The 57323-nt window shown below is 64.1% G+C and carries 50 protein-coding genes, 1 tRNA gene and 1 pseudogene (2 of these 52 only partly in view); 26 read left to right on the top strand and 26 right to left on the bottom strand.

Translation table 11 applies throughout. The annotated features are described in order from the left end of the window. On the bottom strand, positions 1 to 23 hold the 5' portion of the coding sequence (locus BBTA_RS18355; RefSeq protein ID WP_041750745.1) for an amino acid ABC transporter permease. The gene continues 1183 nt to the left of window position 1, outside the view; the window shows 23 of its 1206 coding nt (coding positions 1-23); the start codon lies at positions 21 to 23; the stop codon falls past the left edge of the window. Positions 24 to 51: 28 nt separating this feature from the next. After that, positions 52 to 1068, bottom strand: a complete 1017-nt coding sequence (locus BBTA_RS18350) for an amino acid ABC transporter substrate-binding protein (protein WP_012043997.1) — start codon at positions 1066 to 1068, stop codon at positions 52 to 54. A gap of 316 nt (positions 1069 to 1384) precedes the next feature. Here BBTA_RS18350 and metC point away from each other — a divergent pair, with 316 nt between their 5' ends. Next, positions 1385 to 2578, top strand: a complete 1194-nt coding sequence (gene metC, locus BBTA_RS18345) for a cystathionine beta-lyase (protein ID WP_012043996.1) — start codon at positions 1385 to 1387, stop codon at positions 2576 to 2578. A gap of 123 nt (positions 2579 to 2701) precedes the next feature. Next, positions 2702 to 4399: a Na/Pi cotransporter family protein gene (locus BBTA_RS18340; protein ID WP_012043995.1), complete on the top strand. Its 1698-nt coding sequence runs from the start codon at positions 2702 to 2704 to the stop codon at positions 4397 to 4399. Positions 4400 to 4559: 160 nt separating this feature from the next. Here the strand turns inward: BBTA_RS18340 and BBTA_RS18335 are convergent, their stop codons facing one another. From BBTA_RS18335 to BBTA_RS18310, 6 genes are all read right to left on the bottom strand, one after another. Then, entirely contained in the window at positions 4560 to 4898 is a 339-nt protein-coding gene (locus BBTA_RS18335) for a lipid-A-disaccharide synthase N-terminal domain-containing protein (protein ID WP_041751505.1), read from the bottom strand. Then, on the bottom strand, positions 4898 to 5635 hold the full coding sequence (locus BBTA_RS18330) for a glycosyltransferase family 2 protein (RefSeq protein WP_012043993.1): 738 nt from the start codon (positions 5633 to 5635) through the stop codon (positions 4898 to 4900). Before BBTA_RS18330 ends, BBTA_RS18335 begins: the two co-directional genes overlap by 1 nt. Positions 5636 to 5728: 93 nt before the next feature. After that, the gene (locus BBTA_RS18325; RefSeq protein ID WP_012043992.1) at positions 5729 to 6520 is read right to left on the bottom strand and encodes a phosphatase PAP2 family protein; all 792 of its coding nucleotides are present in this window, start codon (positions 6518 to 6520) and stop codon (positions 5729 to 5731) included. Continuing rightward, the gene (locus tag BBTA_RS18320; RefSeq protein ID WP_012043991.1) at positions 6521 to 8263 is read right to left on the bottom strand and encodes a glycosyltransferase family 39 protein; all 1743 of its coding nucleotides are present in this window, start codon (positions 8261 to 8263) and stop codon (positions 6521 to 6523) included. Between the two features lie 51 nt (positions 8264 to 8314). Then, complete coding sequence (gene pbpC / locus BBTA_RS18315; protein WP_012043990.1) at positions 8315 to 10552, bottom strand: penicillin-binding protein 1C; 2238 nt, start codon at positions 10550 to 10552, stop codon at positions 8315 to 8317. Further along, entirely contained in the window at positions 10549 to 15780 is a 5232-nt protein-coding gene (locus BBTA_RS18310) for an alpha-2-macroglobulin (RefSeq protein WP_012043989.1), read from the bottom strand. The genes pbpC and BBTA_RS18310 overlap by 4 nt, the downstream gene beginning before the upstream one ends. Positions 15781 to 16202: 422 nt before the next feature. Here BBTA_RS18310 and BBTA_RS18305 point away from each other — a divergent pair. From BBTA_RS18305 to BBTA_RS18295, 4 genes are all read left to right on the top strand, one after another. Next, positions 16203 to 16279: transfer RNA gene (locus BBTA_RS18305), tRNA-Arg, on the top strand. 841 nt (positions 16280 to 17120) lie between these two features. Continuing rightward, positions 17121 to 17507: a hypothetical protein gene (locus BBTA_RS40130; RefSeq protein ID WP_148221471.1), complete on the top strand. Its 387-nt coding sequence runs from the start codon at positions 17121 to 17123 to the stop codon at positions 17505 to 17507. A gap of 486 nt (positions 17508 to 17993) precedes the next feature. Then, a complete protein-coding gene (locus BBTA_RS18300) occupies positions 17994 to 19103 on the top strand; it encodes an IS5-like element ISBrsp7 family transposase (RefSeq protein ID WP_012043985.1) in 1110 nt (369 codons plus the stop codon). Positions 19104 to 19977: 874 nt separating this feature from the next. Continuing rightward, complete coding sequence (locus tag BBTA_RS18295; RefSeq protein WP_012043984.1) at positions 19978 to 20895, top strand: class I SAM-dependent methyltransferase; 918 nt, start codon at positions 19978 to 19980, stop codon at positions 20893 to 20895. Positions 20896 to 20912: 17 nt separating this feature from the next. Here BBTA_RS18295 and BBTA_RS18290 read toward each other — a convergent pair whose 3' ends face one another. Beyond that, complete coding sequence (locus BBTA_RS18290) at positions 20913 to 22157, bottom strand: acyltransferase (protein WP_012043983.1); 1245 nt, start codon at positions 22155 to 22157, stop codon at positions 20913 to 20915. 655 nt (positions 22158 to 22812) lie between these two features. Between BBTA_RS18290 and BBTA_RS40795 the strand changes: the two genes are divergently transcribed. After that, positions 22813 to 22974 carry a hypothetical protein gene (locus BBTA_RS40795; protein ID WP_012043981.1) on the top strand — a complete coding sequence of 54 codons (162 nt, stop codon included), beginning with the start codon at positions 22813 to 22815 and terminating at the stop codon, positions 22972 to 22974. A 59-nt stretch (positions 22975 to 23033) separates the two neighbouring features. Here the strand turns inward: BBTA_RS40795 and BBTA_RS18285 are convergent, their stop codons facing one another. The 3 genes from BBTA_RS18285 to BBTA_RS18275 all read right to left on the bottom strand — a co-directional run bounded on the left by BBTA_RS18285 (position 23034) and on the right by BBTA_RS18275 (position 26152). After that, positions 23034 to 23252, bottom strand: coding sequence for a hypothetical protein (locus BBTA_RS18285; RefSeq protein ID WP_012043980.1), 219 nt, complete (start codon positions 23250 to 23252; stop codon positions 23034 to 23036). Between the two features lie 191 nt (positions 23253 to 23443). Then, the gene (locus tag BBTA_RS18280) at positions 23444 to 23917 is read right to left on the bottom strand and encodes a hypothetical protein (protein WP_012043979.1); all 474 of its coding nucleotides are present in this window, start codon (positions 23915 to 23917) and stop codon (positions 23444 to 23446) included. 198 nt (positions 23918 to 24115) lie between these two features. Beyond that, positions 24116 to 26152, bottom strand: a complete 2037-nt coding sequence (locus tag BBTA_RS18275; RefSeq protein ID WP_012043978.1) for an acyltransferase family protein — start codon at positions 26150 to 26152, stop codon at positions 24116 to 24118. Between the two features lie 1655 nt (positions 26153 to 27807). Between BBTA_RS18275 and BBTA_RS40790 the strand changes: the two genes are divergently transcribed. After that, positions 27808 to 27963 (top strand): hypothetical protein, encoded by a 156-nt coding sequence (locus BBTA_RS40790; RefSeq protein WP_012043977.1) that lies wholly within the window; start codon positions 27808 to 27810, stop codon positions 27961 to 27963. A gap of 285 nt (positions 27964 to 28248) precedes the next feature. Then, positions 28249 to 28524 (top strand): hypothetical protein, encoded by a 276-nt coding sequence (locus BBTA_RS18270; protein WP_012043976.1) that lies wholly within the window; start codon positions 28249 to 28251, stop codon positions 28522 to 28524. Positions 28525 to 28773: 249 nt separating this feature from the next. On the opposite strand, the gene BBTA_RS18260 is transcribed toward BBTA_RS18270, so the two are convergent. Together BBTA_RS18260 and BBTA_RS41820 are read right to left on the bottom strand one after the other, a co-directional pair. Next, positions 28774 to 29151 carry a PRC-barrel domain-containing protein gene (locus tag BBTA_RS18260; RefSeq protein WP_012043975.1) on the bottom strand — a complete coding sequence of 126 codons (378 nt, stop codon included), beginning with the start codon at positions 29149 to 29151 and terminating at the stop codon, positions 28774 to 28776. Positions 29152 to 29421: 270 nt separating this feature from the next. Beyond that, positions 29422 to 29577 carry a hypothetical protein gene (locus tag BBTA_RS41820; protein ID WP_371260209.1) on the bottom strand — a complete coding sequence of 52 codons (156 nt, stop codon included), beginning with the start codon at positions 29575 to 29577 and terminating at the stop codon, positions 29422 to 29424. A 377-nt stretch (positions 29578 to 29954) separates the two neighbouring features. On the opposite strand from BBTA_RS41820, the gene BBTA_RS18250 reads away from it, so the two are divergent. Next, positions 29955 to 30839, top strand: coding sequence for an SDR family oxidoreductase (locus tag BBTA_RS18250; protein ID WP_012043973.1), 885 nt, complete (start codon positions 29955 to 29957; stop codon positions 30837 to 30839). 18 nt (positions 30840 to 30857) lie between these two features. Here BBTA_RS18250 and BBTA_RS41645 read toward each other — a convergent pair whose 3' ends face one another. Continuing rightward, positions 30858 to 30989, bottom strand: a complete 132-nt coding sequence (locus tag BBTA_RS41645; protein ID WP_256374713.1) for a hypothetical protein — start codon at positions 30987 to 30989, stop codon at positions 30858 to 30860. Positions 30990 to 31009: 20 nt separating this feature from the next. Further along, on the bottom strand, positions 31010 to 31204 hold the full coding sequence (locus BBTA_RS18245; protein WP_012043972.1) for a hypothetical protein: 195 nt from the start codon (positions 31202 to 31204) through the stop codon (positions 31010 to 31012). A 95-nt stretch (positions 31205 to 31299) separates the two neighbouring features. Between BBTA_RS18245 and BBTA_RS18240 the strand changes: the two genes are divergently transcribed. The 5 genes and pseudogenes from BBTA_RS18240 to BBTA_RS18225 all read left to right on the top strand — a co-directional run bounded on the left by BBTA_RS18240 (position 31300) and on the right by BBTA_RS18225 (position 35447). Next, positions 31300 to 31836: a DUF4142 domain-containing protein gene (locus tag BBTA_RS18240; protein ID WP_168167903.1), complete on the top strand. Its 537-nt coding sequence runs from the start codon at positions 31300 to 31302 to the stop codon at positions 31834 to 31836. Positions 31837 to 32381: 545 nt separating this feature from the next. After that, positions 32382 to 33980: pseudogene (locus BBTA_RS18235) on the top strand (HAMP domain-containing protein); the annotation flags it as partial. An 81-nt stretch (positions 33981 to 34061) separates the two neighbouring features. After that, positions 34062 to 34271, top strand: a complete 210-nt coding sequence (locus tag BBTA_RS41815; RefSeq protein WP_371260208.1) for an SDR family oxidoreductase — start codon at positions 34062 to 34064, stop codon at positions 34269 to 34271. A gap of 94 nt (positions 34272 to 34365) precedes the next feature. Beyond that, a complete protein-coding gene (locus BBTA_RS18230; RefSeq protein WP_012043969.1) occupies positions 34366 to 35064 on the top strand; it encodes a DUF2161 domain-containing phosphodiesterase in 699 nt (232 codons plus the stop codon). A 77-nt stretch (positions 35065 to 35141) separates the two neighbouring features. Continuing rightward, on the top strand, positions 35142 to 35447 hold the full coding sequence (locus tag BBTA_RS18225; RefSeq protein ID WP_012043968.1) for a hypothetical protein: 306 nt from the start codon (positions 35142 to 35144) through the stop codon (positions 35445 to 35447). 120 nt (positions 35448 to 35567) lie between these two features. Here the strand turns inward: BBTA_RS18225 and BBTA_RS18220 are convergent, their stop codons facing one another. The 3 genes from BBTA_RS18220 to BBTA_RS18210 all read right to left on the bottom strand — a co-directional run bounded on the left by BBTA_RS18220 (position 35568) and on the right by BBTA_RS18210 (position 38166). Continuing rightward, positions 35568 to 36191, bottom strand: coding sequence for a GNAT family N-acetyltransferase (locus tag BBTA_RS18220; protein WP_012043967.1), 624 nt, complete (start codon positions 36189 to 36191; stop codon positions 35568 to 35570). A gap of 156 nt (positions 36192 to 36347) precedes the next feature. Then, positions 36348 to 36749, bottom strand: a complete 402-nt coding sequence (locus tag BBTA_RS18215; protein ID WP_012043966.1) for a PaaI family thioesterase — start codon at positions 36747 to 36749, stop codon at positions 36348 to 36350. Between the two features lie 136 nt (positions 36750 to 36885). Beyond that, complete coding sequence (locus BBTA_RS18210; protein ID WP_012043965.1) at positions 36886 to 38166, bottom strand: ArgE/DapE family deacylase; 1281 nt, start codon at positions 38164 to 38166, stop codon at positions 36886 to 36888. Between the two features lie 148 nt (positions 38167 to 38314). Between BBTA_RS18210 and BBTA_RS40780 the strand changes: the two genes are divergently transcribed. The 4 genes from BBTA_RS40780 (at position 38315) to BBTA_RS18195 (ending at position 42141) form a co-directional block, all read left to right on the top strand. Next, entirely contained in the window at positions 38315 to 38467 is a 153-nt protein-coding gene (locus BBTA_RS40780; RefSeq protein ID WP_168167902.1) for a hypothetical protein, read from the top strand. A 56-nt stretch (positions 38468 to 38523) separates the two neighbouring features. Next, positions 38524 to 38727 carry a DUF6719 family protein gene (locus BBTA_RS18205; RefSeq protein WP_012043963.1) on the top strand — a complete coding sequence of 68 codons (204 nt, stop codon included), beginning with the start codon at positions 38524 to 38526 and terminating at the stop codon, positions 38725 to 38727. A gap of 109 nt (positions 38728 to 38836) precedes the next feature. Beyond that, a complete protein-coding gene (locus BBTA_RS18200) occupies positions 38837 to 40180 on the top strand; it encodes an HlyD family type I secretion periplasmic adaptor subunit (protein ID WP_012043962.1) in 1344 nt (447 codons plus the stop codon). Between the two features lie 239 nt (positions 40181 to 40419). Continuing rightward, the gene (locus tag BBTA_RS18195; protein ID WP_012043961.1) at positions 40420 to 42141 is read left to right on the top strand and encodes a type I secretion system permease/ATPase; all 1722 of its coding nucleotides are present in this window, start codon (positions 40420 to 40422) and stop codon (positions 42139 to 42141) included. A gap of 253 nt (positions 42142 to 42394) precedes the next feature. On the opposite strand, the gene BBTA_RS18190 is transcribed toward BBTA_RS18195, so the two are convergent. Then, entirely contained in the window at positions 42395 to 42784 is a 390-nt protein-coding gene (locus BBTA_RS18190; RefSeq protein ID WP_041751501.1) for a hypothetical protein, read from the bottom strand. Positions 42785 to 43112: 328 nt separating this feature from the next. Then, the gene (locus tag BBTA_RS18185) at positions 43113 to 43664 is read right to left on the bottom strand and encodes a CreA family protein (RefSeq protein WP_012043960.1); all 552 of its coding nucleotides are present in this window, start codon (positions 43662 to 43664) and stop codon (positions 43113 to 43115) included. Between the two features lie 227 nt (positions 43665 to 43891). On the opposite strand from BBTA_RS18185, the gene BBTA_RS18180 reads away from it, so the two are divergent. From BBTA_RS18180 to BBTA_RS18165, 4 genes are all read left to right on the top strand, one after another. Continuing rightward, positions 43892 to 45598 carry a L,D-transpeptidase family protein gene (locus tag BBTA_RS18180; protein ID WP_012043959.1) on the top strand — a complete coding sequence of 569 codons (1707 nt, stop codon included), beginning with the start codon at positions 43892 to 43894 and terminating at the stop codon, positions 45596 to 45598. A 164-nt stretch (positions 45599 to 45762) separates the two neighbouring features. Further along, positions 45763 to 46338, top strand: a complete 576-nt coding sequence (locus BBTA_RS18175) for a glutathione peroxidase (RefSeq protein ID WP_012043958.1) — start codon at positions 45763 to 45765, stop codon at positions 46336 to 46338. A gap of 159 nt (positions 46339 to 46497) precedes the next feature. Further along, positions 46498 to 47454 carry a polysaccharide deacetylase family protein gene (locus BBTA_RS18170; protein ID WP_063719758.1) on the top strand — a complete coding sequence of 319 codons (957 nt, stop codon included), beginning with the start codon at positions 46498 to 46500 and terminating at the stop codon, positions 47452 to 47454. A 19-nt stretch (positions 47455 to 47473) separates the two neighbouring features. Next, positions 47474 to 48034, top strand: a complete 561-nt coding sequence (locus tag BBTA_RS18165; RefSeq protein ID WP_012043956.1) for a dihydrofolate reductase family protein — start codon at positions 47474 to 47476, stop codon at positions 48032 to 48034. Positions 48035 to 48055: 21 nt separating this feature from the next. On the opposite strand, the gene BBTA_RS18160 is transcribed toward BBTA_RS18165, so the two are convergent. Together BBTA_RS18160 and BBTA_RS18155 are read right to left on the bottom strand one after the other, a co-directional pair. After that, positions 48056 to 48511, bottom strand: coding sequence for a DoxX family protein (locus tag BBTA_RS18160; protein WP_012043955.1), 456 nt, complete (start codon positions 48509 to 48511; stop codon positions 48056 to 48058). A gap of 146 nt (positions 48512 to 48657) precedes the next feature. Then, the gene (locus BBTA_RS18155; RefSeq protein ID WP_012043954.1) at positions 48658 to 50967 is read right to left on the bottom strand and encodes an NADP-dependent malic enzyme; all 2310 of its coding nucleotides are present in this window, start codon (positions 50965 to 50967) and stop codon (positions 48658 to 48660) included. A 261-nt stretch (positions 50968 to 51228) separates the two neighbouring features. On the opposite strand from BBTA_RS18155, the gene BBTA_RS18150 reads away from it, so the two are divergent. Together BBTA_RS18150 and BBTA_RS18145 are read left to right on the top strand one after the other, a co-directional pair. After that, positions 51229 to 53208 carry a hypothetical protein gene (locus BBTA_RS18150; protein ID WP_012043953.1) on the top strand — a complete coding sequence of 660 codons (1980 nt, stop codon included), beginning with the start codon at positions 51229 to 51231 and terminating at the stop codon, positions 53206 to 53208. A gap of 822 nt (positions 53209 to 54030) precedes the next feature. After that, the gene (locus tag BBTA_RS18145; RefSeq protein ID WP_244424452.1) at positions 54031 to 54645 is read left to right on the top strand and encodes a sterol desaturase family protein; all 615 of its coding nucleotides are present in this window, start codon (positions 54031 to 54033) and stop codon (positions 54643 to 54645) included. A gap of 83 nt (positions 54646 to 54728) precedes the next feature. On the opposite strand, the gene BBTA_RS41365 is transcribed toward BBTA_RS18145, so the two are convergent. Next, complete coding sequence (locus BBTA_RS41365; RefSeq protein ID WP_244424476.1) at positions 54729 to 54917, bottom strand: GNAT family N-acetyltransferase; 189 nt, start codon at positions 54915 to 54917, stop codon at positions 54729 to 54731. A 300-nt stretch (positions 54918 to 55217) separates the two neighbouring features. Between BBTA_RS41365 and BBTA_RS18140 the strand changes: the two genes are divergently transcribed. Further along, positions 55218 to 56090, top strand: a complete 873-nt coding sequence (locus BBTA_RS18140; protein ID WP_244424451.1) for a cytochrome b — start codon at positions 55218 to 55220, stop codon at positions 56088 to 56090. 50 nt (positions 56091 to 56140) lie between these two features. Here the strand turns inward: BBTA_RS18140 and BBTA_RS18135 are convergent, their stop codons facing one another. Further along, positions 56141 to 56857, bottom strand: coding sequence for a septal ring lytic transglycosylase RlpA family protein (locus BBTA_RS18135; RefSeq protein ID WP_012043949.1), 717 nt, complete (start codon positions 56855 to 56857; stop codon positions 56141 to 56143). Positions 56858 to 57085: 228 nt separating this feature from the next. Then, positions 57086 to 57323, bottom strand: partial view of an ABC transporter substrate-binding protein gene (locus tag BBTA_RS18130; RefSeq protein WP_012043948.1) — the 3' end only. 1322 nt of this gene lie beyond the right edge of the window; the window shows 238 of its 1560 coding nt (coding positions 1323-1560); the start codon falls outside the window, past its right edge; it ends in the stop codon at positions 57086 to 57088.

Here is a 57323-nt window from a genome sequence, read left to right as displayed (position 1 = left end):
GGTAGCCTCGCTTCGATACTCATTCGCCGCAGCCCCGATATCGTACAGCGATCAGCGGATCGGCGGCGCGTATTGCAGACCGCCCTTGTTCCACAGCTGGTTCAGTCCGCGGGCGATCTGCAGCTTGGAGCCGGCACCGACATTGCGCTCGTACACCTCGCCATAATTGCCGACCGCCTTCACGATCCGGGAGAACCAGTCCTTGGTGAGGCCGAGCTGCTCACCGAGATTGCCATCGGTGCCAAAGGCGCGCTTGAACTCGGGCTTGTCCGACTTGGCCATCTCGTCGACGTTCGCCTGCGTGACGCCGAGTTCCTCGGCGGTGACCAGCGCAAACAAGGTCCATTTGACGATATCGAACCACTGATCGTCACCGTGACGGACCATCGGTCCGAGCGGCTCCTTCGAGATCACCTCCGGCAACACGACGTGGTCCGCCGGGTTGGCAAGCTTCAAACGCTCGGCATAGAGGCCCGAGACGTCCGTCGTGTACACGTCGCAGCGCCCGGACTCATAAGCCTTCACCGTCTCGTCGGCACCGGCGAACGCGATCACCTCGTACTTCATCTTGTTGGCCTTGAAGTAGTCGGCGAGGTTCTGTTCGGTGGTGGTGCCGGTCTGCACGCAGACAGAGGCACTGTTCAGCTCGAGCGCGGAATTGACCTTCAGCGCCTTCTTCACCATGAAGCCCTGGCCATCATAATAGGTGACGCCGGCGAAATTCGCTCCGAGCGAGGTGTCGCGCGACAAGGTCCAGGTCGTGTTGCGGGACAGCACGTCGATCTCGCCCGATTGCAGCGCGGTAAAGCGGTCCTTTGCGGACAGCGGCACGAACTTGATCTTGGTCGGATCGTTGAAGATCGCGGCAGCGACAGCGCGGCAGACGTCGACGTCGATCCCGGTCCAATTGCCCTTGTCGTCCGGCGACGAGAAGCCAGGGAGGCCCTGGCTGACGCCGCAGGCGAGCATGCCGCGATCCTTGACGGTCTTGAGCGTGTCGGCCTGAGCGCCGACGCTCGCCAGGATCGGGGCAAGAGCAAAAGTAAGAGCCAGAGTGACGCGTTTCATAAGCACAGCCTTTCGGGTCGTCCTTGGGGATCGATGAAATCTCCGCGCGCGGGTGGGCCGACCTGACTCCGCCAGTGCAAACGCCATACCAGAAATATGGCGAAGACCATGCACAACCAGGTCGTGCATGGCCAATAGAGCGGATAATCGCGGCAAGCCCCTCAACGTGCAGCGATCGAATAGCGCCAGTATCACAGAACGACTGGCGCTCCGGGTCAAGGGGTTGACGGCCCTGTTCTGCATTCTGTTATTAACGAACGCAGTCCTGGCCGATTTTCACGATTCCGGCAGGCTCAAATGAGAGCAGATACGCGACATGGCATCGAAGAACGACCCCGCTGCGGCGGTGCGACAAAATGTCGGAACACGGCTGATCACGGCGGGCAGAGACACGAAGGCGCAGCATGGATTCGTGAATCCTGCCGTCTTCCACGGCTCGACCGTTCTTTACCCCACAGCCGACGACCTGCACGCGCACCGCGGCGAATTCCAATATGGCCGCCACGGAACACCGACCACCAAGGCGCTGCAGCAGGTGCTGATGGAGCTGGAAGGCCCGCAATGCGCCGGCGTCGGCATCGCGCCGTCCGGTCTTGCTGCGATCTCGACGACGCTGCTGTCGGTGCTCAAGGCCGGCGACCACGTGCTCGTCTGCGACAGCATCTACCGTCCTACCCGCAATTTCTGCAACGGCATGCTGGCCCGTTATGGTGTCGAGACGACTTATTTCGACCCACTTGTCGGCTCAGGAATTGAGCAACTGCTCAAACCGAATACACGGGCAGTCGTCGTCGAGGCGCCGGGCTCGCAGTCCTTCGAGATGCCGGACATCCCGGCGATCGCGGCCGTGGCGCATGCCCATGGCGCGCTCGTCATCGACGACAACACCTGGGCCACGCCGCTCTATCACCGCTCGCTTGAGCAGGGCGTCGACATCAGCATGCAGGCGGCCACCAAATATATCGGTGGCCATTCCGACATCATGTTCGGAACGATTTCGGCAAACGAGAAGGCCTGGCCGTTGATTGCCGAGGGCATCCGCTTGCTCGGCGTCTGTGCCGGCCCCGACGATGTGTTCCTGGCGTTGCGCGGCGTTCGGACGCTTGGCGTGCGGCTGGCCCAGCATCATCGGTCGGGCCTGGAGATGGCGCGCTGGCTCGCCGCGCGTCCCGAGGTGATCGACGTGCTGCATCCGGCGCTGGAGAGCCATCCGGGACATGCGATCTGGAAGCGCGACTTCACCGGCGCCTCGGGCCTGTTCAGCATCGTGCTGCAACCAAGGCCGCAAGCGGCGGTTGATGCGATGCTCGACACGCTGACGCTGTTCGGCATGGGCTATTCCTGGGGTGGCTTCGAGAGTCTGGCGATCCCGTTCGACTGCGCGAGCTATCGGACTGCCACCCGCTGGGCGCCGGGCGGCCCGACTTTGCGCCTGCATATCGGCCTGGAGAACGTCGAGGATCTCAAGGCTGACCTGGAACGCGGCTTTGCGGCCTTCAACGCCGCCTGACCACAGTCTCGGCGGCAAACAAAACGCCCTGCGATCAGGCAGCGAGGGCCGCCAAAATAGCGTTGATCCGCGACCGATTGGGCGTAGCCTTCGCAGCGACGATCGCGGACACGAACGGGAATCATGGTTCTGCTCGATTTGATGGGCGGCGTAGCGCTGCTGCTGTGGGGCCTGCACATGGTCCACAGCGGCATCCTGCGCGCGTTTGGTCCGGATCTCCGGCTCCTGCTGTCGCGTGCGCTGCGAAACCGCTTCAGCGCCCTGGCGGCGGGACTGGGTCTCACCGCCCTGCTCCAGAGCAGCACGGCGACCGCGCTCATCACCACCTCCTTCGCGGCGGAGGGCCTCGTCGGCCTGATTCCGGCGCTCGCCATCATGCTCGGTGCCAATATCGGCACCACGCTGATCGTGCAGGTGCTGTCGTTCAACGTCGCCGCCGTGGCGCCAGTCCTGTTCGTGCTGGGGCTGGTGGCGTTCCGCAGCGGGCCGCGTTCGCGCATCAAGGATCTCGGTCGGGTCTCGATCGGCCTCGGCCTGATGCTGCTGTCCCTGCACATTCTGATCGACACCCTGGCACCGGCCGAGGAAGCGCCGGCCATGCGCGTGTTCATGCAGGCGATCACCGCCGATGTGACGCTGTGCATCGTCTTCGGCGCTGCAGTGACATGGATCGTGCACTCCAGCGTGGCCAGCGTGCTGCTGGTGATGTCGCTGGCCTACGCCCATTTCATCACGGCTGATGCGGCACTGGCGCTGGTGCTGGGAGCCAATCTCGGCAGCGCCGTCAATCCCGTGTTCGAGGGCGCCCACCGCGACAATCCGGCGAGCTATCGCCTCCCCGTCGGCAATCTCATCAACCGCATCGCCGGCGTCGCGCTGGTCGCACCTTTTCTGCAACCGCTCGCGACGCAATTGCAGTTGTGGCAGCCGGACCTGTCCAAGCTGACGGCGCAGTTCCATATGGCGTTCAATCTCGGCACCGCCATCATTTTCATCGGCCTGCTGGGCGGCCTGGAGAAACTGCTCGTCAAGCTGTTTCCGGATCGACGCGCCGAGATCGACCCCGCCAAGCCCCGTTATCTAGATGAAACGGCGCTCGAAACGCCCTCGCTCGCGCTCGCGGACGCCGCCCGCGAGGCGCTGCGCATGGGTGACATGGTGGAGACCATGCTGCGCAACGTCATGACCGCAATGATGACCAATGATCGCGGCCTCGTCGACCAGGTGTCGCGGATGGACAATGCCGTCGACCGGCTCGACGAAGCGATCAAGCTCTACATCACCAAGCTCACGCGGGGCAGCCTGGACGAGCGCGAAGGCAAGCGCGCGATGGAGATCATCTCGCTCGCGATCAACCTCGAGCACATCGGCGATATCATCGACAAGAACCTGAGCGAGCTCGCCACCAAGAAGATCAAGCGCCGGTTCCAGTTCTCGACAGAAGGCGCCGACGAGCTGCAGGCCTTTCACCGCCAGATCATGGAGTCGCTGCGCATCGCCTTCGGCATCTTCATGTCCGGCGACGCGCAGCAGGCGCACCAGCTCCTGGATCAGAAAGCCGAGCTCCGCAACGCCGAACTCGCCGCCACCGAGCGACATCTCGAACGGCTGCGCGAGGGCCGTTCAGAGACGCTGGAAACCACGTCACTGCATCTCGACGTCCTGCGTGATCTCAGGCGCATCCACTCGCACATCTGCTCAGTCGCCTATCCGGTGCTGGATGCGGCCGGCGAGGTGGCGAGCCGCCGGAGTGAAAACGCAGACCGCGTGCCGGCCGCGGCCGCCCTGCCCGCATCGTCGGCCCAGCCTCTGCCGCGCTAGGCGTCGCGGCGCACCCCGCCAATGAATTGCTCGTCATGCCGTGACAAGCCCGGCCATGGCGAGGGAGACGTTGGGAACATGCACTGAGATGGGGATCGAACGATCAGCTGCCGTGCGAGAAGCGCTTTTGCAGTGTGAGATCGAGGACCCGCAGGTCCGCTCAATTGCTCAGCGTCTGAGACTCGCGCTGGCGGCTCTTGAAGATCAGCATGACGTTGCGGACGTAGATGATGTTCGACAGCAACTGGCCGAAGATGATGACCGGCTCGCGCTTGACGAGGCCGTAGATCAGCGTCATCAGGCCGCCGCCGATCGAGAAGAACCAGAAGGCAAGCGGCACGACGCTCTTGCCTGCGCGCTCGCTCGCGATCCACTGCACCAGGAAGCGCGCGGCAAAAGCGAGCTGAGCCGCGAGGCCGAACACCAGCCAGAAATCGAACTTCGCGATGAAAATGTCGTAGAGATAGTTGCTGAACGCCTGCCCGAATTGAATCAGCATCATTTCACCTCGATCGCGACCGGCGTCGGCTTCTTGCGGCGGATCAGCCACCACACGCCGGCGAGATCCATGATCCCGATCCAGAGCCGGTCGAAGAACCCGTAGTTCGACACGCCCGAATGCCGGGGACGATCGATCACGTCGATATAGGCGATGTCGTAGCCCTCGCGCCGCACCAGGGCCGGCAGGAAGCGGTGCAGACCATCGAAATACGGCATCATCAGGAACACGTCGCGGCGAACGGCCTTGAGGCCGCAGCCGGTGTCGCGGGTGCCGTCATGCAGCACCGCGTTGCGGATCTTGTTGGCGAGCCGCGACTGCAGCTTCTTGAAGCCGGTATCCTTGCGGCCGACCCGCTGGCCCGCGACGAGGCCGACCCGCCCGCCGCCCTTTTCCAGCGCGGCGATCAGGTCCGGGAGGAAGGCGGGATTGTTCTGGCCGTCACCGTCGAGCGTCGCCACCATGGCGCCATGCGCGGCACGGATTCCGCTGCGGACCGCAGCGGACTGCCCCGTCGACCTCTCGTGGCGCAGAACGCGCAGGTTCGGCCGCCGCGCCATCTCCTCGGCGAGGCGCTGCGCGGTCTCGTCGGTCGAGCCGTCATTGACGTAGATGATCTCGTACGGCCACAGACCGTCGAGCGCGGCCGCGATCTCGGTGATCAGAGGCGTGATGTTGCCGGCCTCGTTGCGCACGGGAACGACGATGGAGACGGCAACGGGGGTTTCGGTCGACAAATCTGGGACTCGTGATGGCTTGATCAGACCGGTTCCTGCCCGGGCGCTCCGGCGGAGGCTTATTATGGGGCTTGGGGCCGGCTATCAACCCCCTTAGCGCGGTAAGATCCGGCCGTCCTTGCCGAAGCGGAAGCCCAGCCGCCGCGCTGCGAACCAGTAGCGGACCAGCATCGCGCAGACCAGGCCGACGACGGCCCCGGCCACCACGTCGCTCGGATGATGGGCAAGCAGGACGAGCCGGCTCGCGGCGATCGCCACCGCATAGATGTACATGGGAACGCGCAGCCGCGGCCAGACGGCCGCCACCGCGAAAGCCAGCGCGAAAGCGGTGACGGCATGCGCCGAGGGCATGCTGAAATAAGCCGGCGTGCCGTTGAACGGCTCGAAGTTGAAGGCGTTCGCCTTGCCGCCGACGAACGGACGACCGCGCCCGATGACGTATTTCAAGACCTGGGCCGCAAGCAACGAGCTCAGGACCGCGAAAAACAGGTACTGAACATGGGTCGCGAAATTGAGCAGGCGGCTGCGCGTGGCCTCGGGCCAAAGCGGCGCGATCAGGATCGTCACGACGACACCGAGCGCCAACAGAGCCAGCACATATTCATCCTGGCCGAAATCGGTGAGGATGCGGACCGGCCACAGGCTCGGTGTGCCGCGCGCGGGCATCAGCCCGATCTCATAGGCATCGAAGGCAAACATCAGCACGAGGATCGCGCTGACGCCAATGCCTGCGACCAGGAGAAGCTGGCGCGACAGACGCTGCCAGCTCGGCGCATCAGGCACGGCTTGTGGACGACGGACGAGCCGGCCGAGCGAGAACTTCCCGACCAGCGCGAGCTGCGACAGATAGGTTGATGAAGGCGAAGGAGAGCCGGACGCCGACATCTATTCGGTGCCTTCCGAGCGGAAGATCGCGATCGAGACCGGCCGCCCCTGCGAGATGTTGTAGCCGTCGATGCGCTTGGCCACGTTGTAGCGCAGCCCGATCGCCTCGGCCCGCTGCACGAAGGCGCGCTCGGTCCGCTGCTCGACCAGCGCGAAGCGGCAGGTACCCTGGCTGAGGAAATCGGCGGCGCCTGAGCCGTCGGTCAGCTGGGTCGAGGTTCCCGTCATGAACACCAGGCTCGGCTCGTGGAAGCCGGCCGCCGCGGCCTTCGGACCGACACACACGACGTTGCGCAGCGCGCGCGCAATCTCCGCGCTCGGGAACAGCGGCGTCAGCGCCGGCAGCACCGCGCCGTAGACCACGAAGGCGAGGAACATTGCCGCAACCGCCGCATTCAGCAGCGAGCGCTCGGCCCGGCCGTCGTCATACAGCCACCAGGCGAACAGGCCGAAGATCAGCGATGCGGCGACGAACGGCCAAGCCAGGAACACCGGCTGGTGCGTGACGATGATGGCGCCGATCACGGCAACCACCGAGGTGATGGCAGGAATGGCAAACCACCAGGCGGCGCCACGGCGCAGCCAGGACCGTGACAACACCCGCCGCTCCAGGGCGCCGACGGTGAGGATCGCGATCGCGGGATAAAGCGGCAGCACGTAATGCGGCAGCTTGGTCAGGACGGCCTCGAACACGATCCAGGACGGCAGCAGCCAGGCCAGCAGGAACTGCGCGCCCGGCTCACGCCGCGCCCGCCACACCGCAGGCGCCGCCATCGCCGCCAGCGGAGCGCCGGGCCAGAAGGTGATGAACAGCAGCAGCAGATAGAGGCCCGGCGGCGCGCCATGCGACTCCTGGGCACCGATCTTGCTCAACATGTCGCCGCCGACGGAGTCGGCGAAGAAGGTGTCTCCGGCACGCAGGAAGATCAGCACGAACCAGGGCAGCACCAGCACCAGCATCCACATCAGCCCCCAGACGGGCCGCAGACGCCACAGCCACGCCGCGCCGCGATCCATGATGGCGAGAGCAATGATCGTGAGACCGGCAAACATCAGGATCAGCGGCCCCTTGATCAGGATGCCGCCGGCCAGCGCCGTCCAGAAGATCGCCGGCGGCCCCCAAGGGGGATGCTCAGGATCCTCGCCGCGCTGCCAGGACAGATAGACACGGGCCAGCGCGCCCATCGCGGCCACCACCGTGAACAGCAGCATGGCATCGGTCTTGGCGAGCCGCGCTTCAGCACCGAGCAACACCGAGCAGCATATCAAGAGCGCCGCGAACACCGCGCCACGCCGCGTGACAAAAGCGAGCGCGGTCCAATAGGTCAGCAGCACCGCGCCGATTGCGCCGATCAGCGAGGGAATGCGATACACCCAGATGCGCAGCTGTGCCCGCGGCAATCCGACCGCAGATGCGGTTTCAACCGCAGCCGACTGCAACCAGTAGATTCCGACCGGCTTCTTGTAGCGCACATCGTCCTGGAAGCGGATATCGACATAATCGCCGCTCTCGACCATCTGCTTGGTCGCCTGCGCGAACCGCGCCTCGTCGCGATCGATCGGCGGAATCGTGAAGAATCCCGGCAAAAACAGCAGCAGCCCGCAGACGAGCAAGAACGCAACAGCCCTGGCGTGGCTGACGGTGACGGCATCGATCATCCGCACCAGCCGATTGCCCGGATTCACCAGGTTCTTCGGCTCGCGCGGCTCTCCAAAACGGGGGCGGGCAAAGGTCTCAACCATGGGGTTCCGAATACGCCGAAACCACCATGCCGACAACCGCTTAGCGAACGGTCATTGGATTCTGACCACAACTGTGTCCGCCGCGCCCGTGGCGTCGATGACGGTCAGCCGGGCAAAGCCCGGCCCGGGCGGATCGATCAGGCGCTGGCGCCGGCTGTCGATCTCGCCGACCGGCAGGCCATTGACCAGCATGGTCAGCGGCAGCACGCCGCCGGAGACTTTCACCGGCATCACGGCGGCCTCCGGTCCCGCGGTCCGATCGACATCGATGCGCGAGCCGTTGAGCGGGAACTGGATGTGCGGGGCCTGCTCGGCGCCGGTCCGTAGCAGTTCGCCGATCGGACGGAACCGGCGCAGCGGCAGTGGCAACTTTGAATTGCCGGCAATAAGCGCCCCCTTGGGCGGCTTGGGCAGGGCCGCCGGCAGCTTGCCGCTGCGCGCGAAGGCGTCGAACAGGATCGGCGCAGCGGCGACACGGCCGATCAGGCCCGGCACTGGCGCGCCGTCGGGACGACCGACCCAGACGCCGATCGTCATGCGGCCGTCAAAGCCCACGGACCAAGCGTCACGATAGCCGTAGCTGGTGCCGGTCTTGAAGGCGATGCGGTTGCGCGCGGCATTTTCCGGCGGCGGCGTGCCGAGCAGCACGTTGCCGACCTGCCAGGCGGCGGCCGGATCCATCAGCCGCATCGGTTCCCTGGTGTCGGCGTCCTCGGCCGTCAGGACCTCGGCCGTCATGATCTGGCGCAGCGGCTTGGTGGTGCCGAGCCGCGGAAATCCAGCATAGAGCTGTGCGAGGTCCTGCAGGGTCACGCCGACCCCGCCGAGTCCCATCGCCAGACCGGGCGCCTCGTCCTTCGGCAGCACCAGATTGCCGCCGGCCTGCTTGAGCCGCGACGACAGCCGGCTGGCGCCGACGCGGTCGAGCAGCACGATCGCCGGCACGTTCAGCGACAGCTGCAGCGCCTTGCGCACCGGCACTGTGCCCTGGAACGTCATGTCGAAATTCTCCGGCGCGTAGGAACCGAAGCGTACCGGGCGGTCCTCGATCAGGCTCTCCGGATGCACGAAGCCGTCCTCGAAGGCCAAGCCATAGATGAACGGCTTCAGGGTCGAGCCGGGCGAGCGCACCGCGCGCGTCATATCGACCTGCCCGGCCCGCCGCTCGTCGAAATAATCCGCAGAACCGACATGGGCGAGCACGTCGCCACTGTCATTGTCGATCACGATGATGCCGACCGAGATGTTCGGCCCCAGCGCGGCGGCGCGGTCGCGCGCCAGCGGCTCCAGCACCTTCTGCAGCGATGCGTCCAATGTCAGCCGGATGATCGGCCGGTCCTTCACGACCGCCGTGGCCTGGTCGGCGGCATGCGGCGCCAGGATCGGCATCGGCTTGCGGAAGGCCGGCACCGGTTGCGCCTTCGCCTGCGCGGCGTCCTCGGCGGAGATGACGTTCTCCGACACCATGCGATCGAGCACGCGGTCGCGGCCGCGGCGCGCCGCCTCCGGGTGGCGATCGAGCCGGCGCGTCTCCGGCGACTGCGGCAGCGCGACCAGGAGTGCGGCCTCGGCCAGCGAGAGGCGCTTCGGCTCCTTGCCGAAATAGGCGATCGAGGCGGCGCGGATGCCTTCGAGATTGCCGCCATACGGCGCGAGCGTCAGATACAGATCGAGGATCTCGTCCTTGCCGAGCTTCCGCTCGAGCTCGAGCGCGCGCACGATCTGCCGGAGCTTGGCGTGCAGCGACCGCTGCCGCCGCGGCTCCAGCAACCGCGCCAGCTGCATCGTGATGGTCGAGCCGCCGGACACGATATGACCGTGTGAGCCGAATTGAATCGCCGCCCGCGCCAGCGCGCGCGGATCGACGCCGTGGTGGTCATAGAAGCGCTGGTCCTCATAGGCGAACAGCAGCTTCAGATAGGTCGGGTCGACGTCCTTCTGCGCGCTGACCGGCAACCGCCAACGCCCATCCGCCATCGCATAGGCGCGCAGCAGCTTGCCGTGGCGATCGACCACCGTGGTGGACAGCGCTTTGGCGTCCTGCAGCGGCAGCGGGCCGAGGGAGATGGTGTAAGCGGTGAGAGCCGTCGCGACGACCACGATCAACGTCAACCCAATCGCCGCGAGACGTTTTGCAACTCGCCCCCTCCTCTCGTCATGCCCGGGCTTGACCCGGGCATCCACGCCGTTCTCGCATGCGGCCGTGGATGGCCGGGTCAAGCCCGGCCATGACGACGGAGTGTCTGGCTCCGTCATGCGTCCATTGCCGCTGGTCTGACCCTCGCTCATTTCGCCGCGCGGACCTCCACCGAGCCCGTTGCGGTCCGACCATAGCGCGACGGGTTGTACATGTCCTCGACATAGGCCTGCGGCAGCACGTATTTGCCGGGCGACACCGCGCGCACGACATAGGCCACGGTGAACACCGATTTGGAATCCGCGGCGCGGTCGAGCGCGGCGGTGAAGCGATCATCGCGGAACTCGGTGTTCACAGGCTCCTGGCCGTCCTCGATCCAGTCCAGGGTGCCGCTGTCGCCGGACGACACCAGATGCGGATTGTCGATCTCCAGCCCCGCCGGCAGATAATCGGACACCATGATGTGCCCATATTCCGGCTTGGCCTCGGTGACCTTCAGCACCACGGCGAAGCGGTCGTTCTGCTTCACCGTCTTGATGTCGACCGGCTTGCCGTCGAGCGTGTAGTAGCCGCGCTCGATCTTGAAGCCGTTCGACGCGGCCGGTTCCGGCGTCAGTGGCGAGCCGGACACCGAGACCACCGCCTGCACCGGCGCGTCGCCGGTGTTGGTGATCTTCAGCGGCTGACTGGTGAGCTCGGCCGCCTTGTAGCTGCGGTACATCGCCTGCTTCACCGCCTGGCCGTTGACATCCAGCGTCAGCGTCTCCTTGGCGAGCGCGCGCGCCGCCAGCACCATCCACGCATTCTCCTGCGTCGAGGTGTAGGGCGTCAGGCCACGCGCCGCCTCGACGCGGGCCACAGCCTGCGTGAGCGTGGCGCGCGGCGCATTGCCCTCGCCGGCCAGCGACACCAGCGCCGCGGCATCGCGCAGGTCGGAGCCGTAATCGGTGCGGCCAAACACCAGCACCGGCTTCGGCGCGAGGCTGTCGGCTGCCGCGGCATAGACCCGCTCGGCGCGGGCGCGGTCACCGACCAGCGCGAGCGCCGCGGCGAGCTGCGCCTTGGCGATCGGGGTGGCGAGATTGCCGAGCTTGGTGTCGGCGAGATAGCGCAGATCGCCGATCGGCGCCGCGCCGTTGCGCGCCAGCACGTAGAGGCCGTAAGCGAGATCGCGGCCGCCCGTTTTCTCCGGCTCCTCGGCATTGACCACCGCGTTCCTGACGCGGTCGAGCGCGCTCTTGAACAGCACGTCCGGCACCGCAAAGCCCTTTTCGCGGGCGCGGGTCAGGAAGTCCGTCACGTACGCATCGAGCCAGGGATCGTCGCCGCCGGCCGACCACAGCCCGAACGAGCCGTTCGAGCCCTGCCGCGCCAGGAGCCGGTCGATCGAGTCGCGGATGCGCTGGTCGACCTCGGTGTCCATCGCGAGATGGGCGCCGGCCGCGAGCTCGTTGACATAAAGCAGCGGCATTGCGCGGCTGGTGATCTGCTCCGAGCAGCCATGCGGATAGCGGTCGAGCGCCTTGAGGATGGTCGCCGCGTCGAGCGCGGTCGACAGCCCCGCCGACAACGACACCGTGCCGGTGCCCGCCACGAGATCGCTGAACATGTCCGACGTCAAGGTCAGGCTCTCGCCCTTGGCCAAGGTGCGGATCGAACGCCGCGCCAGCACCTGCGTCGCCGGCTTGACGTCGAGCTGATAGTGCCGCGCCAGGCTCAGCCCGTTCGGCCCCTTGATGTCGACATCGAGCTGCGCCTGGCCGGTGCCCGACGCATCCAGCGGCAGGGTGGACGACGCCCGCTGCCTGGCCGCGAGCTTGAGCGTCACATTGGCGTTGCCGGACACCTTGACCGGGCCGCTCGCCTTGACGGCCACGACGTAGTCGCCGGGCGCGCCCTCGACATTGTCGACGTCGAAGGACAGCGTGCCGCGGTCGCCGCTCAGCAAGAAACGCGGCAAGGTCGCGGTCAGCACCACGGGGTCGCGCACGGTGACGTCGACCGTCGCGCGGCCGAGCTTGGTCGCGCTCCACGCCACCGCCATCACCCGCGCGGTGCCGGCGAACTCCGGAATGTAGAAAGCGACCTCCGCGGCGCCGTCGGGCCCGACGGTGACGATGCCCGAATACAGCGCCAGCGGCTTCTGCGTCGGCGGCGAGCCCTGCAGCTCGGCGCCGCCGCCATCACCGCCGGAGCGGATCTGGCCGCGCGTGCCCTGCATGCCGTCGATCAGCTGGCCATAGAGATCGCGGATCTCGGCCGAGAGCTGGCGCTGGCCGAGATAATAATCGTCCGGCGCCGGCGGCTTGTAGTTGGTGAGGTTGAGAATGCCGACATCGACCGCCGCGATCACGATCTTGGCGTCCTCGCCGGGATTGAGCCCGCCGATCTTGACCGGGATCTTCAAGCTGGAGCCCGGCCGCACCAGCGCCGGCGGCGTCAACGCGACATTGAGCGTGCGCACGGACTTGTCGATGCCGAACCAGGCCACGCCGAGCGCGCGGCCCGGCATGCGCTGCGCGGCGGCATCGAGCGGACGGCGCAGCGTCGTCACGACATAGGCGCCGGTGCCCCAGTCCTTGCCCACGCTGAGCCTGACCTGGTTGGTGCCTTCCTTGACCTCGGCGGTCTGCGTCGTCAGCAGCCGGTCGCCGAGCACGTTGACCGTCAGCTTGCCGGCGGTGCGCGCATTGACCGTCACCACCATCGTGTCACCCGACTGGTATTGCGGCTTGTCGAGCGAGGTCTCCAGGAGGTCCGGCGTGTCGGCGCTGCCGTCGGTGTACCAGCCGACATCGAACTGCAGCGAGGTCACCGGTCCATCGGCATCGGCCGATTTGACGTCGAGCCGGTAGCGCCCGGCCTCAGGCTGAAAGCTCAGCCGCGCCGGTTTGTTGGCTGATATCGTGAGGTCGCCATCGCCGACGCGGCGCGTCGACTTCACCGGCTCATACTCCCAATAGGAATTCTGCCGGTACCATTGATAGCGCGACTCGATCTTCAGCAGCTCATAGCGCAGGCCGTTGCGCGCCAGCGTCTTGCCCTCCGGTGACACGAACACGACGTCGAACTCGGCCTTCTCGCCCTCGCCGACGCTTTTTCCCGAGAAGGACGGCTTGATGCCGATCTGCGCCGCCTTGGGCGCCACCGGCAGCACCAGCTTGCGCTCGACAGCGCGGCCGCCGGTCTCGGCCATGCGCACGAAGATCTGCGCCTCCTGCGGCCGGCTTGAGGATGGCGGCTTGGCGAGGCTGACCGGGAAGGTCGCCATGCCCTTGTCGTCGGTCTCGGGCAGCCCCTCGATCGGCGTTCGCTCGTTAGAGGCGCTCTCCTCGTCGGCGACGCCGAACTGATAGCCCGCAAAGCCCGGCCGCTCCGAGGCGGTGGTGACCAGCAGGTCGCCCTCGAGCTGCAGGCCGGACGCCGGCGCGCCGTACAGGAAATGGCCGTCGACCTTCACCTCCACCGGCGCGTCAGCCTTGATCTGCTTGTCCTTGGACGACAGGTCGAATTCCAGCCGCTCCGGGACGTAGTCCTCGACCATGAAGGTGGTCTCGCCGACCGCCGCCCCCTTGGGGTCGGTGAAGGCGCGCACGCGATAGGTCCCGGTCGGCACCGCCGCGTTCAGCGCCACGCTCAACGACCGACCGCCGGCCCCCTGGTCCGGCACCACAGCGCGGCGGAACTCGACGCCATCGGGACGCTCGACGACCAGCGTCAGCGGCGTGCCGGTCATGGCGTTGCCCTTGCCGTCGCGCAGCAGCGCGGTGAGATAGACCGTCTCGTTGGAGCGGTAGACGCCGCGCTCGGAATACACGAAGGCATCCGGCCCGGCCGGCGACGCGCGTCCGGCGACGCCGCGATCGGACAGGTCGAAGGCGGACGTTTTCAGGCTGAGGAAGGCGTAGTCGGTCTTCTCGCCGGACACCGTCAGCATCGCCGGCGACAGCCCGCCCTCGCCGCGCGACAGCCCGGCCTCGAACAGCACGTGGCCGGCCTCGTCGGTCTTGCGCGTCGCCAGGATCTCGTTGTTGCGCGCCACCAGCCGCACCTCGGCGCGCGCCACCGGATCGGTCGACGCCAGCGAATTCACGAACACGTGGATGCCGTCATTGCCGGAGAACGCAGCGACGCCGAGATCGGAGACGATGAACCATTGCGTCGCGAGCTGGCCGCTGTCCTCGTCGCTGCCGCCGCTGGTCGGGCCCTTGGGCGCGGCGGTCATCACATAGACGCCGGGCTGCATGTCGCTGATCGCCTGGTCGACCGGGAAGGCGGTCGTCACGTCCTGGTTCAGGGTCATCGCGGTCGCGAGCTCGCCGCTCCACACCTTCATGCCGCGCTCATTGCCGAGGTCTGTCAGCTGGTAGCTCGATAGCGGACGCTGGAAGTCGCTATCGATGACCGTGTTGATCAGGTTGCGGTCGCCGATCCGGAACACGTTGACAGTGACCGCGGGGGTGTTGACGCTGACCAGCGGAATGCCCTTCTGCCCGGTGCGCGGCAGCACATAGGCCTTGCCGGTGAAGCGCACGAACGGCTTGCGGTCGCGGACATAGATGTTGAACTCGGCCGATTTCGGCAGGCTCTCCTTGACGCCGGACGGCAGCCCGGCGCGCAGATTGATGTTGTAGCGCTCGCCGTGCTTGAGGCCCTCGACGCAGAGCTGCTTGTCCTCCGACGTCAGCGCCGGCTTGTCATTGCCGGCCTGCGCCACGAAGGGCGAGAAGTCGGTGCGCTTGGCGAGATCCTCGGAGAACTGGAAGCAGGCGCGCGGGCTCGCCGAGTCCGAGTCGACGGTGTAGTCGAGCAGCCTGAAGCCGTGCTCGTCGCGCATCCGCTCATACTGCCCGCGGACATCGGCGACCTCGCGCAGTTCCAGCGACATCCTGAGCGTATCGAGCGCCGGCCGCCACAGCTTGCGTTCGGCCATGGTCTTGCCGAGCACGGCGAGCGCATCGGCCTCCTCGCCGGAATTGCCGGCGCGCTGATACGCGATATAGGCCGCCGTCGAGGCGCGCTCCAGCAGGAAGGTCTGCTCCGAGGAATTGATCGGCTTGATCTGGTTCAGCACCGTCCGGGCGAGCCGCAGCCAGTTGCCGGAATCCTCCGGCGCCGCGGTCGCGATCTGCCCGAGGATCTGCAGGCCGGTGCGCAGGTCGTTGCGGCGCAGCGCCGCGTCGGCATCGGTGCGCAAGGTCGCCAAAGGCTTATTCACCGCCCCTGCCTCGCTCTTGATCTGGGCCTCGAGCTTGATGGCGGCGTCCGCCAGATCGTCGCGCTTGAACGCCTTGTCGGCGGCAACAGCGGCAGAACCGGCGGACACGAGGCCGAGCGCCATAATGGCGCAGACGGCAGCGGCGCGAACCAGACCGATCATGGGACAACTCCTTGGGGCGGCTCTACGGGGCACATGAGACGATGCCCGTGTTTGGCCGATTCGTGGCGAGAATGGACGCGAAATGGTGACGGGCTGATGGCAGAGGTTGCATGCGCAGGACTCGCGGCCGGCTGCCAGGGCCCCATCCGCTGCGGCGCGCAGCGGGCCAGTCTTGGAATCAGCGGCAATTCACAGGGCATGTTCACCGGACACAGCATACGGCCAAGGGCCGCGGCGGCCGTTCATCCGGCGCTGCCGACCCGCGATCGGGGCGCTCTTGCCCCTCCTCCGCCTCCGCTTGGTCGCCCGGTCCCCGGTTCCGGTTCGGCCGGGCTTGGCGAAACCGACAATTTTTCATATGACCATGCTATGGATGACCAGCCGGCCGGGCCCCCCGCCCGCGGCTTTCACCCCGTGACCACGGTCCCATAGCTCAACTGGATAGAGTAGCGGATTTCTACTCCGCGGGTTGCAGGTTCGAGTCCTGCTGGGATCGCCAACGGCTTTTTCCTCCGCTGAGGTTATTCGGACGCCTGTTTTGGTGGGCCATATTGGGCGCTTGAGCGGTCGAAATCACACCAGCGGCCAGATCCGGCGCGGTTCTGACGCGCTCCGGCGACGGGCCGGTGACCAGGATCTCGACGACGTCGGACCATGGGCCAGAGATGTCGTCACCGCCTCGATTGCATCGTGCGTGCCCGGTTCATCGTAACGTATGAGCCGATCGAGGATGCGAAACTCCTTGCGCTGCTCCGCATGTCGATCCCCGAGGGTCATCACCGTCTATGTGCGTCCCCTGATCGAGTCGTACGGCCACGCCAGCAACTTGGTGCGTACACGTGAGATCGGCGTTTAGACATCTCCCGATTTCTTAACTGCAACTGTCGGCCGAAGCGCAGGCCACTTGAGATTCGCCGTCCAGAAATCATCAGCAATTGCGAATGTGCGGCGCACTGTGGTCTCTCGGATTTGTACGTGCTCAAGACCTGCGCCGATCCGCAGGTTCCGCAAGGCGCGTCTTCAGGAAGCCCGCATTCGTGGTGGGCACGTTGCCCCGATGCCCATCGTTCGCAATTCGAAGCGGATTAGTTCAACCGGAGCTCCGCCCGTCCATGTTGATCACGACTGAGCCGCCGGGGACACCTCTCGAACCATTTCGCTTACGCCTCTGATGAGCATCACGCGGCTGGAACACGCAGCTGGACAATAAACCCGGAACGGCAACGATTGCGACGCCGCACTCGCCCTGAACTCTTGAGTTGCATCAAAGACACTCAGCAATTTGCGTGGCAGTCTAACACCGATGGGGTAGACGATCCTTCAACGATTAGGAGTTGACCATGGCTAGAAGCATTGCTGTCGGTCTTGTTATCCTCGCTGTCTCTACCTCTGCGGCCTTCGCCGGACATCGTACTCATCATGCAAAAGCCGGTGCGGTTCAGCAGGTTGGGTCGAGCAAAGGTGATCGCGACCAATATGGAAACATGCAGGTCAATCCCGGAACTCCGGGCCTGAGCGGCAGCAACGCTGCCCTTCATGCAAAAACGCATCGCGATTCCGGCTACAATCCGAAAAGTGACTACAACGCAAATGGAACCGTGCGGGTTGATAGCGGAACTGCGGGCGTAAGCGGCAGCAACGCCGCCCTCCATTCGAAAAATCACCGCGATTCCGGCTACAGCAAGAAGAGTGACTACAACGCGGACGGGACTGTACGGGTGCATTAGTCGCTTCTTGCGACCACATCATGGGCCCGGTGCGTTCCACGCACCGGGCTTTCAAGTCCAAGATATAAATGGCCTCTGCATTGACCGGCAGCGTCAGGCCGATCTGCCTTCCCTCTCCCAGGGACAGCATAGACTCTTGCGCCAGGCGGGACATGATTAGCGAGCGCTCTTTTCCTCCCCAATACGGTCCGGTCGATCGCAATGCTTTGCCTTGGATCTTCAAGACCGTGACGAAGCGGCGTAGGCCGGGCTATGTCCGCAATACTTTGACTTTGCGGCACCACGAAAGTTCGAGATCGACTGGCTGGTCGCTATCATCGTGCGGCACAACGTTTAAATCTGGCGTTCCGATCTCTCAAGGTTAGCCAGTTGGCGTCCGCCCGTCGGCTGAAGTGGGTCAGACGCCCTAGCAGGCTGTTGAAGAAGTCAGTGGCGTCGGGCCTCTCGTCATGATTCCTTAGGTCCGGCTGGATTGAGGGGCGGACGATGCGAGGAAGCGACGAACGGACGGGATCCCTGTTCAGCTATGTAGATTTGGAGGATCGGGTTCGTGCCGACCACCCGCTGCGGACAATAAGGCGGCTTGCCAATGCGGCACTGGCTGACCTTTCAAGGGACTTCGAAGCGCTCTACACCGCGTTCGGCCGGCCGTCGATCGCGCCGGAGAAACTGCTGCGGGCGATGCTGCTGCAGGCGTTTTACGGCATTCGCTCGGAGCGGCAATTGATGGAGCGGCTGGACTTCGACCTGCTGTTCCGCTGGTTTGTCGGCCTGGGCATGGACGACGCGGTATGGGATCATTCGACCTTCTCCAAGAACCGTGACCGGCTGCTGGAGGGCGAGATCGCGGCGAAGTTTCTGACGGCGCTGCTGGCTCGGCCCGAGGTGAAGCGGCTGCTGTCGAGCGACCACTTCTCGGTCGACGGCACGCTGATCGAGGCGTGGGCGTCGATCAAAAGCTTCCGCCGCAAGGACGGCGGCGATCAGGACAATGACGGTCCGGGCCGCAACGCCGAGCGCAGCTTCCACAAGGAAAAGCGCAGCAACGAGACGCATCAGAGCACGACCGATCCCGAGGCGCGGCTGTACAAGAAGGGCGAGGGCCAGCCGGCGAAGCTCTGCTACATGGCTCATACCTTAATGGAGAACCGCAATGGCCTCGCCGTGCTGGGCGGCGTCAGCCAGGCAACCGGCACCGCGGAGCGGGATCAGGCGCTGGAACTGATCGACCGCCATCGCGGCGATCGCACGCGCCGGATCACGCTGGGGGCCGACAAGGCTTACGACGTCACCGACTTTGTCGGAGAGCTGAGAAGCCGTTCGGTGACGCCGCACATCGCCATCGACGGGCATTTGAGCAAGACCGGCAAGCCACGCAAGACCGCGATCGACCGGAGAACGCTGCGTCACGCCGGCTACGCGGTCAGCCAACGCTGCCGCAAGCGCATCGAGGAGGTGTTCGGCTGGATCAAGGCCTCGGCCGGCCTTGCCAAGGTCAAGTTCCGAGGCCGCGCCCGCGTCGATGCCGCCTTCAAGCTGGCGCTGGCGGCCTACAATCTGATCCGCCTGCCAAGACTGTTGGAGGCAACCGCATGAGGCACCTCGGCTCAGGGTCCAAGCGCCGCACAAAGCCGACACTCGGCGCTTACCAGCCGACCCGGAGACTCAAATCCGACCGAAAGCAGACTTCTTCAACGGCCTGCTAGAACATTCCTGGGAAGCGCATGGATATGGCTTGTGACCCACTCGCTGCTAAGCGATTGATCAGCCTGTCCGGAAAGCCTTGTTGGGATCGCCAGTCACGGCCGAAGAAGGCTGTCCCGAGCGGTCTGGGTTCGTCATCGGAGCAGAAGTTACGGCTGTCGCCGCTCGTTGCGCCCAATCGAAGCAACTCGCCTTCGCAGAGCAGATCTTGCCTCGCAAGAGTTCGAAGCTGAAACCGCAAGCGCGGAGGTGATTCGCGACCGTCCGCATTCAACACCCCTATCGAGGTGGGAGTTCATCAAAATAGGCGGGCCGTCCGTTTGCCAAACATTCGAAACCGCGCTCGTTAAGCCATTCAGATTTCTACTTTTGAACAGTTGTTAGCAGGCTGCTGTTCGTTATCGCGCAAAACGCCCGTTGACATCGCACACACAACCGGCGTGAAATCAGTTTGATTCACGCGGGGCTCTGATGAACATATTTTCCTGTTCCGTTTCCGCTGCGCACTCTTGCGTACTCACTCAACATCACTGCTCACAACAATTGCCGCTCATCGTACTGTGGGCCAGATAGTTTTACCACAACCGGCCTCTCTGCTTCTTCCAGCCTGCAATCAGTGCAGGGGAGGAACTGTAGGTTCGGTGCAACACTCGCGTGGCGCACCGGATTTCGTTCCCGTCCCTCCCATCCATTTTCTATTGGGTCGTAGCGCAGGTTCTGTCGCCGGCGAGATTTTCAACAGACGCTTGTTTACGAAGAGACTTAGATGCTGATTAAGGACCGCCACTTCGCTCAGCAGACGACACCATCCGTAACACGCCACGATTTAGTGGAAGCCCGCTGCCTGATCTGCGGATCTGAGATGGCTTTTCTGTTCTCCGCTCCAGCTCACGAAGAATGGTTCGAGCTGTATTGGTGTCACGAGTGCGATTTCGGTCGGCTGGCCGGAGATTTTCCGCAAGACCGCGTCGCCACCTTCTACTCGGACGACTATTATACTCACAGCGTTAAACAGAAAGACGATCGGTCACCTTCGCTCTCTGAGCGAGCCCTAATCCATGCGGCTTGGTTGCTCGACAATGGTCGGCACTTTAGTCCGACCGAGGTACCGCAAGGCAAGACCTTTTGCGATATCGGCTGCGGCAACGGGGCCGATATGCGGCTCTTCCGAGAAGCCGGCTATGAAACGTCCGGCATCGAGCCAGATCCTCTTGCACGACGGCAGGCGAAGGTTCACGGAAGCGTATATGCAGGCGTCGCCGAGGATCTGCCATCCATCGGCCCATTCGACGTCGTATCGCTCATGCACTCGCTCGAACATTGCAGCGACCCGGTGAAAGCCATTGAAGGAGTCAAGCAGTTGTTGGCGGACGACGGCACACTTGTCATAGAAGTCCCAAACAGCACCGCGCTCGCCTTTAGATGGTTCAAGGAAAGATGGCCATGGACCGACATACCGAGACATCTTTCGTTCTTCACAGAAACCTCGCTGCGCCGACTGCTGGAGCGTTGCGGGCTCAAAGTGACGCAAGTTCGATACGTTGGCTTCACGAGGCAATTTTTGCCCGAATGGAGGAACAAGGTCGGCTCAAAATTTTCCGGATGGCCTCTACTGATGTCGAGCGGGCTTCTCCGCGATGCTTTGAAGTTCGACTCTATCCGAATTCACGCGGCGAGAACTTAACGTCGCGCTGGTGGCAATCATATTCCGGGTGAAACGTCTCCTCGGTGCGAGGGCGGGCGACTGAAGTCGCTCTGAAGCTCGTCGTCAACGGCTCTTGCCGGAGTGGAGAAGTTGACAGACCGAGACCATCGACGAAACGGTTCCTCGATCAAGTTGAACGTGAGATAGGCGAAACCGATCACGATCGCGATCATCAGGATGACCATGGCGTCCGCGGCCAAGGGGATCTGGCTCGAAATAGTCTGAGCGCCCCCGGCTTCCTTTGAGATCGGCAGCCATATATGCTTGGCAAGAAAGCCGATCGCATTCAAAAGCCTCGCCTGTACAAACAGGTGCGTCATGTAAATCGAGTAAGAAAGCGCGCCAATGAGCGCAATGCTGCGATGCTTCAAGGTCGCACTGATCGCACCGCCTTCGCGAGCGAACACAAGAATTGCGACCACAAACATTGGCGGACACAGAAAAGAAAGCGGGCCAGCTCCCGCAACAGCGACGATCAAGAGTGAGGCGGCTACGACGCCACACTCGGTCAGCGTCGACGTTCTGAACGACATCATACGTCCCTCGCGGCGCCGCCAGACCTCGAACGCCAAGACTCCCATCGAGAAGCCAAAGAGACAACGCAACAGCGCGCCTTCGAAGCAGACGTCCAAATATCTGTCGCTGACCACCAGAAGCACTGGAGGCGCGACCACGATCGGCGCCGCCAGAACGTAGTAGAACAGACGACCCGTGACTCGGCATGCGAAAGCGAACACCAGATAGGTCCAGACCTCGGCCGAGATACTCCAGCTCGGCGGATTCCAGTTTCCCAGATTGCCGTCCGAGAATGCTTGCAGCAATGCCGCCGTGATCCACAAGCCAGACCAGGAATAGCCGCCCATCGCCGCGATCGGAAGGTAGAGGCAAATGACGAATAGATGCAGCGGATACAGCCGTCCCAACCGCAGAAACATGAACTGCGGAATTGAGAAACCTGTCCGCAGCTTGTCGCCATAGCTTGAGGCGATTACGAATCCGCTCAGCACAAAAAAGAAATCAACGAATAGAAATCCGTTCTTGATGAAGGGAAGCGCGGCCAGAATCGAATTCGAGCTGAAATGGTAGACGGCGACGATGATCGCGCAAATGCCACGTAGGCTATCAATAGCCACAAACCGTCGTGGCATCATCTGATAACCGTCCCGTAACGCAGCCAGGCCCCGCACGCGCTCCAATCGATCAATCTTCCGCGCCCCATGCGGACCGCTCAGCAAATTCATTTCGACAGAAAAGCCAATAGCTCCGCTGCACTGATGCGATCAGTTCGCGCAAATCTGAGCTTTAACCTAGCCGCGCGCAAGCCAAATCTCACCAACTACAGTGACAGCTGGGGACAATGGCTGTGGAGATATGAGCAGCCGATCTTTCAATCGAAACGCCATCTACGCCCGGCGACGATCACGCAGTCCGATCAGTTGGTGCCCTACCATGGTAGGATCGTCGGCATGACTTTTCGCCGGGCTTCGGCGGCCATCAGCCAGTACAAGGCTTCCCCCATTGAGCCCAGCCCGCCGAGGGTGCGGGCTCCGGGGATGCGATGGACGCCCCCGCGGGCCCGGGTTGGCAAGTGTCGCGCGGGCGAAACCAATTTCCCGGCCCCACGAAAACGTCCTGAAACAGAGCTCCGGCACACTCACCCTGATGAGATCGTCCAAGGGGAGCGACCTATGTCGGCATTGATGAGTTTCATTTTCGAGTCCTATTGTTTGAGCTGCCAGGCCATGTTTCCCGAGCTCGCCTCCGCCAGCCAGAGCGCCGTGGAATGACCGGCGGCGCCCCACGGCTGGCGCGTTAAGCTTGCCTCTTCAGCTTAATGGCGGCTTTCATTTGACGTTTTCGGCTCCATCCGCCACCTCGGGGGCATGGAGTCGTCGCATGTTTGAATTGGCTGTTTTGACCGCAATTTGTTGCATCGCCACCGCCACCAGCGTCACCATCTACCAGCGTCGGCAGGACGTCCTTTACGGCCCCTACATCGAGCGCTCGTGCAGGCAACCGTCGCCGCAGGATCGCGGCATTGAGGGCGAAGCGTCCTGAGACGCCGGTCTGGTGTCCTGCCGCGGTGACCCCCGCCGGCTTGCGCGCCCCGCCGCCGATCAATCCGCCAGCAAGGCCCGGGCGCGCTCTCGGTTCACAAGCGCATCGAGCTTGTAGGCGCTCATGATCTCGCCGCTCGGGGTGCGGATGCTGACCAGCGCGGCACCGAGGCGCAGATAGACATGGGCCGTCAACAGCGCGTCTTGCGCGCTGCGACAGCGCAGCGTCGCGACGGCATTGGCGCTTTCCGCCCTGACGGTGAATGGCATGACGCCCATTGCCGCGAGTCCGCTTGCGAATGACAATCGATCCGCAAAACCTACGCAGACAGGTCCCCGCGCGGCATTGAGCTGGATCAAACCACCGACGGGCTCCGCCGATCCGGTTTCGGCCAAACCCGCCTGGCCGGTTTCGGTCGCGAGAGCCGGCCTGCCCCGCTCTGCAGCCTAGCGGCGGCCGTCGGCCGCCCCTAACCGCGGTTCAACGACAGGCTGATGCGGGTGACGAGACCGTCCCAGGCGCGCTCCCAGGCCTGGGGGTAATTGATCAGGACGCAATGCACATGGGCGGCCGTGAAGTTGCACCTGTTGTACCAGACATAGTCGCCCTTGGTGCTGGAGACCGCGAAGAACCGCGGCGTGATCCGCTTGTACTGGATGCTCGACGGCGGATTCTTCTTGGCAAGGAACTCGGCCGGCGTTTCGCGCCCGTCCCGGGCCGCCGACTGGACGGTCAGGCTGGCACGGCCATCGGCGGTTTGAAATCGCTGGCCGTATCCGTCCGGGCGGCCCGCCATCTCGCTGAAGATCGAGGTGGGAATATCCACCGAGGTGCCGGTCTCCGGAATCCGGTAGACTGTCCAGCGCACTGGCTCGGCGCCGACGCGCGCGCTGCAGCTCGCGACCGCCGCAACAATTGTCAGCGCCTTGATCATCACATGCATGTCTGTCGTCCTGAACGGTATCAAAAGCGGTCGTTGCAGCATTTTCGCGGCCCCGCGAAGGCAGCGACAGGGAACGCACGCGCCGCAGGAAGGTTCACGACGCCCGGCTCCGCCATGCCACACGAACCGTCAGGGACGGACCGGCTCCCAACGCCCCCTGAGCACGCTTCGGCGCAGCAAGGCGCCGATCCCCTCTGGTCATTGCACCTGAGAGGGAAGGTGGTTTTGCGGCGCCGGCACGCCACTGCCCGCCATCAGCTCCTCCGTGTCTCCCGCCGGCGCGGTCTGCAACCTGCTCAAGAACGCGTCGAGTTGAGGCTTGAGTTGGGCGACGACGAAGCGGGAGCCTTCCGGCGTCAGATGGATGACGTCCCACGTGATCGGCGTCTCCGGGGCGACCTTCAGCGGGCATTCCCTGGCGCGGCATATCGCGTCCAGGATCGAAACATACTGAACCGACGGGTATGAACGCGCGATCTCCCTCATGCGGTCATCCGCCTTGAATGCCCCTTCGATCGGCATGAACGACTTGCCGGCCGGCAGATGACTTCGCTCATAGTTGAACAGCGTCGCCGCCAACGGCGCCGGGAATTCAAGCGAGGGACCCAGCAGCAGCACGGGAATGCCGGCCTCGTCGGCCGCAGCGAGCAGCGAACGCAGATAGTCGTGGAAGCTCGTCGCATCCCGTCGACCATAGAATTCGGAATAGACGCGCCAGTTTCCTGAAAGGATGAGGCCCGTGAACCGCCGTGCCTTGATCTGCGCACGCAGCAGCTGATTCATCTCATTGCAGCTGCGCACCTTCGCCTGATCCAGCTCGACAAAGGGAGCGCAGGATGCCGCCGTCAGCTGGAGCAACTGAACCGAGTCCGACGGAAAATAGCTGCGCAAGCCCCAGTCATAGTGCGCAGCGATGCTGTCTCCTGCGAGCAGAACGTTGCGCTTGTTGGCCACCGGCCTCAGGCAGTCCTTCATGTCGAAGGCTGAGAGTGGCTCATCGGGCTGCAGGAAGCAGCTGTGCGTCCGGTAGAATGGCGCCACCGTCTGGCTATTGTAGCGGATCATGCGCGCCTGCGACTGCGGAAACCGCTGGGCATAGCCGTCGTTCGAATAGCCGTGAGCCCCGATCGCGATCAGCACGACGGCTGCGCATGCAATGAGCCGCGCACCGGGCACTCCGCGCCATTCGATCCGCTCCCGTGCAGGACGTTCGACCAGGACATAAGAAAGGAAGGCGAGCAGCACCGTCAACAGCAGCAGCGCCGCCGTCGCGAAGACCGAACCGGCGGCCTCCAGCGGGAGCGCGGCCCTGCCGAGCACGAAGACCGGCCAATGCCAAAGATAAAGCGAGTAGGACAATCGGCCGAGCCGCGCTCCGAACGTGCCAAATGGCAGCGCTGGCCTCCCCTTCTCCTGGTTGAATGCCAGGATGTAGAGCGCGGCACCCAGGCAAGGCAGCAGCGCGTTGAACCCGGGAAAGCGCGTCTCCGGCCGGAACGCGACCACGGGAAGCAGCATGAACGCAAAGCCCAGCGAGGCAAGCAGAAGCCGCGTCGGCCGCCTGACCGGCGACCACCGATGTCCCAGAAAGACGATGCTTCCGACCAGGAACTCCCAGGCCCGCAATGGCGCGACGTAGAACGCCGCGGACGCCGATTGCTTGATCCAGAGCTCGTTCAGAACGCACAACGCCACCGTGCCGGCGACGACCAGCCCGAGTGATCGCCGCGACGTCGGATCGGCAAACAGCCTGCTCCACAGCCAGGTCACCACCGGGAAAAGGAAGTAGAACTGCTCCTCGACGGACAAGGACCAGGTGTGGATGAGAACCTTGCCGACGGTGGGAAGATCGAAATAGCCGGTCTGGAGCCAGAAGAAGATGTTCGACGAAAACAGCAGAGCCGAGACCGCGCTGCCAAAAAACATCCGATAATCGTCAGGCGGAGCCACGAACCAGGCCACCACCCCGGTCGATAGGATCATCAGATAGAGCGCCGGAAGCAGGCGCCGCGCCCTTCGCTCATAGAAGCGCACGAAGGAGAATGATCCCGCACCGATCTCGGACCATATCAGCCGGGCAATGACATAGCCTGAGATGACGAAGAAGACATCGACGCCGACGAACCCGCCACCGAACCCTGGCAAGTCGTAGTGAAAACCAATGACCGCCACGACGGCCAGTGCGCGGAGATAATCAATGTCCGCGCGATACTCCAAACGCTTTTCACACGTCACGCTGTCAGTCCTGATGGGCGCGAAACGTACCGCCTATCCCATGACCCAAGTGACATTTCTGGACACGAACATCAACAAACAGAAACACGCATCATGCATTTCTCTCTTGTGTGTCACCGACGCGCATCACGCGAAATCGACACACAGAATTGCGGGACAGTCGAGACTTCGGCACCAACTTTGCTGAAACAGGATCTTTATGTGGCGTTCATGTGAACTATTCGCGGACACGCCGGCGCAACTGCAGCAGCGCAGCTCTGGCTCTTGCCCAAGACCGAGCTGGATCAATAATGACGTTCTGTTCTGTACTCACATGGGGAAGCGCCACCCGACATGTCAGGAGCGTCGCGGGTCTTGCCTCGTGCGCAGCACCATCAACCGCGCCCCCTGCGCGATCGGCGGCGAGACTGCTTGTCGGGCAAATCAGCTCCAATGACGGATCGGAAGCGCGCCCTCCCAGCCCGCTGGCCGACCGAAAGCGCCTGCGCGCAGAGACTAAAATCACTGACTCCCTCAAGTCGATTTGGCCTGTCCACTCGCTCGCGAAAAAATTCCTCCATTTCCTTTTTTTTCGAAATTCGGTTTGACTGGCTGCGTCTCGCCTCGGCAGAGGGACGCATCGCGATCGTCACGAGCGTTGAGTGTGGGATGTGGCGGGCGCGGCGGGTTGCAGCATGGTGACCATGCGGACGAACAATCTCGCGGCGCACGGTCAAGTCGCGTGGTCCTGATATCCCGATGCTGATATCCCCGCGCAGTGCGTACGGAGCACATGTGCGCATGGTGGCCAGAACGCCCGGAGCACCAGGGAGCGCGCGAAGCAGCCGTTAACACCGTCGCGCAGGGAATGCAGGTTGATCGGCACCACCTGTGGTCACTGCCGCCTGCATCTTGTTCGCAGGCGGGCCATAGGTGAGGCCTTCACCCGGCATTCCCTGCCCCCTCGCGGCTTCGAGCGAGGGTCGTTCGACAGCAAAACTCGGGCATGCCGGCCGCGAGATCGCGGATCCGCGCCCCTTTGCGGCCCCTCGACAGTCTTCTCGACACCCGATGTGGGCTCGACCGGTGGCCACAGCGCGCGATGAGAGTATGGCTGATGTTAGAGGACTGCATCCACAATGAGACCTCGGCGGGAGGCTTCCGCCACCATCCTTCATATAATACCGGTCAGGCCATCAACCTCTGCAAACCCGTGGCGAGATCGCCACACTCGCCCACGCTTCGCCGCAAATTGGCCGACGCCGGGACGCGCTGGGCCTATACTTCGAGTTGCTTTTGCAACCGGGCGCCTCGACACCTTTCGAGCAGTTGTCACAACGGCCAGATTGAAGCAGGCGTTGACTCGTCCAGCAGCTTTTCCATCGGAATTCAGCCTAAAAGGGTGCAGCCTCACCGCTCGACAACCTGTCGCCGTTATTAGACAGCCGAGACGTGCAACAATACTTTGCGCAACTAATAGCAACCTGAGATTTAGTTTGCGGATCATTTACTTTCCGCAACTTTGCCCCAAATTCTGCACGATGCTGGGTTCCACTTTCACAATTAGAGCTCTTCTGGGGTTCAACATGAACCCGCCCCGAAAGGGCTTCTAATCATCTCCGTATATTCTTTTCGTGCCTCAATCTCAGTCTTCGTTTCGCGTACAGAGGTCCACAATGACAACACTGACCAAGGCTCTCCCGACCCATCTCGAAGAGACCCGCATCGACTCCGAGAAGCTGCGGACCATCCTGATGCTATGCGGCGCCACTGCATTTGGCTTCATTCTCCACGCCACCTACGGACTCGATCTCAGCTACGCTTTCTTCTGATGCAAGCTCCCCCGCTGGGGATCCCGGCGGGTCATTCATTGCGCGATACCATCTTAGTTTGCAGAATTCGGCTCGCGGGGCTGTTCAACCACCCCGCGCGTCGTCTTTGTTTCAAATCGATCTGCCATGATGTGGTACGGCGGCGGCGTGGACCAGACCACCAGCGCGTGCGCGTTTTTTTACCATGCGAGTTTTGCACAAGGTGGTCGCAACGCTCCCACAATTTCGCCGCGACCGCTCGACACGCTCAGCAGGTGAGTCGGTTGCTTGAGGACGAGTAGCGTCATGCGTTCGCCAGTCTATGATCTCTATCAGATGAAGCAGGACCGCCTGCCCAAGGGAGCCCGTTCGGCCTGGCTGAGAACCCGGCCTAATGAGCCGCCGCCATCGGCGGATGATTGGGTCTTCGTCGGCAAGGAGCGGCACCCGAGCCGCTGGACCGTCGCCGAGATGAACGAGAAGGGCACCTGCTATCGCGAGATTCCGGTCTGGCTGTCGAGCAAGCGGAGCCTCGTGGGCGCGGCGCCCGAGAGCGGTCTACAATCGTCGCCGGCCGCCTGAGGCCGGCTGTCTCGGACGTTTCCCGGGGCACCTCATGTCCGCGCTGGGGTGCACGGAGCTGGATCGACTTCGGACCCAGCACCACCGGGACCGTGAGCAGGCCGAGCAGCGCCAGCGCAGATGGCGCAGCGTTGTCCATCAGCCGACTCCTGTCGAACCGCTGGTGCGGCTGGCAGATGCCGCGGCGCATGCGCAGCGTAGTGAACTGCCCGACGCTTCGTTCCCGGGCGATGACGCCGCGCACATCACCTAAGCGAGTTTGATCCCGTAATAATCGTCCACCTTGCGACCTGTCGCGAGGTCGCCCCAGTCCCATTCGCGCTCGTCGGAATATTTCGGCGCACCACGAAGCTGCTCCTCGGTCACGCCCGTCACATAGCCGCCAAGACGGGTGTCATACTTCAGCGATTGCCAGGGTAGCGGATAATGGTCGTTGCCCAAGCCGAGAAGGCCGCCAAAAGCCAACACAACATACGACACCCGGCCGCTCAGCTTGTCGATCATCACGCGTTCGATCGTGCCAATCTTGCTGTCATCAGCGCCATAGACGGCGGTGCCTTCGACCTTGTCACTCCCGATCAGATTGCCATATTCGCGCTGGTCCAACATGGACGTGTCGAGCGTCATCCTTAACCTCCGTTCTTAAGAACTTCGAAGACCTGTAACGTGCCCCCTGCGGGGCGAGGTTCCAGCCGTTTTCAAGCAGCTCTTTACGTCAAGCTGTCGTATCGTCCTTGCGCTCTGGATGACGCGTCGCCTCATGTGAGGGAGATTGGGGCGATGTTGTCTGGTGAGCTGCCTGAGCCCGCTCCTTGTCGGCCGGTTGCTCCTCGCCGCGTTCGGTTATCACGATCCCCTGGCTATCTCGGGTCATCTGCGTGTCTCCTTTTGGTTCGCTTAGTGAAGCAAGGCGAGCGGGACACGACAGATCTCGTCTCCCTCCTCGTTGGTAACCAGCCGCGCGTAATTCTGGCTGCGGAGTTCGGGATAAACGGCGATCAGTTGACGCGAGACGACGTCCGCCGAATCCATCGCCTCGACGTCGCCCGGCAGTTCGACGTCGCGTTCTGCCGCGACCCACTCGTTGTTTGTCAGTTCAAATTTGGCATCTCATTGCCCATGTTCAGCTTCGTGCCCTCGCCCGATGTGTATCCAGCCGTGATCTGACACGACGCGCCCAGCCGGCATTCGTTCCCTGCTTGATCCGCATCGCGCCAATTGGCCTCACCTCATCCACGATCACGCATGCCAAATTTCCAATACCGGGTCGAAACGTTCGTCGGCAGAACTGGTTGGTGAGCACCATCATGAGGAGCTAGCGCATGGCCGATGAGCACAGATCTTCGATATCCCGACGCCGGATGGCTGGGTGCACGGCAACGCTCGCAGCTGCTTCTTTGACCTCAGCAGCAGCGACAGAACGAGACGGGATGGCGGGCGACTCCCGAGCCCCTCAACGGCTTATCGATCCGACGAACAACTATCCCAGGCCGCCATTCGAACGGCAGTCGCAGCCCTGGCCGGGTCTTGCCAGCAAGATGTCGCCGCGACCTGATCACGGCGAGACCAGCTACAAGGGCTCCGAGCGCCTTGCCGGCCGCAAGGCCCTGATCACCGGCGGCGACTCGGGGATGGGCCGGGCGGCGGCGATCGCCTATGCGCGCGAAGGGGCCGATGTCGCCATCAACTATTATCCGACCGAGGAGGCCGATGCGCAGGAGGTGATCGGGCTCATCACGGCGCTCCCTGGTGATCTGCGCGACGAACGGTTCTGCCAGCAGCTGGTGCAGCAGGCTGTCGAAGCGCTCGGCGGGCTGGACATCATCGTCAGCAACGCCGCGCGGCAGCAGGCACGTCAGTCGATCCTCGACGTCTCGTCGGAGGATTTCGACGCGACGATGAAGACGAATATCTATGCACCCTTCTGGATCATCAAGGCCGCTCTCCCTCACCTGAAGCCAGGCTCTGCGATCATCGGCACCTCGTCCGAGCAGGCCTATGACCCATCGCCAGATCTCTATGACTACGCCCAGACCAAGGCTGCGACCATGAACTACGTAAAATCACTGGCCAAGCAGCTTGGACCGAAGGGGATTCGCGTCAATGCCGTCGCCCCCGGGCCGATTTGGACGCCGCTGCAGGTCTCGGGCGGAGCAACGATGGAGAAGCTGGAGAAGTTCGGCGGCCACACGCCGCTCGGGCGCCCGGGCCAGCCGGCCGAGCTGGCCTCGATCTACGTTCAGCTCGCCGCAGCCGACGCGAGCTATGCGAATGGTCAGGTCTACGGCGCATCCGGCGGATCCGGCCAACCCTGACACGGCGACCTTATCAGATCAGATATGGGTGACCGGCTGCGGAAGCGAATACGCTTCGGTATGAACCTGGCGGATCGTCGTGAATGCGGCGACCGCCGAGGCCAAGCTGAAGGCGGTCAGGAGCGCTATGAGCACGGTACGTGGGGTCATCGCGGGTCTCCTTTCGCAGGTTAATCGCCGAGCGGCTCGGCCTTGCGGGCGGTCACCGGCGCGACCTCACCGTCCAGCCAATCCTGCTCGTGGGCAAGCGCGTGCCAGCCGTGAGCCATCCGCGTGAAGCGGCGGAATGCCGGATCACTTTCGGCGCGCTCCGCAAGGTGAAGACAATTGTCGGCGTTTTCTCTGAAGATGTCTGATTGCTTCATTTCGATGACTTGGGAAGCCTGCCCGACGCACGCAACCGCGTTACGCGATATTAATGCAGCCTGGAACCTGCAGACGGTTTCGTTATTGTCGAGGGATGCTTCGCATCGTCACCCTTTTCGCGAGTGCGCTTTTGCTGACATCCGTCGCGCCGAGCGTTGCTCAACCCGAGAGCGAAGCGGGAAGGCTCGCGGAATCACCCTTGCCCGGCGCGGCTCAGGTCATCGCGAAGCTGAACGAATTCGATGCGTTTCAGCAATCCGCCAGCGACCGGACGTCCGCGTTCGGCCGCGCCGATTTGACGAGCGCGGCGGCGATGCGGGCCGATGCCGCCACGCGGCGAGCCCGCGCCCTGGTCGAACTCCAGACCCGAACAGGCCTCAAGGCTGAGCCAGCATCGAAGCAGTCGCTCGGCCGCGAGACCATGTTGACCCGCGTCGACCCGGCCGACGGCCCCAGTTTCGTACGACAGTTCTACGCCGCGCAAGTCGCAGAATATGAATCAACCATCACCATCCTGACGAAGTACCTTCAGTCACCCGATAATGCCGAGCTTCAGCGCTTTGTTGCAGCCGAACTCGGCCTGCTGCAGAACGAGCTGGCCGACATGAAGGCGGCTCTTGCGACGAAATAGTCCGATCGTGTCAACGGCCGGTCTTGTTCTGCTGCTCCGGCGACCTGACGCGGGAATTGCTCTCCGACATCTTGTCCCGGCCCTGGTCGCCGTTGTCATCGCGGCCACCGGACGACGAAGTGCCGCTTCCGCTCCGACTTCCCTGCCCGGCGCTGATGGGTGGCGCGGATCGCGGATTGGCCGAGCCGGCTGCTGGGTTTCCGGTAACGGATCCAGGTCCGCTGGGTTGCCCAGATTGAGCCATGCTTGTTGCCGTCGACGCGAGTGACAGGAACATAACAAGACTGATCGCAAGGGGCCTGTTCATCAGTTCCTCCTCGTCAATCAAACCCGTGGAGCAGCGCCAATGCCGTTACACATGGAGGAAGAAAATGTTTGGAACATTATTCGTGGAGAGAAGTTGAGCCGCTTGTGCCGGATCGGTGCGGTTCCATCAGAGGGATTATCTGTATCTGGCTTGATTTGGCGAGTTGCCGCGGCTTCTATTCTGCGACTATGCGAGTCTCGGATACGGCGAGTGGTTATTTCTTCCTCGGGGGAACTTGATGAGCGATCTCGATAGCGCCGACAATCCGTTGCCGCAGCGACAAGGCTTCGGCCGGAATGGCCAGGGGACCGAGAGCGCTGATGCAAGTCAGGATCTGCTTCGGGCGCTCCAGGCCATGCGTTCCGGCGACTTCTCGGTGCGCATGAGCGGCGATTATCTCGGGATCGACGGCAAGATCGCGGATACGTTCAACGAGATCATCGCCGCCAATGAGCGGATGGCGCAGCAGCTCGAGCGCGTCGGCCAGGTTGTCGGTCGCGAGGGGAAGACCCGCCAGCGCGTGAGGTTCGGCATCGCCAGCGGCTCCTGGGCCGACATGGAAAGCTCCATCAACACCTTGATCGATGACCTTCTTTGGCCGACCCGCGAGGTCACGCGCGCCGTTGCCGCGGTGGCCCAAGGCGATCTTCTGCAAACGGTGAAACTCGACGTCGACGGCCGGCCGCTCGGCGGTGAGTTTCTCCAGTCGGCCAACATCGTCAACACGATGATCAAGCAGCTGAGCGTCTTCACCTCGGAAGTGACGCGCGTCGCACGCGAGGTGGGAACCGAAGGCAAGCTGGGCGGTCAGGCGCAGGTTCCGGAGGTGACAGGCGTCTGGAAGGATTTGACCGAGAGCGTCAACTCCATGGCCAACAACCTGACCGGTCAGGTCCGCAATATCGCGGAGGTGACGATCGCGGTCGCCAATGGCGACCTGTCAAAGAAGATCACGGTCGATGTCCGCGGCGAAATTCTGCAGCTGAAGGAGGCCATCAACACGATGGTCGACCAGCTGCGATCGTTTGCTTCAGAAGTGACGCGCGTCGCGCGCGAAGTCGGCACGGACGGCAAGCTCGGCGGCCAGGCCATTGTCCCCGGCGTCGCAGGAACCTGGAAGGATCTCACCGACTCGGTCAACGCGATGTGCGGCAACCTCACCGCGCAGGTCCGCAACATCGCCAATGTGACCACGGCGGTCGCGCGCGGCGACCTCTCGCGCAAGATCACGGTCGACGTTCGCGGCGAGATCCTGGAGCTGAAGGACACCATCAATACGATGGTCGACCAGCTCAATGCCTTCGCGTCCGAGGTGACGCGCGTGGCGCGTGAGGTCGGCACCGAAGGCAAGCTCGGCGGCCAAGCCAAGGTTCCCGGCGTTGCCGGCACCTGGAAGGACCTGACCGACAACGTCAACTTCATGGCGTCGAACCTGACGGCGCAGGTCCGAAATATCGCCGACGTGGCGACAGCCATCGCGAGCGGCGACCTGTCGAAGAAGATCACCGTGAACGTTTCCGGCGAGATCCTTCAGCTGAAGGAGACGCTGAACACCATGGTCGACCAACTCAACGCCTTTGCCGGCGAGGTCACGCGCGTCGCCCGCGAGGTCGGAACCGAAGGACGGCTCGGCGGCCAGGCCAATGTGCTGGGCGTTGCCGGCACCTGGAAGGATCTGACCGAGAGCGTCAACTCGATGGCCTCGAACCTGACGGCGCAGGTGCGCAACATCGCCGAGGTGACGACCGCTGTCGCCAATGGTGACCTGTCGAAGAAGATCACCGTCGACGTACGCGGCGAGATCCTGGAGCTCAAGGACACCATCAACACGATGGTCGACCAGCTCAATGCCTTTGCCGGCGAGGTCACGCGCGTCGCCCGCGAGGTCGGAACCGAGGGCAAGCTCGGCGGCCAGGCGATGGTGCGCGGCGTTGCGGGAACCTGGATCACCGTCAATGCCGTGCTGCCTTCGACCATCGACACGCCGGCCAATCGCGCCAGCATGCCGAAGGCCGATTTCGACAAATGGGTGACGCCGCAGGAACTCGCGGAAGTGATTCTGTTTCTTGCAAGCGACGCCGCGAGCGGCGTGACCGGCGCGCTGATACCGGTGGTTGGCCGCATGTAGGCGCAGCGCCGTCCATCAATCGCTGGCTTGGCGCTGACATCGCGCGACTCGTCGCGCTAGACTCGCGCCTTGAGTCGCACGCAGGGATACTCCCTTGGAAACCGCGCTGTATCTGCCCGTGAAACGGTTCCTCGAAAACCTCGGCTTTACAGCCAAAGGGGAGATCGGCGGCTGTGACGTGGTCGCGCTGAAGGGCGACGAGCCGCCACTGGTGGTGATCTGCGAGTTGAAGCAGTCTTTTAATCTGGAGTTGCTGCTGCAGGCCGTCGATCGCGCCGGCGCCTGCGATGAGGTCTGGGTTGCGGCCAGACTGTCGGCGCGAGGCAAAGGCCGCGAAAGCGATGCCCGCTACCGCAACCTTTGCCGGCGGCTCGGCTTCGGCATGCTCGCGGTAACCTCCAGCGGTCAGGTCGAGGTGCTGGTGCAACCGCCCACGACTGCACCGCGGAAAAACCTCAAGAAGAGATCGCGGCTGGTGAGCGAGCATCAGCGGCGCAAAGGAGATCCGGTGGCCGGCGGCTCGACCCGCGCACCGGTGATGACCGCCTATCGCCAGCAGGCGCTGGCCTGCGCCTCCGCACTGTCGGGCGGCCCGAAGCGTGTGCGAGAGCTTCGTGCCGACATCCCAGACGCACCGAAGATCCTGCAGCGTAACGTCTATGGCTGGTTCAACCGCGCCGAGCGCGGGGTCTACGCTCTGACGCCAGCCGGGCATGCAGCCTTGCGCCGCTGGCCCCAGAATATCCACATCACGGAGGCCGCGTTGCCCGATCGCGACATGGTGAACGCATAACTGGGCTGCCGTGCAGATTTCATATTGCAATGCAACAAAGCTGCTTCTAGGTATCCCGGACGATTCACGAGGCCCCCATGAGCGAAGATTGGAACACCAAGTACGGTCCGCGTCGCGTCAGGCGTGATCCTCCGACCTTGGAGGAGGCGATCTTCGCTGCGTCCGGCATCACGGATGATGTCCAGGCCCAGGCCGAGATCGCATCAGCGCTGATGGGACTCCCGCTCGAGCAGGTCCTGCCTGAGGTGAAGAAAGCCAGTCGGGTTGCTGCGCGGACCAATACACGCGTGATTACCGCCGACCAAGGCACCCAGCAGCGCGCCGTCGTGGTGGAACGCCGCACCGTGCGCCGTTTCAACTTCGACAAGCGCACCGGCACCTGATCGGACGACTCTGTCGCCCGCGCGAGCGCGCGACAGGCGGGTTGCCAAAAGACCCCTCTCAAACGACAAGAGCGCAGCGGCACCGCCGTTGCGCTCTTGTCGTTGGACGAGCTTGTGAGTTCAAGCCGCGCGCTGGTCGCCATACATGCGCGTGACCAGCTTCCAGCAGGCGCGGTTGAGGTTGAAGAAGGCACGTGCCGCTGCGATCGGCGCCTCGATCACGAGCTTCGTCAATTCGTCCTGCGGCTGCTGCTCCAGATCGATCGTGCCCGTCGACTCCCCATGGCGGAACGCCAGGTGGGCGCCGAACTTGGCCGCCAAGGCCCGCATCGCGTGGTTCTGCGCTCCGGTCGTGACCCGCAGCTGGCGGTAGCCCTTCCAGCGCGCCTCCGAGATCACGCGCTGAAACAGCAGGCTGCCAACGCCGCGACGGCGCACGCAGGATTCCACGCTGAACGCAATCTCCGGGAGCCCGTCTTCCGACTGCTCCGGCGGATGCAGCTCGGCCGCACCGCGGACCATGCCGTTTTCCATATAGGCGACAACGATCGTGCCGTCAGCCGCACAGCGGGCCGCATAGCGTTCGATGAAACTGTCATCGAGGAAGCCGTTGAATCGATCGTGCCGGCTCTCAGGATCGAGCCGCAACAGATGATCGCGCAGCAGCGGCAGTTCCTCGTGCTGGCTGAGCGTCCGCACATAGCCGAAGCCCGGCCGCGGACGAAAACTATCTAACTGTGACACTGCCAAGACTCCTCTTCGAAGCCCTCGTGCACAAGCGTCTTCCCTAGACAGCGGCTATATTGTGCATCGCAACATTCATTGCAAGCCCCGTGCTCTACGGAGGGAACATGCGGCCATGCGCGCACCGCGTGAGTTAACAACTCGTTTGTGTACGAATCAATCGAGCACGAGCTGGGTCTGGGTGACGACCGCCACCAGCCGGCCTTCGGCGGTCTCGATCCGGGTTTGCCATACCTGGGTGCGGCGCCCGCGATGCACCGGGGTCGCAATCGCCGTGATGACCGTCCCCTCCTTGGCGCCGCCGATGAAATTGGTTTTGCTCTCGATCGTCGTGGTGCCTTTGGCACCGTCGGGAAGGTTGATGACAGTGGCGGCTGCCCCCACCGAATCGGCCAGCGCCATGACGGCGCCGCCGTGAACGGTATGATGCAACGTACACAGATCGGCCCTGACCCGCATCGTCGCCACCACCCGATCCGCGCCGGCTTCGGTGAACGTGACACCCTTCAGTTCCGCGAACGGCATCTTCAGCGCATTGATCTTGTCCAGCGGTGTCATGCCGTTCTCCTCCTGATCGGACCACGGGTCTGCCTCCGTCAGAGCCGCCGACGAATGCACCAAGTGAATGCGCCATGCAGTGACTCGCGCGCAATGACCTGCGAGGTCATTGCGCGTCGTCGTGATCCCGCTCAGTTCAGCTCGGCTCCACTCCGCACCAGTCGGCGACGAACAATGCCATGGTCTTGGTCGCCTGGCGCAGCGAAGCAAGATCGACATATTCGTTGAAGCCATGCATCGCAGCGCCAGCGGCGCCGAAACACAGACTCGGGATGTTGTAGTTCAGCCCGTAAAAGCGGGTGTCGGTGAGCGCGGTGAAGACGAGATCCTGGACCTCCCCGCCATAGACCGCGTTGAAAGCCCGTCCGAACGCCGCCTCCGGCTCGGCCGAATCCGTGAGTTCGTAGCCTTCGGACAGGAAGCCCGACCATTCCACGACCGGCGGGTTGTTGGACAGGAAACGGTGATCGCGCGAGGCAGCCGCGACGCAAGCGAGGATCTCGTTCTGACAGTCCTTGATCGACCAGCCCGGGAGCACCGCGATCCGACAATCCACATCGCACCACGCCGGCACGCTCGACGCCCAATCGCCGCCCCTGATGATCCCGGGATTGAAGTTGATGGGATGATTGAGCGTCTTGAAATGACGATCGCTCTTGGCCCGCTCGTTCCACTCGGCCTCGAGCTTCTCCAGCGCGTGGATCAGATGATAGCTCGCCTGGATCGCATTGGCGCCGATCCCGGCCTCGAACACATGGGCGGGAAAGCCGCGCACCTTCAAACGGAACCAGATCACGCCGACCTGCGAACGCACCATCTTTTCGCTGGTCGGCTCGGGTATGAAGCAGGCATCGGCGCGATAGCCGCGCTGCAGAGTGGACAGCGCGCCGACGCCGGTGCTCTCCTCCTCGATGACGGACTGGACGTGAATGCGGGCCGTCGGCTTGAACCCCGCAGCCTTGATGGCATCCAGCGCATACAACGCACCGATCGTGCCGGACTTCATGTCGCAGGCGCCGCGGCCATACATCCGCCCGTCGCGGATGACCGGCGAGAACGGCGGCGTCTCCCACATCTCGAGCGGCCCCGCCGGCACCACGTCGCAATGGCCCTGCAGGATGAGCGAGCGGCCCGCCGTGGTCGCCGGCCGATACGTTCCGACCACGCTGCGCGCCTTCGAGAAGTCATGCTCGATCGGACCGTAACCGCGCATGTCCTTGAGCGCATCGAGCTCGATGTGCCAATCGTCGACCTCGTAGCCGCGCATGCGCAGGAGATCGCCGAACATGTCCTGGCAGGGCCCTTCGGCGCCGCGAGTGGAGGGAATGGCGACGAAATCGCTCGTGGTCGCGAGCTGATGGTCGAAAGCGTCGTCGACGGCGTCGACGATTCGTTGCGTGATGTCGGGCGTGAGCATGCGTGTTCAGGTTCCGATGACTGACCACAGCAGCAAATCACAATCCGATGCGGAGTTGCAGTGGAAATGCCGTTGCTTTCAGAATCGCAAGCCTCCTCGTACATTGACGCATACGAACGACCGCAATGACATACTTTGGAATTTTGCCATGTCGGATCACCGCAACATCCTGTATTTTCTGCTCGGCATTCTCACCGCGGCGGTGATCGTGCTCGGTTACAACTTCTACCAAGCCAAAAGGCAGCCGAACGGCGTCCAGATCAATCTTGGACCGAACGGCCTGAAGATCGAAGGCAAATGATGCGTCCTCTCCGTCCCTCGCTCACGGCATCGCGGTCCCTCGGCGCATTCGGGCTGATGCTTCTTCTGCTCGCACCAGCGCACGCACAATATGTCGGGAGCGAGCAGGACATCACCGATCTCAGGCTGGGCCAGCGCGTGCTGGTCGACGATGGCACCTGCCCTGCCGGCCAGGTGAAGCAGGTCGTCGGAGCCACCATGAGCGAGAACGGCATCGTCCGGACCGTCACATGCGTTCCCCGCTTCGGGCCGAAGAAGTAGCGGGGTGGAGGCGACCTGGTGATGTCTGCCGTACGGTGTGACATGCCGCACAGTTCCCGAACCGCCGACCGTAGATGCTGCCCTCCGGTGAAGACCACGGGGGACACTCATGTCGATGGCACTGGTGCAGGACAACAGCTTTGAACTGCCCGGCCGGCCGCAGCCGGTCAAAGCCGATTTTGGCCGTTACGCCCTGCTCGGCTACATCTCGATCGCGCTCGTATTTGGCGGATTTGGTGTGTGGTCGGCCTATGCGCCGCTCGACCGCGCGGCAATTGCGCCGGGCACGGTGTCCGTCTCCGGCGATCACAAGGTGGTCCAGCACCGCGAAGGTGGCATCGTCAGGGAGATCCTGGCCAAAGAAACCCGCGAGGTGCGCCGCGGCGACCTGCTGTTCCGGCTGCAGCCGACCGAGGCGCAGGCCAACACCGATCTCCTGCGCAAGCAGATGGACGCCGCACTCGCCGAGGAAGCGCGCCTGCTCGCCGAGCGCGGCAATGCACGGATGATCACCTTCCCGGACAGTCTGCTCAATCGGCAAAACGTTCCGGAAGCAGCGCTCGCCATCGCCGATCAGCAGCGGCTGTTCATCGAGCGCCGCAATGGCCTGATCAGCCAGATCAACATCCTGAACTCGCAGATCGTCCAGCAGCAGCAGGAGCTCGCCGGCCGCGACAGGCAGCGCGCCGCGCTGGGGGCGCAACTGGCGAGCTTCGATACGCAGATGAACAATGTCAGGCCTGCCGTCGCGCAGGGCTATTATCCCCGCAACAAGTTCCTGGAGCTGGAGCGCGACCGCGCCCGTGTCGAGGGTGATCTCGGCCAGGCCCAGGCCGACGTGGCACGGCTGACGCAGACGGCGGCGCAAACGCGCCTGCAGATCGATCAGGCGCTGCAGAAATACCAGACGGAGGTCGGCCAGCAGCTCGACGGCACCCGAGCCAAATTGTCGGATCTGCGCGAGAAGCTCGTCATTGCCGAGGACGTGCTGCGCCGTGTCGACATCCGCGCCGAGCGCGACGGTATCGTCATGAACATGAAGGTTCACACGGTTGGCGCCGTGGTGAAGCCGGGCGATACGCTGGCAGAGATCGTGCCGATCGGCGAAGGCGTCGACGTGATGGCGCATGTCTCGCCGCGCGATATCGAGAGCGTCGCGGTCGGACAGAAGGCTGAAGTCCGCTTCCCGAACTTCTCCTCACGCACGACGCCGACGATCTTCGGCAAGGTCCAGAGCGTTTCGGCTGACGCAATATCCGACGAGGCGACCAAGCAGAGCTATTACTCCGCACGGGTCGTGATCGACTATTCGACCCTTCCGCCGGAGATCGCCAGCAAGATCATGCCGGGCATGCAGGCCGACGTGATCATCTCCACGGGTGAACGCACCGTGCTCGAATATCTCGTCGGCCCCCTGCTCAACACCCTGGCCAAGACCTTCCGGGAGAAATGAGGTGCCGGACACAGACTGAGAGCGGGCGCATCGGCGCCCGCGTGGGACGCAGACCATGCGGACCTAGAAACTTCGGTGAGCGCGCCGCCCGATGGCAGACTGCAGCACGGTGACAGCGAAGGCGAAGGTGACGGTTCGGCTTTGAACGAAGGACGCGGGTCGCGCCTGTGTGAGGTCGGTCACGGTGGCAGAGCTCCGCTTGGACGAAGCTCCTCCTGCCAATCGCAAAGGGACCAGTCATGACGACGACCACCGCCCGCAGCCCGCTCGGAACCGCACTGCGGGCCTGCTTTCCCGCGCTCACCGCGACCTTCGTTCTCAGCCTCTTCATCAATGCGAGCATGCTGGCTTCGCCGCTCTATTCGATGCAGGTGTATGACCGCGTGCTCACCAGCCGCAATCTTGGCACGCTGGTGATGCTGACCCTGATCGTCGGCGTTTTCCTGGTGTTGTACGGCATCCTCGAATTTGCCCGCTCCGGGGTGCTGGCGCGCGCCGGCGTCCAGTTCGAAGGCACCCTGCGCCACCCTCTGTTCGAAACGATGATGAAGGCTGAGCTGTCACCGCGGCATCGCTTTGGACAGCAGATCATCCGCGACGCCGAGACCATCCGCGACTGCATCTCGAGCGGCACCGCGGCTATCGCCTGCGACCTGCCCTGGACACCGGTGTTCGTGGCGCTGTGTTTCCTGCAGCACGCCTATCTCGGCATTCTCTCGCTGTTGGGAGCGGTCGTCTTGTTCTCGCTGGCGCTGTTGACCGAGTTTTACACGCGCTCCAGCGTTGAGCGCACCAACGCGCTGGCCAACGAGGCCTCGCGCTTCGTGGCAGCGGCACTGCGCAATGGCGAGGTCGTGCGCGGCCTCGGCATGGGCGACATCGTCATGGATCGCTGGAGCTGCCGGCAGTCGGCCATGGTCGATGCCCACAGCACGCTGGTCGAGCGCGGCGCCGCGATGCACTCGATCACCAAATTCGCCCGCATGGCCGTGCAGACGTCGCTGCTCTGCATCGGCGCCTGGCTCGCGATCGAGCAGCAGATCTCTCCCGGCGCCATGATGGCGACATCGATCATCATGGGCCGCGCGCTGGCGCCGGTTGAACAGGTCGTCGGCCAGTGGAAGCGGATCATCGCCTTCCGCTCCGCCTATCGCCGACTCGAAGAGCTGTTCCAGGCGCTTCCGGTCACCGCTGCGCCGACCGCGCTCCCTGCGCCGCGCGGCGATATCGACGTCGAAAATGCCGTGGTCTGGCCGCCGGCGGCAGGCCGCCCGTCGGTCAAGGGGGTCAGCTTCTCGCTCAAGGCCGGCGAGAGCCTCGCGATTGTCGGCGCCTCCGCCAGCGGCAAGTCCAGCATGGCGCGTGCGATGGCTGGCGTCTGGCCGCTGCGCGAAGGTGTGATCCGCATCGATGGCGCAGCCTACAGCCAGTGGGATCAGAATCGGCTCGGCAAGCATATCGGCTATCTGCCGCAGGACATCGAGCTGTTCTCGGGCACGGTCGCGGACAACATCGCGCGGCTGGCCAAGGTCGACGAAGCCGCTGTGGTCGCGGCGGCCAAGGCTGCTGGCGCGCATGAGGTGATCCTGCGTCTGCCCAATGGCTATGACACGCCCATCGGCGAGGGTGGCGTCGCGCTCTCAGGCGGCATGCGCCAGCGTGTCGGTCTGGCCCGCGCCCTGTATGGCGATCCACGCCTGCTGATCCTGGACGAGCCGAACTCCAACCTCGACGAGGACGGCGAGCGGGCGCTGGCCCATGCTATGGCCCAGGCAAAGGCCGCCGGCCGGACCGTCATCGTCGTCACGCATCGCCCGCAGCTTCTCGCGCATGTCGATCGCATCATGGTGATGTCGTTCGGCAAGTCGCTGGCCTTCGGGGAGCGCGACGAGGTGATCGCCCGGATGCGCGGTCAGCGCGTCGTCGTCGCCCACGATCGTGCGGCCGCCACCGCTGCCTAAACATGAACATCGTCAGCCGATCCGATGCAGCCCAAGCCGACCGCCATGATCCAGCAACATTGCGCTCGGCAGTTCCTGCAGCGTCCACAGCGCTGCGAACGGCGACGCCCTGCTCCGAAATGCCGCAACCGGTGCAGCCGGACACCGCGGCGCTTCCGCAGCATGTCCGGATCAGGCAGCAGCCCTCGCTAAAGAGTTGGTCGGAATGCGCTCTCGAACCAAGCCGCGCCGCGCGAGGTTCAGCTTCCCCGCATCAATCGGCGGGAGCGAACATGCACTGCAATGTCGGCTTGGCGATCTTGGAAAAGGTTGGGCCGATCTCCGCCAGCTTGCTTGGCGGCACCCATTGCGTCTCGATCGTCGGGACACCGTTCTCGCTGATTCCGCGCAGCAGCGCCTCGCGAAGGTCGGCATCCTCGACCATGACGACCGCATGGTCATGCAGGCACGAGCACACGGCTTCAGGATGCGCCCATCGTCCGACCATGTGCGGCGCACATTGGCGAACGAAGTCGCTGCGCAGATCGGGCAATGGGGCCGTGGGCCGAGCATCGGCGGCGGACGCGCCGAGGCCGACAAGAACGGCAACGGTCGCGAGACTCTGACGAAGCGTCGCCCATCGCTGGTCTCGAGGTCTCGTCATCGCATCCACGGCATGGCTGGAAGGAAGTTCGGAGTGGCTTCGTCGCCTGACCGTGCTTGATAAGGTCGCCAGGTTTCAGTCCGTTTGCGCCACAAGGGGAAAATGGTTTCGTCGCGCGGCCAATTGTTTCGTGCGCCTTCCGGGACGACATCAAACACAACTACCGAAAGAATGGCGCATTTCCTTCAAGCAAAAGGAGGCGTTCCTCACGTCATCTCAGCGCAACAGCTCAACGCAACTCCGATTCGTTCCCCCTGTCTGCCAGGAGCCAGCCGCGCAAGCGGCGCGGCAAGCCCATGGACAGTCCGCCTCTTCCGATCGTTCATCCTTATTGAATGAAGTCTCCGCATTTCTGCACATCGCCATCAATCGCCTTGCCCCAGGGCATGACCGGCACCGACGAGGTCGAGTTCTTCGGCGAGCCTTCGATCAATTTGTCCGAATAGACCATGTAGACGAGAACGTTGCGCTTGGCGTCGCAGCCGCGCACGATCTGCATCTTCTTGAAGAACAGCGACCTCCGCTGCCGAAACATGTCGTCGGCCTGTTCGAGCTTGCGCTTGAAGCGGATCGGCCCGATTTGCCGGCATGCGAGCGAAATGTCGGACACCTCCTCCGCAAGACCGAGCCAGCCGGCATATCCCCCCTTCTGGGGCACGGTGAAATGGCAGGCGACGCCCTCGACCTCAGGATCGTCAACGCCATAGGTCGCAAGCTTGTCATTCGGGCTGAGCAATTTGAACACAGTCGACCGACGGAAGATCAGATCCGGCTCGTCGGCGGCGTACGCTGACACCACAGGCGAGGACAGCCCGATAAGCAGCAGGAAAGCTAAGGTTTTCAGCCACAGGTCAAACTGGCTGGTGGCTCTGAACGACATGTCGGTCTCCGTTATACCGCCGATGGCTCGGCATACCGCCCATGTAGGGACACAAATGCCTGCAAGGAAGGCATTCCCGTCCCGTCACATCCGATACTCGTTTAACGGGATGTGAGGCTTTTCTGCTACGATCGGAACGAAAACACGCAGGGCAGAAGCCCCAAGCTGGTGAACGCAGACTCCGTCTGCGACACTAAAGGCCAGATGGTTCTTGAGGACTTGCCGGAATGCTCTGCGTTCGTGCAGCCGCCAGGGGGCGGTTTTATTGTGCAGCAATCGTTTCAGTACCGCTTATCGTAGCAGCGACGTCACAGGCTGGAGCTGCGCCCTACTCCGAATGGAATGATCCGCAGCAAACCATCTATCCGGCCGAGCCCTATGTCGTGACGCGCAAGCCGAAGGCGCGCCCGATTCAGAAAACTGTCAAGCTCGAGAAGGAAGCGGCCAAACCGCAAGGGCCCGTGACCGTGGCGGTGTCCATCGACAAGCAGCGCCTCAAGGTCTACGACGCGAACGGCCTGTTCGCCGAAGCGCCTGTTTCGACCGGCATGAAGGGGCATTCCACGCCGATGGGCGTGTTCAGTGTCATCCAGAAGCAGAAATTTCATCGCTCGAACATCTATAGCGGCGCACCGATGCCGTTCATGCAGCGCATCACCTGGTCGGGCGTGGCGCTCCACGCCGGCGTGCTGCCTGGCTATCCGGCATCGCACGGCTGCATCCGCATGCCCGCGAGCTTCGCGACGCGCATCTATGGGTGGACGCGAATGGGATCGCGCGTTCTGGTCACCCCTGGCGAAGTCGCCCCGGCCAGCTTCGCCCATCCCCTGCTCGCGGCGCTGAAGGCGCCGCAACCGAGCGCGTCGATCCAGCCCGACGCCACCACTCCGGCAGCGACCAAGTCGGACAAGGGCGCAGCTCTGGCAGCCCCGATTACGGTTGCGACCACGGATCTGCGGGCCACCATCGGCCACGCCGAGGCGACTCCTTCGGCTGAAGCCACGGCGCTGTCGCGCCCTCTGCGGACAGCCGACGCCAGCAATGCGAATGGTCTTGCCGCAACGGCCTCCGATGCGTCGCCAAGCCCGGACGCTGCTCGCCCGGACGCCGCGGAAGTGGTGGGCGGCGCCGCCGATCTGAAGTCCAGCCTCGTGGAGCCCAATGCCAAGGCTGCGCAAAAGGACGACGCGACGTCCACCGCGACGGATGCCACGCGGTCGCCGGCGAGCCTCCCCAGCAGCACTGCGGACGCCACTCCACCGGAGAAGGCGACGGCGACATCGCCCGCGCTCGAAGCCACTGGCTCGACCGATGTGAAGCCGACAGAGGCAAAGCCCGCGGATACCAAGATCACGGATCAGCCCGCCATTCGCCCGGGCACGGCAGCGACGGCGCCGGAAAGCCCTGTTGATCCCAAGACTCTCGAAAAGGATCAGTCGCGTCTTGCGGGCCCGGACAAGCCCATCGCTCCGAAGCCCGAGTTGAAGCGCAACAGCCAGGTGGCGATCTTCATCAGCCGCAAGGACTCCAAGCTGTACGTTCGGCAGAACTTTGCGCCGGTGTTCAACACGCCGATCAGCATCGCGCCGGGCGACAAGCCGCTTGGCACCCATGTCTTCACCGCGACCGCAGACAAGGCCGATCCGGCGACGATGCATTGGACGGTCGTCTCGCTTCCCGGTTCGACGCGGAGCGTCGCGGCCAATGACGGTGTGGTCCGCCGCGGCAAGAAATCTGTCGAGCAGGCTGATGCAAAGCCGGTCGTTCAGCTCAGCAGCGCCGCCGAGGCGCTCGATCGCATCACGATTCCAGCAGACGTCCTGGCCTGGCTGGGCGAGGCCTTGTCGAGCGGAAGTTCGTTGATCGTCTCCGATCAGGGCCTCAACCAGGGCGAAACTGGCGAAGGCACGGAGTTCATCCTTTCGCTGCGGTGACGGCGGAATGGGTCCTTGTTTCCGCCCAAGGCGACTCGTACCACCGAGGTATCCCTTGCCGGACGCGACCTGATCCAAAGCCGTCGCGGGACCGTTCATGGTACGGTCCCGTCGCGGCCAAGTCGCTCGCGGCCGGCGAGGCTGGTTCCGCTCAGGAGGTTCTCATGATCGATCGCAGGACGGTTCTCTTCGGCATCGGCGCGTCCATGGCCGGCTCAGCGTTCATTTCGCCGGCAGCCCGCGCCGAGAATGCGGTGAGCAAGACCACAGCCTATCGCTTCTCGTTCCCGGCGCTGTCGGGTGACCCGATTCGCCTGGCCGAGTTCACGGGCAAGCCGGTCCTGGTCGTGAATACGGCCTCGCAATGCGGCTATACCCCGCAATACACCGGCCTGCAGCAGCTGTGGAGCGAGTTCCACGAGCGCGGCTTGTCGATCATTGCCGTGCCGTCGAACGACTTCAATCAGGAGCCGGGAGTGGCCGGCGACATTGCCGAGCTCGCCAACAAGCAGTTTGGCGTCACCTTTCCGATGACCGCAAAGGCGGTTGTCACCGGATCCAACGCCCATCCCTTCTACCGCTGGGCGGCCGAGGCGCGGCCGAAGGACACCCCGCGCTGGAACTTTCACAAATATCTGATCGGCCGCGACGGCTACATTGCCGACGTGTTCGCATCCTCGGTCGAGCCGACGGATACCCGGGTGAAGACGGCCATCGCCCGCAACCTCGCGGACGGCTGAGCAACACTCGGCAACAATGCGGCGGAAATCGGCAATCTCAGCGTGACTTTGCCGTGTTTCCTTTTGGCGACCATCCGGTGACTGGGCTAGTATCCCGAGCCGGATGGCGGAGCGACTCTGGATTACGGCGCTCGCCTTGCAACAACCCGAGGAAGCACGATGCGGATTGCGGCTGGATTGGTGTTCGCGAGTTCTTTGGCGGCATCGTTGTTGACGTCTGGCGCCGCGTGGTCGCAGGCCCAGCGCACGGCGGCGGCCCCCACCCCGGCTGCGGCTCCGCTGCCAGCGGCCGCAACGCCGGCCCCACAGAGCCAACCGCCACGGGCGCCCTGCATGAACCCTGAGGCGCTCGGCGTCGGCCGCACCGTCGAGATCGACACCACAGGCGGTCCCGGATTCGGCTTCGAGCACTTCAAGGATCTCGACTTCCTCAAGGATCACGAGGTCGTGCTGACCTTCGACGACGGCCCGTGGCCGGAGAACACCCCCGGCGTGCTCAAGGCGCTCGCCGACCAGTGCACGACGGGCATCTTCTTCATCATCGGCAAGCACGCGACCTACTATCCGGAGATACTGAAGCAGGTCTACAACGCCGGCCACACTGTGGGCACGCACACTTGGTCGCACGCCGCGCTGACCAACAAGAAGCTTACGGAGGACCAGCGCAAGGAGGAGATCGAGCTCGGCATCAGCGCCGTGAAATGGGCGCTTGGCGGCAACTCGCCTGCTCCGTTCTTCCGCTTCCCGGCGCTGCAGCATCCGCCGGAGATGGTGACCTATCTCGGCACCCGCAACATCGGCATCTTCTCCTGCGACCTCGACTCGTTCGACTTCAAGGCGCGCAATGCGCAGGCGGTGATCGACGTCACCTTCAAGAAACTCGACAAGCTCGGCAAGGGCATCATCCTGATGCACGACTTCCACAAGCACACGGCCGAAGCGCTGCCCGAACTGCTGCGCCGCCTCAAGGCCGGCGGCTACAAGGTCGTCGCGATGCGGGCCAAGGCCCCGGTGCAGTCGCTGCCGCAATATGACGAGCAGCTCGCGAAGGTCGCCAAGCTGCCGACGGTGAGCCAAAGGCCGGTGTCGAGCGTTGTGACGACAGTGTCTGAATGAGACAGGATGACGTTCGTCAGTGGACAAGCTTCGAATCGAGGGTTACGTGATCGTGTCGGCCGACGGAATGTTGGCCGACACCCACAATGTGATGCCGGCAGCGCTGAAATTTCCCGGCGACGCCGCGTTTTTTTCTCAGGCGCTGGATGGCGCCGATCTGATCGTCCATGGGCGCAATTCCTACGAGGACCAGCCCAACTCACCGAAGCGCCGCCGGCTGGTCGTGACCCGCAAGGTGGCGGGGCTGGCGCCTGACCCCGAAAAGCCGCTCTCGACTCTTTGGAATCCGGCCGGCGCCTCGTTCGAGGCTGCCTGCCAAGCCGCTGGCGTCGATTCAGGAACCGTCGCCATCATCGGCGGGCCGGTCGTGTTCGACATGTTCATGGACCGTTACGACACGTTCTTCCTTTCGTTGGCGCCTCATGTCTCGTTGCCCGAGGGCGCGCCCTGCTTCACCTCGGTCGCTCCCGGTCGCTCGCCGCAGCAGGTGCTGACCGCGCACGGCCTTGTCCCGGCCAACCAGCTGATGCTCGATCCCGCCGACGAGGTCAGCGTCACCGCCTGGAAGCGCGCGGCCTAAGCCAACCCGCTCACGATCCGGCTAGATGTCGCCATAGGCGCGCTGCTCGGGTGCCTTCGGTCCCTTGCCGTAGCCAAAGATGATGAACAGCGCGCCGATGATCGAGAGGTTCTTCAGCGCGTCGATCAGTGTCTTGGCGTTATCGGGCGGGGTCTGGTTCCAGAAATCGTGGAAGTAGAAGATCGTCGCGCCGACGAATACGATCATCAGCAACGCGAACAGCCGGCCGAGGATGTTGAGCGCGATCATCACGCCGGCCAGCACCTCGAACGCGCCGGCGGCGATCGCCAGGATCTGCGGCATCGGCATCTTCGCGGCCGCTTCCAGCTGCGCCGCATAGGGCGCGAGCACGGCGGGAATCGTGACCTTGGCGGCAATGAGATCGGCGGTCGCTTGAATGCCGAACAGCTTGGTCGCGCCCGTGTAGATGAAGATCACGGCAAACAGAACGCGCCCGAACGTAATGAAACCCGGCATTCTCGCCCTCACGGATCAACTTCAACCGATGTGTCGCCGGCCCACCGGGCCGGATATGTGACGTCTCCAACGCTTTTCAACAATAAAGGCGGGCGGAATGCGACCGAAACCGGACGAATTCCGCCACACTTCGATCATGTCGCCCGTCAGGCGAACAGCGTCGGCTGCGCCCTCCCGGCGCGCTCCTGGGCCTCGACCGCGGCGACGGCCGTCATGTTCAAGATGCCGCGCGCCGTCACCGACGGCGTCAGGATATGCGCCGGCCGCGCCGGGCCGATCAGGATCGGCCCCACCGGCACCGCGTCCGCCAGCACCTTGATCATCTGATAGGCGACGTTGGCGGCATCGAGATTCGGCATGATCAGCACATTGGCCGAGCCTTCGAGATCCGAATGCGGCAGGATGGCCTTGCGCGCGGTCGCCGACAGCGCCGTGTCGCCCTGCATCTCGCCATCGGCCTCGAGATCCGGCCGGTGCTGCTTCAGCAGCGCCGTCGCCTGCCGCATCTTGCGCGAGGACTCGGTGTCATAGCCGCCGAAATCGGAATGCGACACAAAGGCGATCTTCGGCTTGATGTTGAAGCGGGTGACGTGATTGGCCGCCAACGAGGCCATCTCGGCGAGCTCCTCGGCGGTCGGGTTCGGCCGCACCTGGGTGTCGCCGATGAAATAGGCGCCCTTGCTGGTGATGGTGAGCGCGAGCGCGGCAAAGTCGCTGACCCCCGGCATGAAGCCGATGATCTCGCGGACATGACGCAGATGACTCATGTAGCGCCCCTCGACGCCGCAGATCATCGCATCCGCCTCGCCTCTGACGACGGCGAGCGCCGCGATCACGGTGGCATTGGTGCGCACCACCGTGCGCGCCGCATCCGGCGTCACGCCGCGGCGGCCGGCGACCTCGATGTAGCTCTGCACATAGGAGCGGTAGCGCGGATCGTCCTCGGGATTGATGAGGTCGAAGTCCTGGCCCGCCTTGATCGACAGACCGAAGCGCTTGATGCGGGCCTCCACCACGGAGGGACGGCCGACCAGGATCGGGCGCGCCAGCTTCTCCTCCAGCACGACCTGCGTCGCACGCAGCACGCGCTCGTCCTCGCCTTCGGCATAGATCACGCGCACCGGCTGCGTCTTCGCCTTGGCGAACACCGGCTTCATGATCAGGCCGGAGCGGAACGCGAAGCGCTCCAGCAACGCGGTGTACTCGTCGAAATTCTTGATCGGCCGCGTCGCCACGCCCGAGTCCATCGCCGCCTTGGCCACGGCCGGCGCGATGCGCAAGATCAGCCGCGGATCGAATGGCGAGGGGATGAGCGAGCCCGGACCGAAGCCCTGGGTCTCACCGGTATCGAAGCCGCGGGACACCGCGTCGGAGGGCGGGTCCTGGGCGAGCTGCGCGATCGCGTCGACTGCGGCCTGCTTCATGGCCTCGTTGATCGCGGTGGCGCCGACATCGAGCGCGCCGCGGAAGATGAAGGGGAAGCAGAGGACGTTGTTGACCTGGTTCGGGAAGTCCGAACGTCCGGTGCAGATCATCGCGTCGGGTCGCGCCGCACGCGCCTCCTCCGGCATGATCTCCGGGTTGGGATTGGCGAGCGCCATGATCAGCGGCTTCTCGGCCATCTGCTTGAGCAATTCCGGCTTCAGCACGCCGCCCGCGGACAGCCCTAAGAAAATGTCCGCGCCGCCGATCACCTCGGCCAGGGTCCGCTTGTCGGTCTTCTGCGCATAGACCGCCTTCCACGGGTCCATCAGCGTGTTGCGGCCCTCATGGACGACGCCGTCGATGTCGCAGACCCAGATGTTCTTGCGCTGCGCGCCCATCGAGACCAGCAGATTGAGGCAGGCGATCGCGGCGGCGCCGGCGCCCGACGTCACGATCTTGACCTCGGAGAGCTGCTTGCCCGCCAGCGACAGCGCATTCTTGATCGCGGCGCCGACGATGATCGCGGTGCCGTGCTGGTCGTCATGGAAGACCGGGATCTTCATCCGCTCCTTGAGCCGCGCCTCGATCTCGAAGCACTCGGGACCCTTGATGTCCTCGAGATTGATGCCGCCGAAGGTCGGCTCCAGCGCCGCCACGGTCTCGACCACGCGGTCGATGGTGTCGGCCGCGATCTCGATATCGAACACGTCGATGCCGGCGAATTTCTTGAACAGCACCGCCTTGCCCTCCATCACCGGTTTGGAGGCGAGCGGGCCGATATTGCCGAGGCCCAGCACGGCGGTGCCGTTGGAGACCACGGCCACGAGATTCGCCCGCGCGGTCAGCGACGCCGCTTCGGCAGGGTTGTTGGCGATCTCGGTGCAGGCAGCGGCCACGCCGGGCGAATAGGCCAGGGCCAGATCGCGCTGGTTGGCGAGCGGCTTGGAGGCCTGGATCTCCAGCTTGCCCGGCCGTGGCAGCCGATGATAGGCCAGCGCTGCGGAACGAAGATCTTCAGAATAGGACGACATACGTGCTCCAGCGTTTCCGACCCCGGTTGGTCTCGTGAGATGCGTTCAGGACGCGGTTTTTCCGGCCGGCGGAACCGCAGTTGATGCACGCAGAGCGGTTTTCATGCAACATCGGAAACCATGTCCGTCAACAGACCAGGGGCGGCAAATTCTCAAGTTGGCAGAAGCACATCCCTATCCGATCCCATTCGCCAACACCATCACCATGAGACCAGACCGTTGCGCCAGCCCGGCATTCGGGCGAGAGCGGGAGCAGATTGCATGAACCGGATTGTGGCTGGAGTTCTCGTTGCGATTGTCCTCGGCACTGCCGCCTTTTTGGGCGTTCCCTGGTACGCCCAGAACCGCGCCGAGCGCGAAGTCGAGGCCAGTTTCGCCCAGATCCGGCAGAACGGCGCCACTGCGAGTCACGGCAGGGTCGTCTTCGACCTGTGGACCCGCAAGCTGTCGATTGCCGACGTCAAGATCGAGTCGGCCACGCAACCGCCGGCGAGCATCACGCTCGGCAGCGTGACCGCGACCGGGCTCAGCCAGCCTGACCAGGAGCACGTGACGGCCGCCAGCCTCGAAGTCAGCGATGTCGCGATGGCTGCCCAGATCCCCGGCCCGTCGCCGCTTCGCCTCAACTATAAGCTGCCGCAGCTCGTGGTGAAGGATTATGCCGGGCCGGTTCGGTTCGCGGCCATTCCGGCCGGCGCCACGCTGGTTGAGACCTACCGGGCGCTGGCCCAGCAATTCGCAGCCATCAGCGCCGCCTCGATCACGGTGCCCCGCACCACCGGCACGATGGAAGGCGGTCCGTCCGCCGGCCCGGCGGAATTCAGCTATTCCGGCCTCAGCGTCGATCAGATCAAGGCCGGCCGGATCGCGAGCTACAAGCTCGACGAGCTCGCATTTTCGATGAGCCCGCAGCAGCCCGCGGGCAAGACCGACAGGATGCAGGGCCGCATCACCGACATCGTCCACCACGACGTCGACGCCAATGCAATCGTGGCCGCGCTCGATCCCGACGCGGCAAAGGATGACCGCACCTACAGGGTCTATGGCCGGGTCACAACCGGCGCCTATGAGGTCAATTCCGACTCCGGCGTGCGGATGCGCATGGACGGCATCTCCGCCGACGAGTTCAGCGTGCGGCCCTCGCGGCTGCAGCTGCCCGCCTTGTTCGCCGCCCTGCCCGCTTCGACGGCGGTGCAACCCACGCCCGAACAGACGCGCGAACTGATGGACAAGATCGCCGGGATCTATGACGGCATGGCGCTCAGGAACGCGGAAATGCGCGGCCTCTCGATCGAGACGCCGCAAGGGCCGATCAAGCTGGCGGCGCTGCGGTTCGATCTGCGCGACGGCAAGAGCGACATCGCGGTCGAGGGTTTCGACGGCCGCTCGCCCAACGGGCCGGTCAAGCTCGGCCGCTTTGCGCTCAAGGGCTTCGACCTTGCCGGCCTCATGCGTCTCGGCAGCAAATATTCGCCCGGCACGAAGCCGGCGCCGGCCGACGCGGTTGTGCTGTTCAAGCTGCTCGACGGCATCGAGCTGAAGGCGCTGACGGCCCCCTACAAGGCCGGCGACAAGCCGGTCCAGATCGACAATATCACGCTTGATTGGGGCCAGTATGTCGGCCCCATTCCGACCAGGGCACGCCTGGTCGCCAAGATGGCCGGGCCGCTCGATCCATCCAACCCGGCGCTGCTGCCGCTGTTGGTCGCCGGCATCGACACGGCCGCCTTCGACGCCGATCTCGGCCTCGGCTGGACTGAGAGCACAGGCCGGTTCGCCGTGTCGCCCTTCAAGCTCGAGGTCAGTAATCTCGTCGCGGCCTCGGCCAACGTGTCTCTGGCCCAGGTGCCGCGCGACGTGTTCACGATCGATCTGCAGCAGGCGACAACGGCGGCGGCGCAGATCGAGGCCGAAGGACTCGACTTCAGCCTGCGCGACCTCGGCGCTGTCGACGTGCTCGTCGCCAATTACGCCAGGGGTCATGGCATTCCCCGGGATGCCGCGCGCAAGGCGCTGATCGACAGCATCAAGGCCATCGGCGCGCAAATGACCGCCGCCAATATCGATGCGGCGAGCGCCGTGGACGCGCTCAGCCGCTTCGTCGAGAAGCCGCGCCAGACCTTGACGCTGAAGCTCTCGCCGCGCGCCAAGGTGCCGGCCATCCAGCTCGCGCAGCTCATCGCCATCGATCCGCAGAGCGCGCTGGCGCAGTTCAAGATCGAGGCACAGACCGCACCGTGAAGCGAATGGGGAATCGAGTCCGCGCCGGTCGACATGTCGCCCCTTCATGCGCATGACCCCAACCCGCGCCGTCGCGATCCCGCGGCTTTCTCCGCCCGAGTTGTTCCGGTCGTTCGGCCCTCTTCCGAACGAAGAGGGCGCAGGGAATACCGGGCGCTGGCCGCAACCCATGGCCCGCCTGCGAACAAGGAATGCAGGCGGCAGGTACCACAGGTTCAGCCGGTCATCCGGCATTCCCTGCGCGATGGGCTTGTCGGCTGCTTCGCGCTCTCCCTGGTGCGCCGGGCTTGTTGGCCACCATGATCCGCGCGGCGCATCAGCACCGCCGCGAACGTGACACCAGCGTCGGGGTGTCGAGACCACGCGACTTGACCGCCTGCACCGTGCCGTTCGTCCACGCGCCTCGAGCACGTTGCGACACGATGCAGCCACCGCCTCCCCACCTCACGTCTCGTGACGACCGCGAACCGTCCCTCTTCATCGAGGCGGGATGGCCGGAAAGGTGGAGGCGATTTGCCCGACGGTGCAAGCCCTGATGTTTGCGACAAACTGGCTCGACGGGCAATCTGCGCATGAGGGGCATGCCTGACATGCCCGTCGGGCAACGACGTGACCGCGCGATTGTAGCAATCAATCCCGAGCGGTGAGGCGCTACGAGATGCGGGCTTCCAATCGCACCTCTCCCGGCTGCCAGGGGGCAGCCCGGCTCAATGCCCGCCGTCATGCATTCACGCGGCTGCCTTAAAACTGCGCTACCCAATACCTGTGACGACCTCTCCCCGGAACGCCGATTCGGGCGATGGCTGATCGCGTTGGTTGGCCATGCCCAGGGAAGCGCGTCCCCTATCGTCCTTGATTTCTGCGTACGGACACGACGTGAATCACAGCAAGATCAGCTACTACGCCGAGCTTTTCCTCTACCCGATCGTCGTCGCCGCGCTTCTGCTGTTCGATCTCGCGAGCAACGGGGTCGCCCTGCAGCCGCGCTGGCTGCTGGCCGCAGCCGGCGGGGCGCTGCTGTGGACGCTCGCCGAATATCTGGTGCACCGGTTCCTGTATCATGAGGTTGCCATCCTCAAGCAACTCCACGGACTGCACCACGCGCGCCCCAGCGATCTCATCGGCGCGCCGATCTGGGTGAGTGTCGTCATCTTCTTATCATTCTTCGTGCTCGTCGCGAGCCTCGCCGACCTGCAGACCGCAAGCGGAACGACGAGCGGTCTGCTGACTGGTTACGTCTTGTATCTGTTGGTCCACGATGCCGTGCATCACTGGCCATTGGCCGAACAGTCGCTGCTGCAGTCCTGGCTGCGCAGCTGCCGACTCCGCCATGTCCGACACCATCGCGGCCCGCCCGGCAATTTCGGCGTCGTCACGGGTGTCTGGGACCATGTCTTTGGCACGGCGCTCGCGCCGGGACAAACGAGGAACGCCTGAGGCCCGCAAGCTGCGTCTCGGGGAGACGTGCAGCTCACCGACGGCGTGTCGCAAAGACGGATTCGACTGCGATCGAAGACCTGTCAACGCAGAGAAGGAAGCCGCTTCTCGAAACAGACGGCTTCAGGCCGGCCGGCATATTTGCCGAAATTGGGAATCCGCCGATAGCCGTGCCGCTCGTAGAATGCGACGGCACGCGCATTGACGCGCCGCGTCTCCAGCCAGATCGCGTGGTAGCCGAAGCCGAGCGCTGCCGCTTCGAGATGCTTCAGGATCGCTGCACCGACGCCGCGCGTACATCCGTTTCACTTCGGCAATGTTCGCCTCCAGCGGCCGCAGCCCGCCACAACCGATGGCCTGCCCCTCTCCATCGCGCGCAACGACAAAGCACGCCTTCGGGCCGCGGACGTCACCCGGATCGAACGACGAGCGGCCGCTGTCACCGGTGATGCGCGCGAGCGTCGCAGACAGCTCAGCTATCAGCATTTCTGCCGCGGCTGAAGCCGGGTCTTCCAAAGTAATCTCGAGCATGTAAGCGCGGCTCATTCCATGGTTGGGCCCTGAAGATCTCCTTGGCTATCCGCGAGCCGCGCCGCTCCCGTAGATGCGACCGCAGCAATGCCGGATTTTGCATCGTGCTGGCGGATTCTCCTACAGAATTGATCAAGCGATGGCCCATCTCGCGCGCGTCTCGCTGGCATCCCGCGCTGTTCTCCGCTAGCTGCGGGGGCACGAACAGAAGGCGCTGCCTCATCGGCAGCACGTCCTATCACGCCGAAGCGCGGAGCGATTTCACGACGACGAATTCGCGGCATTCGGTGACCACAACCTGGTTCATCGTCTCGAAGGACACCGCCATGCCATGGACGAACACGAAGCGGGAATTTGGCGCCCTGGCCAAGTTCTTCCACTGGAGCAGCGCGGCCGCCTTCATCGTCGCCTATGCCGTCGTGTACTACGTGATCTGGTTCATGGACGACATGGCGCCTGAGGCGCTGCCGGTGCTCAACATTCACTGGGTGCTGGGGATCATCGTGGGTTTCCTGGTTCTGCCTCGGCTGCTCTGGCGCTTCGCCAATGTGCAGCCTGACCCGCCGCATGGCTCCAGGGTCGAGCACGTGCTTGCCCACGTCGCACATGGGGGACTGTACGCCCTGCTCATCGTCATGCCGCTGACCGGCTATATCGGGACCGACGCTGCGACTGATTTCGGATTGTTCAAGGTGCCGAGTTTCCGTGAGACGGCCGTGTTCGGTTGGATCGAGAGCGGCCTTGGAATCGACTGGGACAGGTTCGAGCCGCCGGTCGATGCGATCCACCATTTCGTCGGCAAATGGATCGCGTGGACGGTCGTCGCCCTGCACGTCGCCGCCGCGCTGTTTCATCACCTGGTGCGGCGGGACAACGTCCTGACCCGGATGTTGCCCGGCCGTTCGGCTGCATGAGCCCGTAGAACGCAGCGCCTGTGAGCGCTGCGCACGGCTGACCATCCCTCTCAGCGGCTGATCTGGGCCGGCCCGCTTGGCAAGCGCAGCAGGCTCAGCCGCGTCGGCGGCGGGCGCGGCAGCGGCCTTGCATTGGCGGGCGCGGCCTGCTGCACCGTCGGCTTGTGCGCCCGCGGCTTCGGCCAGCGCACCACGTCGAGCCGGACGTTCGCCAGCCCGGAGTCGACCATGTCCAGCGCCGCAGCGGCGGCATAGGACAGGTCCACCACGCGGCCATCGACATAGGGACCGCGGTCATTGATACGCACCGTCACAGCGCGGCCGGTGTCGAGCCGCGTCACGCGCAGGCGCGTCCCGAACGGCAGGCTGCGATGCGCGGCGGTCATGGCGGTGGTGTCGAATACCTCGCCATTCGCGGTCGGCTGCGGCGCGGTGTAGTAGCTGGCGAGACCACGCAGCGCATGACGCGGACGCCGCGGCGCAGTGCTCGCAGACGGCGGAGCGGCCGTCTGCGCGGCAGGGTTCGCCGGCGGTGTCGACGAGACCGGCGCAGGCTGTGTGAGGGCCGTCTGCTCGGCCGCACCGCCCTTGTCGGGGCCAGCGCCAATCTCCGGCGACCGCGCACAGCCGGCGAGCAAGGCCGCCGACAGCGCGACGGCGAGCCAACGGACCCGCACGGCTCGGCCCGATGCATCGCACAGATGCGAGAGCGGCGCGCCAGCCCCGGTCGCAACGCCCGATGCACGTCCGCGACGGCTCGGCGGCATGTCCCCTCCTCCCGCACCCCAGCGGGGGGAAGTCGACCGGGCAAAATCGGCCGCGTGGCGACCAAACCGTGGCGGCGACGGTTCAAGTCGATGGTGCTGCGGCGATGCGAGACCTATCGCATCGCGCGACGCGGCCACCTGCTGCTGGCCCGTTGCAGCCTTGCATTGACGCCGCCGGATGCGGCGAACGGGGCCCCGGCCGCACCTGCCGGAGCCGCGCTCCGAGCCTCATTCCAGCTCGATCGCCTGGTAGGTACCGGTCTCGTCGAGCGCTGTGCCCCAGATCTTGTGCGAGGCCTGGTGCTCGGCGCGTCCGAACGAGAGCGTGCTGCCGAGGCCGAGATCGATGCTCTTCATCGATTCCAGCGTATCGACCAGTCGCTCGGTGTCGAGCGGCGTCGTCTGTTTCAGCGCCTGAATCAGGATGCTCGCCGAGATGAAGCCCTCCAGTGAGGTGTAGTCCGGC

The organism is Bradyrhizobium sp. BTAi1, from assembly GCF_000015165.1.
In the GTDB taxonomy this organism is placed as follows: domain Bacteria; phylum Pseudomonadota; class Alphaproteobacteria; order Rhizobiales; family Xanthobacteraceae; genus Bradyrhizobium; species Bradyrhizobium denitrificans.
Note: the sequence above shows the minus strand (reverse complement) of the source record. Positions and strands in the feature narration are given on the sequence as shown.

Excerpts from the sequence above, each read along its gene's own strand:
- BBTA_RS18350 (WP_012043997.1), bottom strand. The coding sequence starts at position 1,068 with ATGAAACGCGTCACTCTGGCTCTTACTTTTGCTCTTGCCCCGATCCTG.
- metC (WP_012043996.1), top strand. The coding sequence starts at position 1,385 with ATGGCATCGAAGAACGACCCCGCTGCGGCGGTGCGACAAAATGTCGGA.
- BBTA_RS18340 (WP_012043995.1), top strand. The coding sequence starts at position 2,702 with ATGGTTCTGCTCGATTTGATGGGCGGCGTAGCGCTGCTGCTGTGGGGC.
- BBTA_RS18335 (WP_041751505.1), bottom strand. The coding sequence starts at position 4,898 with ATGCTGATTCAATTCGGGCAGGCGTTCAGCAACTATCTCTACGACATT.
- BBTA_RS18325 (WP_012043992.1), bottom strand. The coding sequence starts at position 6,520 with ATGTCGGCGTCCGGCTCTCCTTCGCCTTCATCAACCTATCTGTCGCAG.
- BBTA_RS18320 (WP_012043991.1), bottom strand. The coding sequence starts at position 8,263 with ATGGTTGAGACCTTTGCCCGCCCCCGTTTTGGAGAGCCGCGCGAGCCG.
- pbpC (WP_012043990.1), bottom strand. The coding sequence starts at position 10,552 with ATGAGCGAGGGTCAGACCAGCGGCAATGGACGCATGACGGAGCCAGAC.
- BBTA_RS18310 (WP_012043989.1), bottom strand. The coding sequence starts at position 15,780 with ATGATCGGTCTGGTTCGCGCCGCTGCCGTCTGCGCCATTATGGCGCTC.
- BBTA_RS40130 (WP_148221471.1), top strand. The coding sequence starts at position 17,121 with ATGGCTAGAAGCATTGCTGTCGGTCTTGTTATCCTCGCTGTCTCTACC.
- BBTA_RS18300 (WP_012043985.1), top strand. The coding sequence starts at position 17,994 with ATGCGAGGAAGCGACGAACGGACGGGATCCCTGTTCAGCTATGTAGAT.
- BBTA_RS18295 (WP_012043984.1), top strand. The coding sequence starts at position 19,978 with ATGCTGATTAAGGACCGCCACTTCGCTCAGCAGACGACACCATCCGTA.
- BBTA_RS18290 (WP_012043983.1), bottom strand. The coding sequence starts at position 22,157 with ATGAATTTGCTGAGCGGTCCGCATGGGGCGCGGAAGATTGATCGATTG.
- BBTA_RS40795 (WP_012043981.1), top strand. The coding sequence starts at position 22,813 with ATGTTTGAATTGGCTGTTTTGACCGCAATTTGTTGCATCGCCACCGCC.
- BBTA_RS18285 (WP_012043980.1), bottom strand. The coding sequence starts at position 23,252 with ATGGGCGTCATGCCATTCACCGTCAGGGCGGAAAGCGCCAATGCCGTC.
- BBTA_RS18280 (WP_012043979.1), bottom strand. The coding sequence starts at position 23,917 with ATGCATGTGATGATCAAGGCGCTGACAATTGTTGCGGCGGTCGCGAGC.
- BBTA_RS40790 (WP_012043977.1), top strand. The coding sequence starts at position 27,808 with ATGACAACACTGACCAAGGCTCTCCCGACCCATCTCGAAGAGACCCGC.
- BBTA_RS18270 (WP_012043976.1), top strand. The coding sequence starts at position 28,249 with ATGCGTTCGCCAGTCTATGATCTCTATCAGATGAAGCAGGACCGCCTG.
- BBTA_RS18260 (WP_012043975.1), bottom strand. The coding sequence starts at position 29,151 with ATGACGCTCGACACGTCCATGTTGGACCAGCGCGAATATGGCAATCTG.
- BBTA_RS18250 (WP_012043973.1), top strand. The coding sequence starts at position 29,955 with ATGGCGGGCGACTCCCGAGCCCCTCAACGGCTTATCGATCCGACGAAC.
- BBTA_RS41645 (WP_256374713.1), bottom strand. The coding sequence starts at position 30,989 with ATGACCCCACGTACCGTGCTCATAGCGCTCCTGACCGCCTTCAGCTTG.
- BBTA_RS18245 (WP_012043972.1), bottom strand. The coding sequence starts at position 31,204 with ATGAAGCAATCAGACATCTTCAGAGAAAACGCCGACAATTGTCTTCAC.
- BBTA_RS18240 (WP_168167903.1), top strand. The coding sequence starts at position 31,300 with ATGCTTCGCATCGTCACCCTTTTCGCGAGTGCGCTTTTGCTGACATCC.
- BBTA_RS41815 (WP_371260208.1), top strand. The coding sequence starts at position 34,062 with ATGGTGCGCGGCGTTGCGGGAACCTGGATCACCGTCAATGCCGTGCTG.
- BBTA_RS18225 (WP_012043968.1), top strand. The coding sequence starts at position 35,142 with ATGAGCGAAGATTGGAACACCAAGTACGGTCCGCGTCGCGTCAGGCGT.
- BBTA_RS18215 (WP_012043966.1), bottom strand. The coding sequence starts at position 36,749 with ATGACACCGCTGGACAAGATCAATGCGCTGAAGATGCCGTTCGCGGAA.
- BBTA_RS18210 (WP_012043965.1), bottom strand. The coding sequence starts at position 38,166 with ATGCTCACGCCCGACATCACGCAACGAATCGTCGACGCCGTCGACGAC.
- BBTA_RS40780 (WP_168167902.1), top strand. The coding sequence starts at position 38,315 with ATGTCGGATCACCGCAACATCCTGTATTTTCTGCTCGGCATTCTCACC.
- BBTA_RS18205 (WP_012043963.1), top strand. The coding sequence starts at position 38,524 with ATGCTTCTTCTGCTCGCACCAGCGCACGCACAATATGTCGGGAGCGAG.
- BBTA_RS18200 (WP_012043962.1), top strand. The coding sequence starts at position 38,837 with ATGTCGATGGCACTGGTGCAGGACAACAGCTTTGAACTGCCCGGCCGG.
- BBTA_RS18195 (WP_012043961.1), top strand. The coding sequence starts at position 40,420 with ATGACGACGACCACCGCCCGCAGCCCGCTCGGAACCGCACTGCGGGCC.
- BBTA_RS18190 (WP_041751501.1), bottom strand. The coding sequence starts at position 42,784 with ATGACGAGACCTCGAGACCAGCGATGGGCGACGCTTCGTCAGAGTCTC.
- BBTA_RS18185 (WP_012043960.1), bottom strand. The coding sequence starts at position 43,664 with ATGTCGTTCAGAGCCACCAGCCAGTTTGACCTGTGGCTGAAAACCTTA.
- BBTA_RS18180 (WP_012043959.1), top strand. The coding sequence starts at position 43,892 with ATGCTCTGCGTTCGTGCAGCCGCCAGGGGGCGGTTTTATTGTGCAGCA.
- BBTA_RS18175 (WP_012043958.1), top strand. The coding sequence starts at position 45,763 with ATGATCGATCGCAGGACGGTTCTCTTCGGCATCGGCGCGTCCATGGCC.
- BBTA_RS18170 (WP_063719758.1), top strand. The coding sequence starts at position 46,498 with ATGCGGATTGCGGCTGGATTGGTGTTCGCGAGTTCTTTGGCGGCATCG.
- BBTA_RS18160 (WP_012043955.1), bottom strand. The coding sequence starts at position 48,511 with ATGCCGGGTTTCATTACGTTCGGGCGCGTTCTGTTTGCCGTGATCTTC.
- BBTA_RS18155 (WP_012043954.1), bottom strand. The coding sequence starts at position 50,967 with ATGTCGTCCTATTCTGAAGATCTTCGTTCCGCAGCGCTGGCCTATCAT.
- BBTA_RS18150 (WP_012043953.1), top strand. The coding sequence starts at position 51,229 with ATGAACCGGATTGTGGCTGGAGTTCTCGTTGCGATTGTCCTCGGCACT.
- BBTA_RS18145 (WP_244424452.1), top strand. The coding sequence starts at position 54,031 with ATGCCCAGGGAAGCGCGTCCCCTATCGTCCTTGATTTCTGCGTACGGA.
- BBTA_RS18135 (WP_012043949.1), bottom strand. The coding sequence starts at position 56,857 with ATGCCGCCGAGCCGTCGCGGACGTGCATCGGGCGTTGCGACCGGGGCT.